Annotated in this window: 60 protein-coding genes, 3 tRNA genes and 1 other RNA gene (1 of these 64 running past the window's edge); 8 read left to right on the top strand and 56 right to left on the bottom strand. The window is 43.7% G+C overall.

The window, feature by feature from the left end; genetic code table 11:
- Positions 1 to 105: 105 nt before the first annotated feature.
- The 40 genes from AAC978_RS13055 to flgM form a co-directional block, all read right to left on the bottom strand.
- The gene (locus AAC978_RS13055; RefSeq protein WP_341548505.1) at positions 106 to 555 is read right to left on the bottom strand and encodes a flagellar basal body-associated FliL family protein; all 450 of its coding nucleotides are present in this window, start codon (positions 553 to 555) and stop codon (positions 106 to 108) included.
- Complete coding sequence (locus tag AAC978_RS13060; protein WP_341548506.1) at positions 552 to 764, bottom strand: flagellar FlbD family protein; 213 nt, start codon at positions 762 to 764, stop codon at positions 552 to 554. Before AAC978_RS13060 ends, AAC978_RS13055 begins: the two co-directional genes overlap by 4 nt.
- Positions 761 to 1,204: a flagellar FliJ family protein gene (locus tag AAC978_RS13065; protein ID WP_341548507.1), complete on the bottom strand. Its 444-nt coding sequence runs from the start codon at positions 1,202 to 1,204 to the stop codon at positions 761 to 763. The genes AAC978_RS13060 and AAC978_RS13065 overlap by 4 nt, the downstream gene beginning before the upstream one ends.
- A gap of 27 nt (positions 1,205 to 1,231) precedes the next feature.
- Positions 1,232 to 2,533, bottom strand: a complete 1,302-nt coding sequence (gene fliI / locus AAC978_RS13070) for a flagellar protein export ATPase FliI (RefSeq protein WP_341548508.1) — start codon at positions 2,531 to 2,533, stop codon at positions 1,232 to 1,234.
- Positions 2,517 to 3,407: a FliH/SctL family protein gene (locus tag AAC978_RS13075; protein ID WP_341548509.1), complete on the bottom strand. Its 891-nt coding sequence runs from the start codon at positions 3,405 to 3,407 to the stop codon at positions 2,517 to 2,519. The genes fliI and AAC978_RS13075 overlap by 17 nt, the downstream gene beginning before the upstream one ends.
- Positions 3,391 to 4,395: a flagellar motor switch protein FliG gene (fliG, locus tag AAC978_RS13080; protein ID WP_341548510.1), complete on the bottom strand. Its 1,005-nt coding sequence runs from the start codon at positions 4,393 to 4,395 to the stop codon at positions 3,391 to 3,393. Before fliG ends, AAC978_RS13075 begins: the two co-directional genes overlap by 17 nt.
- 1 nt (position 4,396) lies before the next feature.
- Complete coding sequence (gene fliF / locus AAC978_RS13085; RefSeq protein WP_341548511.1) at positions 4,397 to 5,998, bottom strand: flagellar basal-body MS-ring/collar protein FliF; 1,602 nt, start codon at positions 5,996 to 5,998, stop codon at positions 4,397 to 4,399.
- 93 nt (positions 5,999 to 6,091) lie between these two features.
- Positions 6,092 to 6,436, bottom strand: a complete 345-nt coding sequence (gene fliE, locus AAC978_RS13090; protein ID WP_341548512.1) for a flagellar hook-basal body complex protein FliE — start codon at positions 6,434 to 6,436, stop codon at positions 6,092 to 6,094.
- Between the two features lie 8 nt (positions 6,437 to 6,444).
- Entirely contained in the window at positions 6,445 to 6,972 is a 528-nt protein-coding gene (gene flgC, locus AAC978_RS13095) for a flagellar basal body rod protein FlgC (RefSeq protein WP_341548513.1), read from the bottom strand.
- A 5-nt stretch (positions 6,973 to 6,977) separates the two neighbouring features.
- A complete protein-coding gene (locus AAC978_RS13100) occupies positions 6,978 to 8,126 on the bottom strand; it encodes a protein-glutamate methylesterase/protein-glutamine glutaminase (protein WP_341548514.1) in 1,149 nt (382 codons plus the stop codon).
- The gene (locus AAC978_RS13105; RefSeq protein WP_341548515.1) at positions 8,113 to 8,556 is read right to left on the bottom strand and encodes a chemotaxis protein CheW; all 444 of its coding nucleotides are present in this window, start codon (positions 8,554 to 8,556) and stop codon (positions 8,113 to 8,115) included. Before AAC978_RS13105 ends, AAC978_RS13100 begins: the two co-directional genes overlap by 14 nt.
- A 20-nt stretch (positions 8,557 to 8,576) precedes the next feature.
- Positions 8,577 to 10,775 carry a chemotaxis protein CheA gene (locus tag AAC978_RS13110; protein ID WP_341548516.1) on the bottom strand — a complete coding sequence of 733 codons (2,199 nt, stop codon included), beginning with the start codon at positions 10,773 to 10,775 and terminating at the stop codon, positions 8,577 to 8,579.
- Between the two features lie 392 nt (positions 10,776 to 11,167).
- Entirely contained in the window at positions 11,168 to 11,548 is a 381-nt protein-coding gene (locus AAC978_RS13115; RefSeq protein ID WP_341548517.1) for a flagellar protein FlaG, read from the bottom strand.
- Positions 11,549 to 11,562: 14 nt separating this feature from the next.
- Positions 11,563 to 11,895, bottom strand: a complete 333-nt coding sequence (locus AAC978_RS13120; RefSeq protein ID WP_341548518.1) for a hypothetical protein — start codon at positions 11,893 to 11,895, stop codon at positions 11,563 to 11,565.
- A 33-nt stretch (positions 11,896 to 11,928) separates the two neighbouring features.
- Entirely contained in the window at positions 11,929 to 12,321 is a 393-nt protein-coding gene (gene fliS / locus AAC978_RS13125; RefSeq protein WP_341548519.1) for a flagellar export chaperone FliS, read from the bottom strand.
- A gap of 83 nt (positions 12,322 to 12,404) precedes the next feature.
- Positions 12,405 to 13,895, bottom strand: coding sequence for a flagellar filament capping protein FliD (gene fliD / locus AAC978_RS13130; protein ID WP_341548520.1), 1,491 nt, complete (start codon positions 13,893 to 13,895; stop codon positions 12,405 to 12,407).
- A gap of 285 nt (positions 13,896 to 14,180) precedes the next feature.
- Entirely contained in the window at positions 14,181 to 14,378 is a 198-nt protein-coding gene (locus tag AAC978_RS13135) for a YjfB family protein (RefSeq protein ID WP_341548521.1), read from the bottom strand.
- Between the two features lie 21 nt (positions 14,379 to 14,399).
- Entirely contained in the window at positions 14,400 to 15,764 is a 1,365-nt protein-coding gene (gene rfbH / locus AAC978_RS13140; RefSeq protein WP_341548522.1) for a lipopolysaccharide biosynthesis protein RfbH, read from the bottom strand.
- 12 nt (positions 15,765 to 15,776) lie between these two features.
- Positions 15,777 to 17,435, bottom strand: coding sequence for a glycosyltransferase family 2 protein (locus tag AAC978_RS13145; protein WP_341548523.1), 1,659 nt, complete (start codon positions 17,433 to 17,435; stop codon positions 15,777 to 15,779).
- Positions 17,436 to 17,518: 83 nt separating this feature from the next.
- Positions 17,519 to 18,679: a class I SAM-dependent methyltransferase gene (locus AAC978_RS13150; RefSeq protein ID WP_341548524.1), complete on the bottom strand. Its 1,161-nt coding sequence runs from the start codon at positions 18,677 to 18,679 to the stop codon at positions 17,519 to 17,521.
- 44 nt (positions 18,680 to 18,723) lie between these two features.
- On the bottom strand, positions 18,724 to 20,175 hold the full coding sequence (locus tag AAC978_RS13155; RefSeq protein ID WP_341548525.1) for an aldo/keto reductase: 1,452 nt from the start codon (positions 20,173 to 20,175) through the stop codon (positions 18,724 to 18,726).
- Positions 20,176 to 20,179: 4 nt separating this feature from the next.
- On the bottom strand, positions 20,180 to 21,172 hold the full coding sequence (locus tag AAC978_RS13160) for a radical SAM/SPASM domain-containing protein (RefSeq protein ID WP_341548526.1): 993 nt from the start codon (positions 21,170 to 21,172) through the stop codon (positions 20,180 to 20,182).
- A gap of 50 nt (positions 21,173 to 21,222) precedes the next feature.
- Positions 21,223 to 22,308 carry an FkbM family methyltransferase gene (locus AAC978_RS13165; protein ID WP_341548527.1) on the bottom strand — a complete coding sequence of 362 codons (1,086 nt, stop codon included), beginning with the start codon at positions 22,306 to 22,308 and terminating at the stop codon, positions 21,223 to 21,225.
- A complete protein-coding gene (locus AAC978_RS13170; protein WP_341548528.1) occupies positions 22,305 to 23,168 on the bottom strand; it encodes an NAD-dependent epimerase/dehydratase family protein in 864 nt (287 codons plus the stop codon). The genes AAC978_RS13165 and AAC978_RS13170 overlap by 4 nt, the downstream gene beginning before the upstream one ends.
- 132 nt (positions 23,169 to 23,300) lie before the next feature.
- Positions 23,301 to 23,657, bottom strand: coding sequence for an IS3 family transposase (locus AAC978_RS13175; protein WP_341548529.1), 357 nt, complete (start codon positions 23,655 to 23,657; stop codon positions 23,301 to 23,303).
- 194 nt (positions 23,658 to 23,851) lie between these two features.
- Positions 23,852 to 25,018, bottom strand: a complete 1,167-nt coding sequence (neuC, locus tag AAC978_RS13180; RefSeq protein WP_341548530.1) for a UDP-N-acetylglucosamine 2-epimerase — start codon at positions 25,016 to 25,018, stop codon at positions 23,852 to 23,854.
- A 1-nt stretch (position 25,019) separates the two neighbouring features.
- Positions 25,020 to 26,051, bottom strand: a complete 1,032-nt coding sequence (locus AAC978_RS13185) for an N-acetylneuraminate synthase family protein (RefSeq protein WP_341548531.1) — start codon at positions 26,049 to 26,051, stop codon at positions 25,020 to 25,022.
- Positions 26,032 to 27,810 (bottom strand): thiamine pyrophosphate-binding protein, encoded by a 1,779-nt coding sequence (locus AAC978_RS13190; protein WP_341548532.1) that lies wholly within the window; start codon positions 27,808 to 27,810, stop codon positions 26,032 to 26,034. Before AAC978_RS13190 ends, AAC978_RS13185 begins: the two co-directional genes overlap by 20 nt.
- A 19-nt stretch (positions 27,811 to 27,829) precedes the next feature.
- Positions 27,830 to 28,912, bottom strand: coding sequence for a CDP-glucose 4,6-dehydratase (rfbG, locus tag AAC978_RS13195; protein WP_341548533.1), 1,083 nt, complete (start codon positions 28,910 to 28,912; stop codon positions 27,830 to 27,832).
- Positions 28,913 to 29,689: a glucose-1-phosphate cytidylyltransferase gene (gene rfbF, locus AAC978_RS13200; RefSeq protein WP_341548569.1), complete on the bottom strand. Its 777-nt coding sequence runs from the start codon at positions 29,687 to 29,689 to the stop codon at positions 28,913 to 28,915. It lies immediately after the preceding gene.
- A gap of 86 nt (positions 29,690 to 29,775) precedes the next feature.
- Entirely contained in the window at positions 29,776 to 31,701 is a 1,926-nt protein-coding gene (locus tag AAC978_RS13205; protein ID WP_341548534.1) for a glycosyltransferase family 2 protein, read from the bottom strand.
- 102 nt (positions 31,702 to 31,803) lie between these two features.
- The gene (locus AAC978_RS13210) at positions 31,804 to 32,967 is read right to left on the bottom strand and encodes a flagellin N-terminal helical domain-containing protein (protein ID WP_341548535.1); all 1,164 of its coding nucleotides are present in this window, start codon (positions 32,965 to 32,967) and stop codon (positions 31,804 to 31,806) included.
- Between the two features lie 283 nt (positions 32,968 to 33,250).
- The gene (locus AAC978_RS13215; RefSeq protein ID WP_341548536.1) at positions 33,251 to 33,664 is read right to left on the bottom strand and encodes a flagellar protein FlaG; all 414 of its coding nucleotides are present in this window, start codon (positions 33,662 to 33,664) and stop codon (positions 33,251 to 33,253) included.
- Between the two features lie 86 nt (positions 33,665 to 33,750).
- Entirely contained in the window at positions 33,751 to 33,987 is a 237-nt protein-coding gene (gene csrA, locus AAC978_RS13220; protein WP_341548537.1) for a carbon storage regulator CsrA, read from the bottom strand.
- A 1-nt stretch (position 33,988) separates the two neighbouring features.
- Positions 33,989 to 34,447: a flagellar assembly protein FliW gene (gene fliW, locus AAC978_RS13225; protein WP_341548538.1), complete on the bottom strand. Its 459-nt coding sequence runs from the start codon at positions 34,445 to 34,447 to the stop codon at positions 33,989 to 33,991.
- Positions 34,448 to 34,467: 20 nt separating this feature from the next.
- Positions 34,468 to 35,016, bottom strand: coding sequence for a DUF6470 family protein (locus AAC978_RS13230; RefSeq protein ID WP_341548539.1), 549 nt, complete (start codon positions 35,014 to 35,016; stop codon positions 34,468 to 34,470).
- A gap of 12 nt (positions 35,017 to 35,028) precedes the next feature.
- Complete coding sequence (gene flgL / locus AAC978_RS13235) at positions 35,029 to 35,985, bottom strand: flagellar hook-associated protein FlgL (protein ID WP_341548540.1); 957 nt, start codon at positions 35,983 to 35,985, stop codon at positions 35,029 to 35,031.
- 63 nt (positions 35,986 to 36,048) lie between these two features.
- Positions 36,049 to 37,575 carry a flagellar hook-associated protein FlgK gene (flgK, locus tag AAC978_RS13240; RefSeq protein WP_341548541.1) on the bottom strand — a complete coding sequence of 509 codons (1,527 nt, stop codon included), beginning with the start codon at positions 37,573 to 37,575 and terminating at the stop codon, positions 36,049 to 36,051.
- Between the two features lie 12 nt (positions 37,576 to 37,587).
- Positions 37,588 to 38,070, bottom strand: a complete 483-nt coding sequence (locus tag AAC978_RS13245; RefSeq protein ID WP_341548542.1) for a flagellar protein FlgN — start codon at positions 38,068 to 38,070, stop codon at positions 37,588 to 37,590.
- 29 nt (positions 38,071 to 38,099) lie between these two features.
- Entirely contained in the window at positions 38,100 to 38,375 is a 276-nt protein-coding gene (flgM, locus tag AAC978_RS13250) for a flagellar biosynthesis anti-sigma factor FlgM (protein WP_341548543.1), read from the bottom strand.
- A 357-nt stretch (positions 38,376 to 38,732) separates the two neighbouring features.
- Here flgM and AAC978_RS13255 point away from each other — a divergent pair, with 357 nt between their 5' ends.
- Positions 38,733 to 39,533, top strand: coding sequence for a flagellar motor protein (locus AAC978_RS13255; protein WP_341548544.1), 801 nt, complete (start codon positions 38,733 to 38,735; stop codon positions 39,531 to 39,533).
- A gap of 64 nt (positions 39,534 to 39,597) precedes the next feature.
- The gene (locus tag AAC978_RS13260) at positions 39,598 to 40,443 is read left to right on the top strand and encodes a flagellar motor protein MotB (RefSeq protein ID WP_341548545.1); all 846 of its coding nucleotides are present in this window, start codon (positions 39,598 to 39,600) and stop codon (positions 40,441 to 40,443) included.
- Positions 40,444 to 40,967: 524 nt separating this feature from the next.
- Here the strand turns inward: AAC978_RS13260 and AAC978_RS13265 are convergent.
- Positions 40,968 to 42,011 carry a M28 family metallopeptidase gene (locus AAC978_RS13265; protein WP_341548546.1) on the bottom strand — a complete coding sequence of 348 codons (1,044 nt, stop codon included), beginning with the start codon at positions 42,009 to 42,011 and terminating at the stop codon, positions 40,968 to 40,970.
- A gap of 39 nt (positions 42,012 to 42,050) precedes the next feature.
- On the opposite strand from AAC978_RS13265, the gene AAC978_RS13270 reads away from it, so the two are divergent.
- The 3 genes from AAC978_RS13270 to AAC978_RS13280 all read left to right on the top strand — a co-directional run bounded on the left by AAC978_RS13270 (position 42,051) and on the right by AAC978_RS13280 (position 43,929).
- Positions 42,051 to 42,488 carry a YaaR family protein gene (locus tag AAC978_RS13270; RefSeq protein ID WP_341548547.1) on the top strand — a complete coding sequence of 146 codons (438 nt, stop codon included), beginning with the start codon at positions 42,051 to 42,053 and terminating at the stop codon, positions 42,486 to 42,488.
- Positions 42,489 to 42,525: 37 nt separating this feature from the next.
- The gene (locus tag AAC978_RS13275) at positions 42,526 to 43,314 is read left to right on the top strand and encodes a CheR family methyltransferase (protein WP_341548548.1); all 789 of its coding nucleotides are present in this window, start codon (positions 42,526 to 42,528) and stop codon (positions 43,312 to 43,314) included.
- 303 nt (positions 43,315 to 43,617) lie between these two features.
- Positions 43,618 to 43,929 carry a hypothetical protein gene (locus AAC978_RS13280; protein ID WP_341548549.1) on the top strand — a complete coding sequence of 104 codons (312 nt, stop codon included), beginning with the start codon at positions 43,618 to 43,620 and terminating at the stop codon, positions 43,927 to 43,929.
- 152 nt (positions 43,930 to 44,081) lie between these two features.
- Here AAC978_RS13280 and AAC978_RS13285 read toward each other — a convergent pair whose 3' ends face one another.
- From AAC978_RS13285 to citD, 4 genes are all read right to left on the bottom strand, one after another.
- The gene (locus AAC978_RS13285) at positions 44,082 to 44,270 is read right to left on the bottom strand and encodes a hypothetical protein (protein ID WP_341548550.1); all 189 of its coding nucleotides are present in this window, start codon (positions 44,268 to 44,270) and stop codon (positions 44,082 to 44,084) included.
- 203 nt (positions 44,271 to 44,473) lie between these two features.
- Positions 44,474 to 46,018 carry a citrate lyase subunit alpha gene (gene citF / locus AAC978_RS13290; protein WP_341548551.1) on the bottom strand — a complete coding sequence of 515 codons (1,545 nt, stop codon included), beginning with the start codon at positions 46,016 to 46,018 and terminating at the stop codon, positions 44,474 to 44,476.
- Between the two features lie 33 nt (positions 46,019 to 46,051).
- Complete coding sequence (locus AAC978_RS13295; RefSeq protein ID WP_341548552.1) at positions 46,052 to 46,759, bottom strand: HpcH/HpaI aldolase/citrate lyase family protein; 708 nt, start codon at positions 46,757 to 46,759, stop codon at positions 46,052 to 46,054.
- 91 nt (positions 46,760 to 46,850) lie between these two features.
- Complete coding sequence (gene citD, locus AAC978_RS13300) at positions 46,851 to 47,123, bottom strand: citrate lyase acyl carrier protein (RefSeq protein ID WP_341548553.1); 273 nt, start codon at positions 47,121 to 47,123, stop codon at positions 46,851 to 46,853.
- 350 nt (positions 47,124 to 47,473) lie between these two features.
- On the opposite strand from citD, the gene AAC978_RS13305 reads away from it, so the two are divergent.
- A complete protein-coding gene (locus AAC978_RS13305; RefSeq protein WP_341548554.1) occupies positions 47,474 to 47,749 on the top strand; it encodes a hypothetical protein in 276 nt (91 codons plus the stop codon).
- A gap of 79 nt (positions 47,750 to 47,828) precedes the next feature.
- Entirely contained in the window at positions 47,829 to 48,200 is a 372-nt protein-coding gene (locus tag AAC978_RS13310) for a YueI family protein (RefSeq protein ID WP_341548555.1), read from the top strand.
- A gap of 10 nt (positions 48,201 to 48,210) precedes the next feature.
- On the opposite strand, the gene AAC978_RS13315 is transcribed toward AAC978_RS13310, so the two are convergent.
- From AAC978_RS13315 to dnaG, 10 genes are all read right to left on the bottom strand, one after another.
- Positions 48,211 to 49,341: a zinc-dependent alcohol dehydrogenase gene (locus AAC978_RS13315; RefSeq protein WP_341548556.1), complete on the bottom strand. Its 1,131-nt coding sequence runs from the start codon at positions 49,339 to 49,341 to the stop codon at positions 48,211 to 48,213.
- A gap of 131 nt (positions 49,342 to 49,472) precedes the next feature.
- Positions 49,473 to 49,864, bottom strand: an RNA gene (gene rnpB / locus AAC978_RS13320) — RNase P RNA component class A.
- A 64-nt stretch (positions 49,865 to 49,928) separates the two neighbouring features.
- On the bottom strand, positions 49,929 to 50,093 hold the full coding sequence (locus tag AAC978_RS13325) for a hypothetical protein (protein WP_341548557.1): 165 nt from the start codon (positions 50,091 to 50,093) through the stop codon (positions 49,929 to 49,931).
- A gap of 345 nt (positions 50,094 to 50,438) precedes the next feature.
- Complete coding sequence (locus tag AAC978_RS13330; RefSeq protein WP_341548558.1) at positions 50,439 to 51,599, bottom strand: Nif3-like dinuclear metal center hexameric protein; 1,161 nt, start codon at positions 51,597 to 51,599, stop codon at positions 50,439 to 50,441.
- Entirely contained in the window at positions 51,578 to 52,405 is an 828-nt protein-coding gene (locus AAC978_RS13335) for a tRNA (adenine(22)-N(1))-methyltransferase (RefSeq protein ID WP_341548559.1), read from the bottom strand. Before AAC978_RS13335 ends, AAC978_RS13330 begins: the two co-directional genes overlap by 22 nt.
- Positions 52,406 to 52,503: 98 nt before the next feature.
- Positions 52,504 to 52,579, bottom strand: a tRNA-Glu gene (locus AAC978_RS13340).
- A gap of 9 nt (positions 52,580 to 52,588) precedes the next feature.
- Positions 52,589 to 52,663: transfer RNA gene (locus tag AAC978_RS13345), tRNA-Ile, on the bottom strand.
- Between the two features lie 8 nt (positions 52,664 to 52,671).
- Positions 52,672 to 52,746 (bottom strand) — tRNA-Asn (locus tag AAC978_RS13350).
- Between the two features lie 132 nt (positions 52,747 to 52,878).
- Positions 52,879 to 54,060 (bottom strand): RNA polymerase sigma factor RpoD, encoded by a 1,182-nt coding sequence (gene rpoD / locus AAC978_RS13355; protein ID WP_341548560.1) that lies wholly within the window; start codon positions 54,058 to 54,060, stop codon positions 52,879 to 52,881.
- Positions 54,047 to 55,891 (bottom strand): DNA primase, encoded by a 1,845-nt coding sequence (gene dnaG, locus AAC978_RS13360; RefSeq protein WP_341548561.1) that lies wholly within the window; start codon positions 55,889 to 55,891, stop codon positions 54,047 to 54,049. The genes rpoD and dnaG overlap by 14 nt, the downstream gene beginning before the upstream one ends.
- A gap of 297 nt (positions 55,892 to 56,188) precedes the next feature.
- Here dnaG and AAC978_RS13365 point away from each other — a divergent pair, with 297 nt between their 5' ends.
- The gene (locus tag AAC978_RS13365; RefSeq protein ID WP_341548562.1) at positions 56,189 to 56,779 is read left to right on the top strand and encodes a GerMN domain-containing protein; all 591 of its coding nucleotides are present in this window, start codon (positions 56,189 to 56,191) and stop codon (positions 56,777 to 56,779) included.
- A gap of 151 nt (positions 56,780 to 56,930) precedes the next feature.
- Here AAC978_RS13365 and AAC978_RS13370 read toward each other — a convergent pair whose 3' ends face one another.
- Positions 56,931 to 57,671, bottom strand: the 3' portion of a protein-coding gene (locus AAC978_RS13370; RefSeq protein ID WP_341548563.1) for a deoxyguanosinetriphosphate triphosphohydrolase. The gene runs 249 nt beyond the window's last position; only the last 741 of its 990 coding nucleotides appear in the window; the start codon falls outside the window, past its right edge; the stop codon is at positions 56,931 to 56,933.

Consider the following 57,671-nt stretch of genomic DNA (forward strand, 5'->3'; position numbering starts at 1 on the left):
ATCGAGTCATAAAAGCTGATAATTTAACATATTTTTGAGCACTTTTCTTTCACCCAATGGGTGAAAGCTGAATTTCGAAGGAACGCATATTTATCAAGGCTTTGATTATGCTTTTTGAAGTACTGACGTAGAATCTAGGTGATAAACAAAGGATAAGAAAAAGATGCTCTGCACTTGATTGCCCGTGACTTCATTTAATTGGGTCACGAGTTCGCTCTTCAGGTCCTCGCGCACCTCAGGTTGCATATCCTGTAAGGACTTGCTGGAAAGCACGGTATTAATGCGATCCCTGATAAAGGCATCCTTGGCCAAAATCGGCTCTTCCGATTTTGCATTCATACCTTCGATAGCAATAGTCGTCTTCAAAAAAGCCCCGCCGCGGAGATTCACAGTAAACTCCCCGATAGGTATCACTGGACCTTCCTTCATCTCTACCACTTGTTGAGTGGGGCCTTCATCAAAAAATATCTTTTGGACCCCTATGGTTCCTATAACTCCTATCGTTGAGCCTAGGAATCCCGCCAGGAAAAGTGTAATCAGTGTTCGCTGGTTCATTCTTTTGGTATCTCCCCTTCCCGAAATAGCGGATGACAAAATCTCTTATATTCCGCAACTTTGCGAATCAGTTCATCAGTAGATTCAACAACCACATATTTATTTCCTCCCGTTAAGGTAATAACCGTATCCGGGGTTGCTTCCATAGTTTCGATAAGATCCGAATTAATAACTAGCTTTTTACCATTAAGGCGCGTGACTTCAATCATGAGCTGTTCCTCCGTCCAAAAATGATTTGGCCTGCTTCGTCAAGGACGGCTTGCTCACGGCGTTGTTCCTTAAGGTTAAATACTAATCTTTTCTTTTCTTTTAGCTTTTTTAGCTTTTCCCTATCTTGATGAGCTTCCAGAAGCCTTACCCGTTGTCTTTCTACAACACCCTCCTGTTGGAGAGCCTCCTTCTCCCGTTGCCGTAGGAGTTCCAGTTGCTTCTGCGTAAAGGTCTGCCACAGCCCCAGATCCTGTGGGGAGCTTTGGCAGGCATCTTTCTGACCTTCTAGGGCAAACTGCCAAACTCGTTCTTGCTCTTGGGAAGCCTCTTGAAGCTGGAAGAGCTTTTGAGTTTCATGAGCCAAACGTCTTTGCTGCTCTTCGAGGCTACGTTTAGAAAGACTTAAGGCTGCTTCGAGACGGAATTTGAATCTGGGCACTCAGGTACCCTCCTTTTCTGCAAGTCATCACTGCAAAGCCAACTTGAGCTGTTCAATCATTTCGTCGAAGGTGGCCATCTCTTCTACATCTTGGCGGAGGAAGCGATTGATACCTTCGATATGTTGGATAGCGTCATCAATGCGAGGATTGCTCCCGGTCACGTAGGCTCCGATGTCGATCAAATCTTTGGCGTCATTGTAGACGGCCAGATGCTCCCGGAGTTTTCCAGCAAGGTCTTTATGCTCTGGTGAAACAATATCATTCATCACCCGGCTGACGGATTGTAGAGTGTCTATGGCCGGATAATGGTTTTGCATCGCTAATTCTCGGGTTAAGACAATGTGTCCATCGAGGATCCCTCGGACAGAGTCGGCGATGGGTTCGTTGTGATCATCCCCATCCACAAGTACTGTGTAGATTCCTGTGATACTGCCACGCTCGCTCATCCCCGAGCGTTCCAATAGCTTGGGTAAGAGCGCAAAAACCGATGGTGGGTAGCCACGAGTTGCCGGTGGTTCACCGGTGGTTAGCCCCACTTCCCGTTGAGCCATGGCGAAACGCGTCACGGAATCCATCATTAAGAGTACGTCCTGCCCTTGATCACGAAAGTATTCGGCGATGGCAGTCGCGGTGAAGGCTGCTTTTAAGCGTACCAAAGCCGGTTGATCTGAGGTCGCTACCACCAGCACCGAACGCTCTAAGCCTGCTTCGCCCAGATCCTTCTCGATAAAGTCGCGAAGCTCCCGGCCACGTTCCCCAACCAGAGCAATTACATTCACACTGGCGGTAGTATTTCGAGCCATCATCCCCAGTAAGGTGCTTTTTCCAACTCCGGACCCGGCAAAAATCCCTAACCTCTGTCCTCTACCGAGGGTCAAAAGACCATCTACTGTTCTCACCCCTACGCTTAGATAGTCACGGATGCGGGGGCGCTGAAAAGCATTGGGTGGAGCATTTTGCAAAGGATAATCTCGGTTGGTAAATAAGGGTCGACCGTCCAAGGGCTGTCCGAGACCATCAATGATGCGGCCAAGAAGTGCCGACCCGACCCCGACTTTAAGCTTATGCTGTTGAGGGACGACTCGATCACCTGGAGAAATTCCCTCCAGCTCGGCCAAGGGCATCAGCAAGGTCGTAGAATTGCGAAATCCCACCACCTCAGCCGGAATTTCTTGGCCGTGCTGGGTATGGATCTTGCAGTATTCTCCCACACTTGCTCGAGGACCATCGGATTCAATCATGAGTCCAACGATTTTAGCCACTCGACCATGTGATACAATCAAATCCAAATCGCCAATCTTGTCAACCAGGTTAGGCCAATCGGTCATGCCTGAGCTCCTCTCTTAGGAGTTGTTCACAGCGATCTAGCTGTGCCTCCACACGAGCATCAAAAATACCTTCCGAGCATTCGAGGAAACAATCCCCGGCGGCCAGGGTTTGGTCTTCTAACAAGGGGATACTAATATCTTCTGCTGATTGAGTAAGCCATGCGTAGTCTGCCAAGGAAACATGAAGCTTCCATCCCTCGCGCTCTTCAGGGAGTAAGGATAGGGCACGAATTCGTTGTAATAAGTACTCGGGATGCGCTTGGATTTGGACCCTCAGAATCCGCTCCGCAACCCTCAAGGCTAGCTGAAGCATAGTTTCATCCACTTTACTCCATTCCTCTTGGGCAGCCTTTTGAGCAAGGCCAAGAATCTTTTGGGCTTCGGACTTGATTAACTCAGCTTCACTTGTCCCCTGAACTCTGCCTTCCTCTAGTCCTTGAGCTAAACCTTGGGCATGTCCTTCTTGGTACGCTTCTTGGGAGACTTCCTCATGAAGCTTTTTAGCAAAATCTTCTGCTTCAACACGAGCTTTTTCTAGGAGATCAGCAGCTTCCTTTTTAGCTTGCTCTAGAGCTAACAAGGCCTCAGCATGCTTTTGTTCAGCCTCAGCGATGATTTTCTCGGCTTGCGCCTGAGCCTCTTGAAGTTGACGGTTTGCACCCTCTTCAATTTCTTCAGTTTGCTCAACTTCTTCAACCCTATTGATCGATAGAGGCTGAAAGTGTTCTTCTTGGGTAAAGCTATTTTTTTGGTTCTTGAGTAGGGATAGATTCTTACCTAGTAATTGCAATTCCTCAGTTTGTTCAACCACACAGGGGTCACTGAATGCTACGGCATTGCATTTAACCACTCGAGCCCTAATATATGATCTCATCACTGCCACCTCTCGAAATGACGATTGCACCAGTTTCTTCCAGTCGACGAATTACTTTAACAATACGTTGCTGTGCTTCTTCGACATCTCTCAAGCGGACAGGCCCCATGAACTCCATATCTTCGCGTAAGTTTTGTGATGCTCGGGCAGACATGTTGGCCATGATTTTTTGAGCCACTTCCGGATTAGAGCCTTTGAGTGAGAGGGCCATATCCTTCATATCTACTTCACGCAGCACCAGCTGTATGCCTCGGTCATCCAGCATAACGATATCTTCGAAAACAAACATCTGCCGTTTAACCTGTTCAGCCAATTCCGGATCATCCACTTCTAAGGTCTCCATGACAACTTTTAAGGTGCCTGGATCACTGCGGTTAAGAATATCGACCACACTTTGGATGCCTCCAGATGAGGTGTAATCCGCGGGAGCCAAGCTGGAGATTTTTCTTTCTAGTATCTTCTCAATCTCTTTTAAAACATCAGGGCTTGTTCTACCCATTAATGCAATCCGTTTCGTCACATCAGCTTGTCGTTCCTGAGGCAAGCTCGAGAGGAGAATAGCCGCTTTATCTGCAGGCAAGTGGGTCATGATTAAGGCAATAGTTTGAGGATGCTCCCCTTGAATAAAAGAAAGCAATTGTTTTGGGTCAGTACGTCGCACTAGATCAAAGGGGCGCATTTTCAAAGAAGTAGAAAGACGGGTGATAATCTCAAAAGCCCGTTGTTCACCTAGCGCTCTCTCTAAAACATCCCGTGCGTAATCGATACCCCCCTGAGAAATATAATCATTAGCCACACACATCTGGTAAAATTCATCGACAACCGCATCCCGCTGTTCCGAAGAAATCTTGCGCACATTAGCCATCTCTAAGGTCAATTGCTCAATCTCCGCCTCAGTTAAGTGCTGAACGACCTTCGCAGACCGTTCAGACCCTAAGGAAATCATCAATATAGCTGTCTTCTGAATTCCGGTAAGCTGCTGGCTCATGTTACTTTTCCTCCGCTAGCCATGTTTTAACAAGACGCGCCACTTCATCGGGATTGCTCTGGGCATAGGTATCCACAGCTTCTTTAATCTTTTGGCGCTCAATTTCTTCGGCAGTTTTTTGTTTTGACTGTGCAAGCTTAAGCTCGGCTTCCCGCTCAGCCTCCTGTTGGGAAAGCAGAAGCTCTTCAGCTGCCGCTAGTGGCACAGGCTGAAGCTCTTGACCGAGGCCCAAAGTTCCTGCGTCTTGCTTGCGTTTGGATCGCATACGGAAAAGAACAAATAAGAAAGCTAGTGCTAATAGGGCACCTACTCCCCATTCGATATAAGTACGCATCTGCTCTTTACGGGCTGCTTCTGCCATGGCTTGTTCTTGTTCTAAGGCACCTGTTTTATCAAAAGGTAAAGCCGCTACCTGAATTTCATCTCCTCGTTCTAGAACGATTCCGGCTGCTGAACCTACGATAGCCTTAATTTGATCTACCTGATCTTCACTTATGGTGTCGGCATCCAGCATTACTGAGACAGAAAGACGCTTAATATCCCCTTGATTCTTAACCCGTTGTTCTTGGGTGCTGTCGACCTGGTGGTTAATGGTGTCACTGGTGCTTTCCGATGTTGAGGTTGCACCCTGTCCATCCGGAGCGATATAACCCGGGACATTTGTATTAACCCCTGGGGCTGTTCCACCCGCAGAAGTATTCGTCGTGTTCTCCGTTGTATGTGCCTCACTGAGCACTGCACCCGGTCCATGGACCACTGAGTCCGTCTTAACTTCATCGAAATCTAAGGTCGCATTGGCTCGGACTACCGTCTTCCCGGGGCTAAACACCTTATCTAACATGCTTTGCACGGATTTGCGAATATTCTCTTCAGTAAGCTGCTTCAACTGAATCTGGGTAGCTGTCATTTTTCCTGGTAATTTATCTTCACTTAGCACGTCAGAAAGGACATTCCCATTAGAATCCACGATAGTCACGTTCTCCAGCTTAAGTCCTTCCACTGAAGCAGATAATAGATTAGCAATCCCTCGAATCTGCTCCTCAGTGATAGGCTCACCTTCCTTAAGGGTAAGAGTAACAGCTGCCGTAGTTTCCTCCTGCTGCTCTACAAAAAGGGTCGGCTCTGGTATTGCTAAATGCACTCGAGCAGCTTGGACGCTACTTAGGGTCTTTAAAGTTGTCTCGAGCTCAGTTTGTAACCCTAAATTATAACGCAATCTGCGGTCAGATTCTGTCTCTCCGACGCGCATCTCGTTAAGGCTTTCACTCCAACTGAATTGACTTCCTTTCGGCAAACCAGAATTGGCCAGCTCCAGTCGAATCGCTGCTGCCTCTTTTTCAGGGACCAAGATAGAAGAACCATTGTTACCTAATTTGTAATCAGCTTTTAATGCCTTTAATTCAGTCGTAATCTCTCCGGCCTCTACATCAGACAGTTCCGTAAAGATTGGCACATAATTAGGATTACTTGCCCAATAGAGCAAGGAGATGAGCGCAATAGCAACTGCCAGAGGAGCGGCGATAGTAACAACCTTTTGTAGGCGAGAGAGTTTGCCCCAAAATGCTTGTACGGATGATTTAATTTCAGCCCACGAAAAATTCAAAGGTATCGCTCCTCTTTCTGTATCTACTCATATTTTTTACAAGATAACCCCTAAAACTGATTCAAGAAACCGTATCTACCTATGTACTCATAATTAAATCTGCATTCTCATGACTTCATGATAAGCATCCAACACTTTGTTACGCATTTCTACAGTTAAGGATAAGGAAAGACTGGCTTTTTCCATGGCAATGACTGCTGTGTGGAGGTCTTGGATCTGACCTGTGGCTAGTCCGAAACTAGCTACATCCGCTTCCTTCTGAAGGGCATCGACCTTCTGTAAAGCATCATTCAAGAATTGACCAAAATCTGCACCGACTTTGCCTGCTCCCACATCACCTAACTTCTCTTGATTCCCCTGGGTATTTATCCCCTGAATTGAATTCAGATTAGGTGTCAAAAGCATCGGGTTCAACGGAGCGATTGGATTAATTGCCATTTAATATATTACCTCCCTATTTCCAAAGCTTTGCTCATCATCGACTTAGAAGCATTCATCGCCGTAACATTCGCTTCATAAGCCCGTGAGGCTGATATCATATCCACCATTTCGGTGACGATATTGACATTAGGTAATCGTACATAACCAGCAGGAAGCCCTGCTTCGGGAGTCTGGGCTGCATCAGGAGAATCCGGGTTGTACTCCAAACGGAATGCAGCAGGATCTTCTGCAATGGCTTGAACATCCACCCCATTGCCTGTTTTACCACGGGTGGCAAGTCCTGCTGTTAGGGCTGTGGAATTCACTCGTTTCCCCTGCAAGGCCTGATTTAGCGTTTCAGCAAAGCTAAATTGAGGTTCTCTCGCTTTAAATACAACGACTTGGCGTTGGTATGGAATAGGGTTCCCCCCTGGAGTAACCTCTCCTGTCCGGGTGGTATTGATATTTGCAATATTATTGGATATGACATCAAGGCGCAACCGCTGAGCAGTCAAGCCCGAGGCGCTGGTATCCATTGATCCAAAAATACTCATGGTTGTTACCTCCTTTGCACACATTCAACTATTGTTCGAGCAATCTCCCCTAAGGGAACAACCCGATTGGCTAATCCCGCATCAACAATCGCTCGCGGCATACCATAAACCACACAGGTCTCTTCAGCCTCGGCAATGGCGAAGCCCTCTCGTTCTTTAATCTCTTTCATCCCTTTAAGTCCATCATTGCCCATGCCAGTCATGACCACCCCTAAGCTCCCCTTACCTACTTCCTTAGCCAAGGATAAAAACATAACATCCACCGAAGGATGGTAAAGGGTGGTTATCGGAGATTCATCACCGATATGGAGATGGAGCTGGGTGCCCCGTCTCTGAACCTGCATCTGTTTACCGGCAGGGGCAACATAGATAGTTCCAGCCTTTAAAGCCTCACCATGAACTCCTTCGCGGATATGAAGCGGAGACATGCCGTTGAGGCGTTGGGCCAAAGGCGCCGTAAAGCCGGGTGGCATATGTTGAGCTACGAGTACGGGAACCGGAAAATTAGCCGGGAGTTGTGTCAAAACAGCTTGGAGGGCCGAGGGTCCTCCAGTAGAGGTCCCAATCGCTACGATCTCAATCGGGTGCTTAGGCGTGGATTCCCCCCGCTCTAAGGAATGTTTCTTGGCTATGGTAGCGGAGCCGGGCCGCAGAGCAGGCTCCGGTGCATTTACCGTTGAAGTCGGCCGAGTTCCGGTACCTATTATTGATCGGCTTACCCCTTTTTTAGCTAATCGATTAGGATCCACTTGGGCTGCCGCTTTGACTTTGTCGATCAGATCCCGAGCCAATGCCTGCACATCTCCGGGTCCACCGGAAGGCTTAGTCACCACTTCAAAGGCTCCCGCCTCCAAAGCTTTCAGGCTGGCTTGGGCTCCCTCTGTAGTCAAAGCGCTTAGAATAATAACCGGTGTCGGTTGCCAACGCATAATCTCCCCTAGTGCTTGTTGGCCGTCGATGACCGGCATCTCAATATCCATAGTCACCACCTGAGGGCGGAGAGCTTGAAGCTTTTCAATACCTTCGCGACCGTCTCTGGCTGTATCTAAGACCTTAATTTCTGGATCTTGGCTTAATATTTTCTGGAGTGTGAGACGCATGAAGGGGGAGTCATCCACAATCAGAACTGTGATTGGGGAATTAGGCCGATTCATGGTTCATCTCACCACCCATGATGTTATCGAGATTGAGAAGTATGAGTAAACGCTCTCCAATCTTGCCCACACCACGGATAAAATGAGAATCCATCCCTAAGGCCACTGGCGGTGGTGGTTCAATCGATTCGGCATCCAAACGTAGTACTTCCGTGACTGCATCCACCCGGATACCAAAGACTTTATTCTGTACTTGGAGCACAATAATCCGGCTCAAATCACTCTCTTCCACACGCTCCATACCAAAACGAGTGCGCAGACTGACGACAGGAATAACATTACCCCGCAGATTAATAACACCTTCTACATAGTCCGGAGCTTTAGGAACCCTTGTAATGGGAGGGATACGGATAATTTCTTGGACAAGCATGATGTCCACCCCAAATTCCTCAGTGCCGAGACCGAAAGTAACTAATTGTTCTTCTGCCATTTTTTTGCCCTCCTTTTATATTAACCTCTTCTGGTCACTAGTATATCTTGAATTAAGCTACCAATATCGAGAATCAGAGTTACTTTACCATCACCTAAGATAGTAGCCCCGGCAATCCCGGGCAGATTATTAAGGTACTCTCCTAAAGATTTTATGACTACCTCTTGTTGTCCGCGCAATCCATCGACGATCAGACCCAAGGCCTTATCACCTAAGCCTACGACAACAACAAAAACTTCTTCCGGCTCAACCTCTGCCGGGGGAAGCTCGAATTTTTCACGTAGAGAAATCAAGGGTAAGGTATTGCCACGAAGCTGTACCATAGGTATGCCGCCCACATTCTTGATTTCCTTTTGCTCGACCAGCAGGGTCTCCAGCACAGATGAGAGTGGAACAGCATAGATCTCTGTACCAGCTTCAACCAGTAGGGCTTGGATAATGGCCAAGGTCAGGGGTAGGCGTATGGTAAAGGTTGTCCCTTCGCCGGCTCGTGTGGTAATGTCAATCATACCGCCCAGATTATTCAAGGCTTTCTTAACAACATCCATGCCCACTCCCCGTCCGGAGATATCCGTGACTTGGTCCGCTGTGCTAAAGCCTGGCAAGAAAATTAGATTAGCGATATCTCGATCCGAGAGGCCTTCTCTTTCTCCGACCAGCCCTTTGCTCAGTGCTTTTTCGTAGATTCTATTGAGATCAAGGCCCTTGCCGTCATCTGAGATGAGAATAGCGATATGGTTTCCTTCATGATACGCATCAAGGGTAATGGTTCCCAACTCTGGCTTGCCTGCAGCACGACGCTCTTCGGGGGATTCAATGCCATGATCGACAGAGTTACGGATTAGATGCATGAGAGGATCGCCAATCACTTCCACGACCGTCTTATCTAATTCTGTATCTTCACCCTTGAGGACCAGTTCGATTTCTTTTTCAGTTTTGCGTGATAGATCTCGCACCAGGCGCGGAAAGCGGCTGAATACAGTGCCAATCGGAACCATACGCAAACGCATGGCGCTTTCTTGTAAATCACTCATAAGACGCCCTAAATACACCGTCGTCTCATTTAAGTTATTGACCATGGCATCCATGTGATATTGTTCTTTTAAATCCTGGCCAATTTGAACTAAACGAGTCCGGGTAATGACCATCTCCCCGACCAAATTAATCAAGTTATCCATGCGAACGGTATCGACTCGAATCGTATGGACTTGATTACTTCCTTCACTTGCACCATTATTAGCATTCCCTGCCACAGGCTTTGCGGGAGATGAAGGTACAGCCTTTACCGCGACTGGTTGTGCAGGTTTGATTCCTTGCTTCAGTTGCTCAGTATCAAAAGGTGCTTCTGCACCTTCTAATACTTCGGCATGTACTGCTGCTGCCACTTGGTTAGTGACGAGTGGAGTCCCGGTTGTAGTACCGGAATAGGGGTGGATGACAACCTCAGCTATCTCCGATACGGCTAATAGCTCTTCCCGAATCTCCTCAGGCGAATCATCGGAGAGGATCAGCAGGGCAAACTCATCCTGGTTGCCCACTTCAAGGTCTTCCACACTGGGGATCATTTTAACGACCTTTCCCACATTCTCCATGCGTTGTACAGCCATGACTGCTCGCACAGCCTTCATCAATGTATTGGGAGCGAATTTTATGACCGCTTGGTAGATGCCATGTCCTAAACCCTGGGCATCTTGAACTTGGTCACGAACTTCTTCTGTTAGTTGGAAATCGATCGGTGTATATTCAGAAGGTGTAGAGGGCGCTTCACTATGTACAGGAGCTTCAATAGTCTTGGCCGGTACAGGAGCTTCACCCCTCATGAGGGCATTCATTTCATCGACCACATCTTGAAATTCAACGTTTATTTCTACTCGCTGCTCGACTTGTCTTAACATTTCTTTCACTCGATCAGTAACCGCTAATAAAATATCGACCATGGGAAGAGACACTTCCATCTTCCCTTGACGCAACCGATCGAGTAAATCCTCGGCTGAGTGGGTTAAGGCTACAATGGACGTAAAACCCATGGTCCCGGATGCCCCTTTTAAACTATGTGCTGATCGAAATAAGTCATTAATTAGACCGACATTATTGCCTTCCTTTTCTAGTTGCAACAATCCAGCAGCAAGCTTTTCGACTTGTTCCTGCGAGTCGAGGAGATAGAATTCCAAAAACTCTCCCAAATCGACACCCATATTTTGATTGTCCTCTTGGCTCATATCCAGTTCCACCCCTAACTTTTGCTTTTTGATAGATTTATAAAAATTAAAGACCTTTTATTATGTAATCGATGAAACCCTTGAGTTCATAGTATCTTTGAGTAATTCGCCATTTATTTTATAATTCCTCCAAGCAAAGAGTTGTTAACATAAGTTTGATGCTTCTAGTTACTTTTACCTAATCATACTAACATCTTCGCAATCCCTGTGTAAATACAACAATCTGACAAATTCTGTATTTACGAGTCCTTTTTTTACAGGACTTTTGTCCTATCTTTTATCCATTCTTGATTCTGATATTATCTGCCCTTGGTATATAAAAAATAAGAAGCATCAAAAAAACACTTCAACAAATAGCTTGAAGTGTTTCCTTAATGCTTATGGAATGTATCCTAAACTCGTTGATCCACAAATAACCCGGCTTCATTGGTAAGATTGTGGAGGAGCTCTAAGACCCATCTTGGCGAGGTCTCCTTAAGGACCTTTTCTGAATCCTGATCAACAATTCGGACGAGGATCTCTTCCGAATTCTCCTCTTCATGGAGATCAAAACGCATTCCCTTGTTGATTAGATTCATAAAGCGGTTTAGCTTATCTAGAGCCTTCTCCACTTCTTCTCTGGGAATGTCTTCCCGAGCATCAGGGATCTCATTTTTCCGTTCCACAACCGGTCGCGCAAAATCTTGGGATCGTTCCAACTTTTGACCAGCATAAGCATCCACGGGCATGATGGTCTTCTGATTATTGGGTTGAATTGGCTCGATGGTGAACATCGCAAATTCCTCCTTTAGCGCTCCCAGTTTCTGCTTGCTGTAGAATACTGATTTCCACCCGAGTAGGCATCCGCTACTTGTTGGTGGTGTTTCACCTTGCTATGCGTCCCTTGAAAATGATTCATCAGGACTTGATTCTCACTCAAAATCTGTGTCTGTAGTTTCTTTCCGTCAGGGGAAGAGAGATAACCATCGTCCGGTGCCTCTTCGATAAGAGCCTGCAACCGCTCCCGCTGATTCATCAGCTCATAAAACAGCTCCATATCTTGGCGGTCGAGGAACTTAAGCATTTCCTTAGTGAGGAAAAGGTAGTCTTGCCATAATTCAAGCGCTGTTTTATTGATCATACCTTTATCCTCTCTCCCTCCAGATTACAACCCTCATCGTACGGCCAGCTTGCTTTGTTGAGCTAGCTTCATAGCCTCTTGCCAGGTATTGCGCATTTCCTCTAAGATTGTCTTGGCGTTGTTCAGTTGCTGAACATCCTTCTTAATATTGCCTTCTATTAAGCAATTCTCGATATATTCATAGAGTGCTGCCCAATTCTGTGAGAGTTCATAATTCATATCTAGCGTCACCATGAACTCACGAACGATAGCCTGCACTCGCAAATTGGCCTTGTGGGACTTTTCTGTTTCACCTTTTTCTAATGCTAGAATGCTTTCAGCTAAGAATCGCAGTGCTCCATTATATAGAAGTAAGGTCAGCTGCTCCGGTGGTGCGGTCATAATCTGTTGATTCTTATAGGCTGCAGCCATTTGGGAATTTAACATATTTATTTCACTTCCACTTTCAATTACTATGTTAGAAAATCATCTTATGTTATTAACCTAATGTCGCACTCTTAGATTAAGACCTAGTTGCTAGGAGTGAACATATTCGCCAACCAACTGCTTTGTTGACTTAAATTGCTTAAGGCCTTTTCCATAGCATCGAACTGCTTATAGTATCTTTCTTCCATTTGACTAAGACGATCGTTCATGCGGTTCAAACTATCTTCATAATCCTTGATTTGTCTGGCCAGAGTGCTTTCTGTGTCACCTTTGGTGGTACCAACGATTCCGGCAGTTTCCTTAATGCTATCCAAGGATAATTTCAGCGTATCATAGAAACGCACTGCTACCCCTTGAGAATTCCGATCTTCTCCGGTTGAGCCGAATAGTTTATTGATAATATCAGGATCAGCTTCCAAGGCTTCCTTCAACTTTGTTTCATTAATATTAAGTTTGCCGCCTTCAGTATAATTCCCTGTGGTCACACCGATAGAAGCCAAGGAATTATATTTGCCGGCAATTCCACTGACCGGAGTCGAGACATCACTACGCAACTTATAAAGGAGGGATTGGAGGGTGGAATCATTGCGCAAAAGCCCGCTTTTCGCCATGTCTTCCCACTTGGTAATTTCTGAGTCACTTAAATCACTCTTCATCGCATCTGTTAAAGGCATATAACTTTTGTTTTTTGCTTCTTTAAGTTCACCTTCGACTGATTCAAGTAAGCTATTGTACTTTTCAACGAAATCCTTTACAGCCGAAATCGCTTTATCATTGTCAGCGGAGACGTTCAGGTTCGCAATTCCCTCCGACTTCAGATTATAGGTAACGCCGAAGGCTGTGAAGGTATTGCTCGATTGCTCGAAATCAATACCATCGATTTTGACTTTAGCATTCTGACCAGCATCGAAAACATTTAGCTTCAATTTATCTTGAATGAATCCTACTCCGATAGAATCTGTCGTGCCCGTAAAATTAATAGCTACATCAGCACCAGAACCCGTGGTGCTCATATTAAAGCGATCGAGAGTCGCATCGTAAGTTGCTTTTATCCCCAAACCAGAATTATTGATACTGCTCACAAAATCATAGATACTCTTATCAGCATCAACTTCGATGGTCTTTGCTCCGGTGCCATCACTACGGTCACTAAGCACAATATTAAATTTAGTTCCTGCAGTTAAACCAAACTGGGAAACTAGAGTATCTTTGCTGTCCCCAACAGTAATCTTAGCTGTGCTGGTCGCTTTTGCCCCCTGAGCTAATTGGGATACATCAACACTATGGCTCACATTAGCCGCGTCAGAATTCGCAGTAGCCGTTATAATGCTTTCTGAAGATGAAACAACCGACTTTGGGTTCGTTGTACTTGAAAGCCGATAGTTAAAGGCTGTGGTATTGCGGAAGGTCTGGATCGAATTATACATGGTATTATAATCAGCTTTTTTCCACTCGAGCTGAGTTTTCTTCTGCCAGAGTTTATCATGTTGCTCTCGGCGTGCAGACATAATGTCCTTGACCAATTGATCTACATCCATGCCCGATCCGCTTAGCCCATAAGTACGTATTGACATTAAAATACCCCCTTGTTACAAGTGACAGATGTAATCGTCGATTCTTCTTATTGAAATCTATAGATCATAATAATCATATTTAGTTCTTAAATTAGACTCTATATTGTTTATATCGGATAAATCATTGAGATACTTTAGGACTTTCGGGCAAATTTTCTATAAGGATGTTTAACAGAGTATTTGAAATTCGGCACCAGTGCCGAATTTCAAATACTCTGTTTGAGTTCCACCAAAAGACCGCTGAACCCAATGTGGATATTGGTTCAGCGGTCTGATGACTCCTTATCATGCTAGAATATCAATATTACTCCCCAAATGCGGGTTCACTGATAGCTCGTTCGCTGCTGACATGCCCTCAATCAGTGTTGCCAGCGAGTTACTTTGTTCGCTCGCCATATCCATGGTCATTTTCATAACTGATATTGATGCTTGCTGTTGGATTTTCGCTTGATTCATAACAACCGACATTGCTGCTATATCCATCTGGATGCCTCCTTCTATGATCTATACATTCGTAATCTTCATCTGATTATTAGACTTAACAAAGCTCTTGATGCATTCAATCATATAATCCAGCATCGCTTGCGTCATTCCCGGATATACTCCTATCCAAAAGCTATGCTTCATAACATAATTTGTATTGGATAAGTTACCCATTTGCCTATATCCTTTTTTCTGCTTCCTTAGCTTGTCAAAACAAGGATGCATGATGAGATTTCCAGCAAACAACATGCGGGTTTGAATGTTACTTTCCTCTAAGTACTTTACAATTTCATCTCTGCTAAAGCTTGCTTCTTCTTTAACACCTATTAAAAAACCAAACCAACTTGGTTGCGAATTTTCATTTGCTTCTGGAAAAATCAGCACATCTCCAAGCTCTATAAGTTCTTTTTTCAAATAATCCCAGTTCTTTATTCTTGCTTGGATGAAGCCTTCCAGCTTTTCAAGCTGCGCGCAACCTATAGCCGCTTGTAGATCGGTAATTTTAAGATTATAACCAAAATGCGAATAGACATATTTATGATCGTAACCATGTGGAAGCTCCCCATGTTGACCCTCAAACCTATTGCCGCACTTGTTATCAACACCCGATGGGCAGGAACAATCGCGTCCCCAGTCTCTTAACGATAAAACTATCTTAGCCAATAAGGGATTATCTGTATATACAGCGCCGCCTTCCCCCATAGTCATATGATGAGGCGGGTAAAAGCTGGATGTCCCAATATCACCTATAGTTCCCGTATAGCGCCACTTTCCGTCAACATGATACTTTGAACCTAAAGCATCACAGTTATCTTCAATAAGCCATAGGTTATGCTTATCACATATACTCTTAATCTCGAATAAATCAAAAGGATTTCCTAAGGTATGGGCAATCATTATAGCCTTTGTCTTGTCTGTTATTGCTTTTTCTACCTGATTGCTATCAATATTATACTGGGGTATCGTTATATCAACAAATACAGGAATAGCCCCATACTGAATAATAGGGGCTACAGTGGTCGGAAATCCCGCCGCAACAGTTATGACCTCATCGCCGGGCAGAATACTCCTATCTCCTAATAAGGGTGAAGTAAGTGCCATGAAGGCTAATAAATTAGCACTTGAACCAGAATTACAAGTGTAACAGTATTTTATACCCAAAAAAATGGCCAGTCTTTCTTCAAACCTCTTTGTATATCTACCGGAGGTTAGCCAAAACTCCAAACTAGCATCAATTAGGTTTAAAATCTCCTTTTCATCGTAAACTCTTCCCGCATAGTTTACCTTTTCATTTGTACGGCGTAACTTGTCTTCATCATATTTGGCCTTATAGTATTCCTCTGCTAGTTTCATTATTTCTTGTTTTAATTGATTACTATTTTTCAAAGCCTTAATCTCCTACTTAATCATCCATAAATACCAATGGCAATTATATCCTTGTACGATCCTATCTGCGCTTGAGTTATTAAGCATTTTAATTTCATTATCACTTTTAACACATATGGCAAGGGTTCCACCACTATTAAGCTTCCTCTTTAGCTTTCCTAGACTATCAGGCATTTCTAAAGTGCTTTCAGCATTTTCCTCTAGTAAAATATAGTCAAAAGAAGTATGGCCGAAAACATCAGCGATTACATCATCAACACATTCAACATAATCACCGTAAACCTTCATATCTGGAACATACCGTTCATCATCTGTTAAATAATATAGGATGACCTCTTGATTACCTGCTTCTTTATGCATTGTTTTTATTTTGAGTGGATTTGATCCAAACCCTGAGTTGATACCCAAAACATTGACTAGTCCCTTTGACTTAATATTTAATGCTTCAATTAAACTCATATCAAAGCAAAATCCAGTACCCCAAGCATCTACTCCATATCTGTCGAGAAATAGTTGTCGACTTTTTTCAAGAGTACTTTCTTTAACTTGCGCTTCTCCTAGAGTCACACTGCCAAAATGGTAGCAATAGCAATCTTTTGCCAAGATCATTTTGCACCCAGCTCGCCTTAGCCGCAATGCCAAAGCATCGTCGCCGAATTCGCCATATACAAAATATTTATCGATAGCGCCTACACCAGTTGATGAAAAGAATACATCACTTCGGCAAAAGGTAAGCGGATTGCAAAGCCTTGTTCTTTCCTCCCACTTCATTGGATTGGAAACATTGTTCGCCTTTGCGAATGCGTGCATCTCTTCGAGATTCGAATATTGAGCTGGGATAGCTTGAAGATTCGAAATATTAGGCGTTGTAGGCACTACCATAGCTATTTGAGGATCAGAATCAATGCATTCCATCAAATTTTCTAAATAGTTTTCTGTAACTATAACATCGTTGGAGATTGCCAATAGATACCTCCCCTCATAAATTCTCGAAATCGCACCTGTCATAATGTTTAAAGAATTTTTTCTCAATGAAAATATCTTAGTTGGTGAGAGAGACTCAAAATATTCTGCAGTGCCGTCTTCAGACCCATTATTAATCAGTATTAATTCATAGTTCACATAACTTGGTGTAAATTTGATTATACTCTCAACACATTGTTTGGTATATTCAATTTTGTTATAGGCAAGGACTGAGATTGAAACATCGTATTTATATTCGCCTGTTTTCATACTTTGATCAATATAATGATTACCAATCATTCTGTTAAATTCTTCTTCATAGTGCTTCTTTTCCATCCTTTTACTACCAAATACACAGGTAAAGAAGTAAAAATCATAGTAAAAGTCTTGTAAGATTGGTATCAGTTCAAACTCAATTTTCGAGTTAATCCTCTCGGATCTTGTTCGAACATATCTAAGAATAGTATTGACGCAATATAATAGATTCTCACAACTGTTAGGCGCTGAAATATAAGGAATTTGTCCTTTTATTTGACAAGCAACTGGATAAAGTATTTGTAGCATATTTACCATATCTGATGCTGTTGCTTCAATCTGTGAGGACTTTCTGACCAATGCACATTCATACATATACCCGGCTGCTTCAATAAGAGTATTAATAATATCAAGCACTTGATCTATCAGTGATCGGTTATTATTTTTAGACATATTAATTCCAACCCTTAGTCCAAATTTTTTCTAACATACAGGGGAAACCCGCTCAAATTGCTTAGTTATTTGCAAAATGTCGGTTAATTTTTCTCTAATAACTTTATTGGTAAACATATAATATTGTTTACGATTCCCTCAGCTTGTAATTCACACTGTATCGCCTCGGTATAAAAGTAACTAATTACAAATATGTCAACATCTGACGTTAGTTTTCTGAAAACCTCCGGTGTGGAAATTGTGTGTCCTGCAATCGTTAAGCCTTGATAATTTCGATTACTATCTGCAACTGCTACGATATTACACTTGCCAAGTTCGCTATTTGCAAATAAATAACGCGTTAGCAATCCTGTACCCCTAATCGCAATTGGTTTTCCTGCTATGGAATATCCTTCAATAAGTCGTAAGGTTTCACTTATCTGCGAAAAACTGTGATTAATATATTTTTCCGCAATATCTTCAGAATCGTGTTTAACAAAGGCTGAATATAATATTCCCTCTCTGAACCTATGTTCAAGTGCAGTAAAACCATGCAGATTCATCAGTAAAGTAAGGGAATCTTCCGTAAAAAAATTTATGTGCTCCGGTGAAAATTCTTCAAACGGACTGACCTTATCCAAGGGATTTATGCCAAATGCCGGGACACAAGCTACGACAATACCTCCGCTTTTAAGCAGGAGCGACATAGTATCCACCAGCCTGTGCAAATCAACTATGTGTTCCATAACGCCTTCTAAAATAATACCATCCAGCTCATGATGGCAGAATTCACCAAATCCCCCACCCCTTTCCGACAAGGCAAAGATGCTTTTATTTACGGATGCAATACCAAGGTCATCGGTAATATGTCGACAATTATCCGCTGACAATTCAACGGCACAAAGATTATCGTATCCTATTGATTTTAGAATTTTAAGTGTTGTACCATGACCCGCACCCAAATCAGCAATAGCCGATTCCGGCTTTGGACAGTGGTTACTTAACAAATTTGCTGTCTCCAAATGTTGAGCGTATACCAAAGTCGATTCGGCTTCTTGATAATTCGTCTCATATTTGCTGAATACACTGTAATACCGGTCATAGACTTCTTGATCCATTACCGCTTCAGCATAAATATTATCACAATCGCCACAGACGGTAACCGAGTCATACAATGTAGGAATACCGCTAATTGGTTCAAGTTTGTGTGAATAAATTGCGGCTTTTTTCTCACTACCGCAAATTGGACATCTATCTCGTTTCATTAACGTTCAAATTCTCCTTAATCATTTTATAACAATCCCCAGTTTCATATGCAAATTATCTCGACCTCAATTGGAACTAATGTTCTTAAGAAATTTTCTATGTCATTAAAATATTGCCTCTGTGCCACCACTATATGTTTTATATTCATATCTACAATGTCTTCAGGTCGATGAATCATTAATCCCGTTTCAGCGAAAGTTAGTCCATGCAGTTCTTTGTTCGAATCAAACAGATACAAAGGGAAATCAATGCTGCCAACATTTGCTCTATAGCTATCAATCAGCTGTGCCGCTGCAACGCTAGCCGCATATAAAGCAACTGGCTTTGATTTGTCATTCGGAAATACACGATTGCAAATTTCTAACATATCCGTGTGATTATCCTTAACCCAATCATTTATATCTTTGATTCGATTAATTATAGGTAAATGCTGAGTACAGTGACGTTCACATTTTCCGCAGGAAATACAGTTATAGCTCAAATAAGGACTGAAACCGTACCATTCCTTCATCCTATCAAAGAAATACTGCTTGTCCCGACCGGTGAATATATACTCGTTGTACGCACTCATTAACTTAAATGGTTCGAGATCCTTCGGACATTCAGAGCAATATTTACACCCTGAACAAATTTGATTATCTGCAATATCAGATAATGCGTATATTTTTTTTCGAATATCCTCATCGTAGTTTAGTAAGACTTTACCGCCGATAGCATCACAAGCTTGGTCAATATCTCGTGTTTTTTCGACACCTACAAGTACTGTTGAAACTTCCTTATGTGAAGCAACAAAACGCAATGCCCCTGCCGCAATACCATCTCCAGAATCCAAATTTGAAAAGTACTTCTTGCTACGCGGTATTACGCCACCGCCTAATGGGTTCATAATCGCCACACCTAAGCCTTTATCTGCCGCCAGCTTTAATCCTTTCATTCTGTATCTCCAGTTAAGTGCATTGAAACCTATCGTTATACCATCAAAGATATCTTCTTTTAAGATAGATTCAATATCGTCACCATCCAAATGAACAGACACACAGATGTGATCAATTAATCCCTTTTCCTTGGCACGGATAGCACCATATATTGGACCATTAGGCTTCATCACTTGTGAAAACTGCTTCATATCAAGGACTCCCCATATATGAAAAAAGTTAAGCTTGTCAACCTGCAGTGCCACAAGGCTTTTCTCAACTCTCCGAAGAACTGCATCTGCATTCGGGTCGTTATTCACTGCCGACTTTGAAGAAACGTATACTTCGTGCTTTTTTAAAGATGCAGCACGTAACAAACCTTCACCGATAATGCCCTCACTTTGACCATTGCAGTAAAGATGCGCAGTGTCAAAATAATTGATGCCTAAATTAACTGCTTTCATAACAAGCTCAACATTTTCATCGAAACTCCTATTCTTTGCATCAAACCTGGAACCACCAAAGCCAACGATGGATACTTGTTTTCCTGTATTGCCGAATTCTCGATATTGCATCTCCATCGTATTATACCTCCAGTTTTTTAAGTCGTTTCAGAATCTCCTCAGAATACACATCAATATCGTCTGGTTGGTTTGATTTCGTATAGGAACACTTCTTACAGTAATCACAATTTTTTTGTTCAAGAAGCGATATACGAAAATTGCGCAACCGCAGCCCATTCCAGATTTCCGACAGTTTTTCATTGTATATATTACCAACCTTCAACTTGCGTTTCCAATCTACACTGCATGGCATAACATCACCGTTGGCGGCGAGACACAGTAGCTTAAATGGTTGAACACAAACACGCTTTTGTGTTTGATATTGCTCCATTTCATACCTAACAGAATTACCATTCGTGCCTGCTGAAAACTCCGGCCAGTTTTCTATTACATTTTCGACGTAAATGTAATCACATATTCCCCCGTATTCCGTAAAGAACCTCTCTTTTTCTTCCTCTAGTTCAAATGCGTAGTTTGTTGTTTTTATATAGAGTAAACCATCAACTTTATGTTCATAGTAATATTTCAAATTTTCATGGATTTTGTCTATATCAACATGCACCCTGCAGATTTCATGAAATTTGATTTTATCAATAGCTTCAAGCGAAATAATTAATACATCAAGACCTCCGGCTATTAACGCATCGCTTAGTTCTGGTGTTAAAAACACTCCATTTGAGGTTATTTCAACCTTTTCAAAAATACCCGACTGCTTTGCGGCAACAACAAACTCCGGTAGATGCTTGTTCATAAGTGGTTCTCCGATTCCGATTATTCGAAGCGCTTTAATCTTGTCGGGAAATTCTTTGCATTGCATCAAAAATAAATTGAAAGTTTCGAGAGTCATCGTATCCTTAATAATTGCTCCGAAACTGTCGTTTCCACACGGACAAAATACACATTTAAGGTTACAGAAGCCCGATGTCTCAAGCTGTATTACAAGAGGCGAGCTTAATGGTATTGTCTCTCCAAGATTTATACGATTGGGATTAAACATATTGTTAGTAATTGCCATAGAAAGACCATTCCTTTCACTATGATATCTATCCCGTTTCATTAATGGTCTTATTTCCAAACGTATAAAACCGTGTCTTGGTAATCTGTATGATGGGTTCTTACGGAAAAATGGCTGTACTCCGGTGCAATTTTTCGAATATACCCCGGAATACGCGTTAAATCAACCGGCGTATGATATATGCTGATTGCAAGTTTCGGATAGTTTTGGGATATTAATTCCTTTGCTCCGACAATAACATCATAATCCATCCCTTCAACATCAGTCTTGATTATAGTTGGACATTTTTTATCACGGAAATAGTCATCGAGTGGAATAATATTCACAACCATATCACCATCGGAATTATTTCGACAGTTTACTGCAGCATTTTGAGTGAACTTCAGTTCTCCTCTAGTCGAACCTACACCTAAGTGTTCGATTACGATAGAATCCGCTGCCATCGCAAACTCGCTATAAAGCCTCTTAGCTCTTACCTCGCATGCAATTACATTGCTTGGTGAGGCTTCAAATGCATACACTCTGATATTACCATACGAACGATATACATATTGCTCAAAGCTATCCCCGACAAAAGCCCCACAGTCCACTAACACTTCACCAAACGGAGAATTAAAAGTTGGCAAAGCAAAATATTGGTTGGGAACACACTCAATATAAGAAAAGTCCCCTGTCATCTGCCCATATACTGATGAAAAATATGCATATCTGGACACGTCGTCGTCAAGTGATTCGGCAACTGACTTAATATCCATCCAATTTTGAGAAATAATATAACTATACCAATCGATAACAGTACAATTGCAAGGAAGCTGTTTTTTAATATCTGAATTATTTTTGTGTGAAGAAGCAAGTATCACAATATATTTAGCTGCAAAACCATCCTCTTCTACACAAGAGCTGTGGCGGATTTCTTTATTGCAAATCCTCCGTTCCGCAGGATTATTATCTATAAAGAACGCCACGTCCTTACCTTCACACATAAGCGTATTGCAGAGCATCTCTGCTGTTTGTCCCGCAGGGAATATCACAATGTCATGACCCTTGACATTGTTAAGTTTTTCGTTAACATACATCACTCTGCCATCAATCATATCCTCAAGATATTTCCACCTTGGAGGGGTAAGCGCTATCATAAAAAATTCTCCTTCTCGAACTTTAATTCCGGTTTCCAACCAGTGGCTTTCTTTAATTTTTCATTTGACACATTAAGGTTCACTTCGCTTTTTCTATTACCGTATGCTACAATTCCGTTTGGATTAAGTGCCTGTCGTACACGCTCGGCATATTCGCAAAGTGGGATATTTTCATCACCCGCAAGGTTAAATAGAGAATCGCTTGTCTCACAGTCACCAAGCAACCGCAACGCCCGTGCGGCATCTGTCTCGTGCAGATAGTTCCAAGTGTGCGTACCATCTGATGCAAGTGTGAAATCGCGACCTGATAAAAAAGCTTCCATCATTTGCGGAAGCAACGAATTGGGATTGTCGTGCTTACCATATACGCTGAACGGCCGTACCCAAGTATGGTCTATCCCTAATCGACATGCCAAATCACGCATGAGATAGTAAGTTGCCACTTTACATGTACCGTATGCTGTTGTGGGGAGCAAATGTGTTTCTTCGGTGATAAGTCCCTTAACGTTTCCATACTCCGCTTGTGATCCTGTGCATATAAAGTGTCTGCACTCGGATTTTGCTGCCAGTTTCAGGCACTCCAAGGTGACATCAATATTACGATATTGCTTGTCAAAATCGTTCCTGTCCCCCTCCCAAGCAAGGTGATAGAAAGTATCGTAATCACCGTCTAATAATATTTCACTTGCATATGACAAGTCACACTCAATTATTTTGATATTCCTCAAATTATCAAGCCGCATCCTCCGTTTGGAATTTCTACGGCATAACACAGTTGCATGAATGTTGTTTTCGATTAAATCAAGCAACAAAGCATAGCCAAGAAACCCTGTCGCCCCTGTGATAATAACATTCTTCAAAAACACACCTCATTTATATAATTTGTTATTACCTCTTGTGTCTGCACCGTAGCAACAAACGTCTTCTGTATGTCCGACCGCAATACTAGGTAAGATGACAAAGACACTGTTAATAGGCCCTTATCATCTTATCTACCGGCACTTATCCCAAAAGAAGATTGCCAGCGTAGCTGCTACAGTAAATCTACCGTGGGGTGCGGTAGTCCAAGCTCTACTGAAGTGTAATAGCGCATGATATACTGCCTGAATTCCCACCTCGCACATGTGACGTAGAACAGCCTTGTAGTTTACGGCGGCTCTCTCATAGCGATTGAGCCATTGGCAAATCCTACGGTAGCCGAATTCGGGGCAGCATGTATAGACTTTGTCAATATAGTTCTTAATCCGAATATCATCCTCATTTGGCTCGACTGGCTTATAGTATAAGGAAGTCCTATTGATGCTTAATAACTCAGCTTGCTGCGATATAGTAAGTTTACTTTCCGCCATACCGGACATTGACCGACGTTTAAATGATGTAAACTCAGAAGCGTTTTTTTGTCTTAATTTATGGGTTCATTATTACCGCTCGTCTAGGTGAGTTTTTTCTTGTAACCACGTAGACAAAAACATCATGCTTAACCAGTTCTTTTAATAGCCAATGACCCAAAAACCTGTCCCGCCAGTCAATACCGCCTTTTTCATTAAAAGCATACCTCATTGATGTAATTTTGTATTGCTTCTTGTGTTTCATTCATGTCAATAAACTTTTTTTGCACCGAAGCAGCTCGACCTGATTTTAAAACGTCGACAAAATGTTTTGCGCTATTACCATTCCCAAAATAGTGAGAAATGCATTTATGCCTAGCGGTTTGCTTTATGCAAGATAAAATTTCATTCTCATTCTCTTGAGAATGCTGTATATTTCTTAGATAAGAATGTTGATACCTTCCCTGCTGCCTTGTCCCAAGATCGATAGCAGGTATGCCATAAACACAAGCCTCTCGTATTCCGGCGCTGGAATTACCAATAATAAAGAGCGAATGTTTCAATAGACTTAAAAAGTATTCAAAAGGCAAGGACTGAAACACCATATATCTTTTATTTGATTTGAGCTTTTCAATTTCCCGGATAATAACATCGCTACCTAAATCATTGTTAGGGTATATGACAATGAAATTATTTCCGCTTTTCTCTACAGCCGCTAAAACTTGAAGAATACGCTTCTCAGTTGCCATGGCTTCCGTTGTTACGGGATGATATATAAGAATCGCATATTCATCGAATTCTATATTATATCTATGTTTAACTTCATTGATACTGGGCAGCTCAGATAGCATAATATCTATATCCGGTGACCCTGTTATATAAATATTTTCCTCACTCTCTCCAAGCTGCAGTATTCTCAGTTTGGACTCATAATTGGCTACAAAATGGTATTGGGCCATTTTACTAATAGAATGGCGTATCGCTTCATCGACAGTTCCTGTTACTTCTCCGCCTTCGATATGTGCGATCAGAACATTATTTAACATTCCTGATATTGCTCCTGCTAAGGCCTCAATCCTATCGCCATGGACTACGATTAAATCCGGTTTTATTGCATTAACGTATGAATTAAGGCTAATCATTGTACTGGCAAGATCAATATCCATTTTGCTGGTATATACAATATCCTTAGCCAGATGGATATTTTCATATCCGTCATTGATAATATCATTATAAGTACTACCATGTTGAGGCAACAAATGCATACCACATACATAGACGTGCGTCTCAAAATATTTTTGTGTCTCCTTAATAAGAGATTTCAATTTGCCATAATCCGCTCTGGTACCAGTTATAAAAACGATCGTCTCTATTTTCCCCAATTTATAGCACCATTCCCCACGTAATATGTGTGTCAGCCTTAATATCGCTTTTGGCCCGCCTACCAATTATTTTCTCATAGTCTGCCGCTTTTATCTCACCAGTACCTGGTCTCTTAACCCACAAGTTTTCGGCTGTAAAAATTTCGCCAGCTTTCATATCAGAAATAGTTACTACTGTTGCAAATGCAAAATCAATCGTAACTTGTTCCTCAGGTAGCGGTTCTTTTTTGCCTCCCCGCATACTGAACACATCCTTTGAAGCATTCAGTAACTCCGTCAACTCTCTTTCATCCATCGAGCAAACGATGTCATTCCCTTTTCGCCTCTTTGTATCAGTAAAATGCTTCTCTACGATAGAAGCGCCCAAAGCTATAGCCGCTATACAGGCATTATTATTGACCGTATGATCTGACAGTCCAAAAGGTACTCCAAATTCCTTTAGCTCCAGCATAGCTCCAAGCCTTACCAATCTTGATGGTGTAGGATAAAGGTTTGTGGTATGTAATAAGGCAAAAGGACAGCTATTCTTTGATACAATATCAACAGTTCTTTTTATTGCTTCCTTGTCATTCATCCCGGTAGAAATGATCATCGGACGGCCAAATCTTGAAATCAAATCGATTAATGGATAGTTGTTCATCTCTCCAGAACCAATTTTGAACGCCGATACACCAAATTTATCCAAACGCAAGGCTGCGGCTCTGCTAAAAGGCGTACTTAAAAATACCATGCCTTTAGACTGCACATATTCCATTAATTCCTTTTCCTCTTCTTCATCAAGTGCACAGGCTTTCATTACTTGATAAATTGACTCGGTGGAATTCCCTGGTATGACCTTCTTTGCCTCGCTGCTCATCTCATCGTCAATGATATGGGTTTGATGCTTGATAAGCTTAGCGCCTGCTCTTGCCGCTGCATCAACCATTGCAAAAGCAACTTCAAGGCTCCCATTATGATTAATCCCTATTTCAGGAATGACAAGAGGTTCATAGTCGATGCCGATATCGATATTCTTAATTCTTAAACTTCGCATATTTATTATATTCCTCCTGCTCTAAAAACGGCGATAAATCATCTATCGGTGGGGATACTAAGCTTCCATCAGGCATTCTCTTACTCATTACTTTAGGCTCAATTAATTGATTAGTATCCTGAATGACTTCACATAAGCCATAAGAATCCAAGGACATCAGCCAATTAATTCCTTCGTCGACATCCTTATGGCTGCTTATTCTTTTATAAGGAATACCGTATGCGGCAGTAATTTTATCAAAGGCCGGAAAGCTCAAACCACTTTCCTTTGTACATCCCGATAAAACACCTCCAAAAAAGTTCTTTTGGGTTTGCACAACGGCTTGATAGCCACTGTTATTAAAAACAATAAACTTCACTGGTAAATTGTTGTGAACAATGGTTTGCAATTCCTGTATGTTCATTTGAAAGCTGCCGTCACCAGTTGCACATATAACGTTTCTTTTTGATGCCATTGCTGCTCCAATTGCTGCAGGAATGTCATATCCCATAGTTCCGCAATTTACGTTTCCAAAAATACGCTGCCCTTTTTTCGTTATTCCCATTTGTAATAGGGAAACACAAGCGCAGCTGTTTCCCACCACAATTATACTATCCTCAGTCAGCCTTTGCTGTAATTTACTTGCAAAATAATACGGATTAACAGCTTCGCTATTAAAGGCTTTTTCAGGCATAGGGCTAAATCTGATTTTTAAGCTATTACAGTAATCTATCCACTCAGTTTTTATCGGTAATGCATCTACTATCAATTCATTTAAGGAAGAGATAATATCAACCAAATCAGCTTGAATAGGCATATCGATTTTTAATGTATTTTTTCTTAGTTCTTCCCCATCAATATCAACAATGATTTTTTCGGCGTTTGGAGCAAAAAAAGAATAGTTAAATCCAGTTTGTTTAAATGACATTCTTGCTCCCAACGATAACATTAAATCGCAATTTTGAATAATAAAATTACCTGCTCGTCCTCCAAATACCCCAAAATTACCATAATATAATGGGTGTGAACTAGGAAAAGCATCAGCTACACTCGTTGGACATAACACAGGTATATTCAACTTTGAGACAAGCTCATGTATTTCAGGCAGAGAGCCTGATTGTCTTACAGCAGAACCTACTATGATTACAGGTGATTTCGCATTTTTAATTTTATTGCAAATAACACTGCAAATATCTTTATTAGACACAATTTCTTTTAATGGAGTGTACCCCGATAACAGCGTATCATCTACTAAAGAACCTTGGATATCAAGAGGCACATCGACCCAACAAGGCCCTTTGCGTCCTGTTGTGGCTTCAACAATAGCTCTTTCGAGATGATACTTAATAGATTGGGGGTCTTTTATCATCACAGCATACTTAGTCATAGGCCTAACAGATTCAATAATGTTATATTCCTGTTCGCCAAACTGCCTCAGCTTAAGTCCTGTACTATCAACCGTTGTTTCGTACCTTGTCTGTCCTGAAACAACTATCATCGGTATCGAATCCTGCCACGCACACAATACCCCTGTAAGCGCATTAGTTCCGCCAGGCCCGGTTGTAACACATACACAAGCCATATTATTATTAATACGAGCATAGCCTTCCGCTGCAATAGCGCTTGCTTGCTCATGATGATTATATATGCACTCAATATCCTTATGCCGTCCAAAAGCATCATTAAGATGCATAGCTCCGCCGCCAACTACAGAAAAAACATTTGTTATGCCATTTTCAACTAATAAATTTGCTATATAGTCTGCTACTCTTATTTTCACGTCGCAGAACCCCCTCTAATTACTTTTGCTGCTTTAATATCTGTTCGTATTCTTTGATCTGTTCCACAGTAAAGGAAAACATATCTCCTGGCGAACCGGCATAATACCTTTTGTACCATGCAACTGTCCTCTTGATGGCCTCGCGGCAAGAAAAAACCGGCCACCAATTGAGATATGCCTCGGCCTTGCTAATATCCAGCTTTAGCAAAGTAGCTTCATGCGGCTGCTGGAGACTTTCTTTTTCTGTTTTTCCCGCTCCCCACTCAGCAATTGTCAGGTTGAGAAATTCCTCTACAGATATAACATCTGTATCCCTAGGGCCGAAATTCCATGCGCCGCTATACTTTTTCGGCTCAGCTAAAAGTAGCGCACCCAGCATTAGATAACCAGACAATGGTTCCAGCACATGTTGCCAAGGACGGATTGCCCGCGGGTTTCTGATCCGAATAGGTCGGTTGTCTACAACTGATCGGACAAAATCAGGCAACAAGCGATCAACCGCCCAATCACCGCCACCGATAACATTCCCTGCCCTTACTGAAGCCAAGCCTATCCCGCGGTTCATTAAAAAACTATTGCGATAGGCGGACACGACAAGCTCAGCACAGCCCTTACTGGCACTATAGGGGTCAAAGCCACCGAGGGGATCTGTTTCACGATAGCCGTAAGCCCACTCCCGGTTTTCATAACATTTGTCTGTCGTAATTACCACAATAGATTTGATCGTCTCGGTATTCCTAGCTGCTTCCAGTACATTAACGGTCCCCATTACATTGGTTTCGAAGGTTTCCTTCGGCTGTAGGTATGAATAACGCACCAAGGGTTGGGCAGCTAAGTGAAAGACGATATCCGGCTTATATGTATTAAATACTGCCATTAAATCCGCCTCATCACTAATATCGGCTTCGATACTAATTATGTGCCTGTCTAAATTGCAAATAGAAAACATCGCCGGTTCTGTGGGAGGCCGCAAAGCATACCCAACGACCTTTGCTCCTAGGGTATGAAGCCATAGAGATAGCCAAGAACCTTTGAACCCACTGCTGCCTGTCACTAGTACCGTCTGCCCGTAATAGGCTTTCTTAAGCAATTCAAAACTCAATTAAAACCATACCTTCCAGGGAGCCTGACCGCTCGCCCAAAAATTTTCTAAAATATACTTGTCTCGTTGTGTATCCATACATCGCCAAAAGCCGCTATGATGGTAGGCCATAATTTGTCCAGACTCCGCCAAGTGTCTAAGTGGACTGTCTTCGAAGGCAGTTTGATCACCTTCGATATAATCAAAAATTCCTGGCTCTAAGACAAAGAACCCTCCATTAATCCATGCGTCCAAGGTTTTAGGCTTTTCTATGAATTCTAGAACACTAGCATCATCATTAAGACCTAAAACCCCATATCTCCCGCTGGGCTGAACAGCAGTTACAGTGGCAAGCTTTCCGTGGGATTTATGAAAGGAAATCAGCTCTTCAATATTGATATCGGCGACCCCGTCACCGTAGGTGAGCATGAATGTCTCATCACCAATGTATTTTCTAATTCGCTTAATACGACCGCCGGTTAAGGTATCTAAGCCAGTATTGGCAAGGGTAACCTTCCAAGGTTCCACTTCCTCGCTGGAATGAGTAGTTATGCTATTGCTTACTAAATCAATAGTAACATCAGAACCATATAAAAAATAATTAGAAAAGTACTCCTTAATCATATTCCCTTTATAACCTAAACAGATAACAAAATCATTAAAACCATAGTGGGAATATAATTTCATGATATGCCATAAAATAGGGCGTTCCCCTATTTCTATCATCGGCTTTGGTCTCAGATGGGATTCCTCACTAATACGAGTCCCATAACCGCCAGCGAGAATAACAACCTTCATCATTGGTCTCCTATCTATGAAGTAAATTACATTGTCAACTGTTCTGAACCAGCAGACATCAACTATAATCCCAGTAGCCTTTGCCTTTAATGAAGCAATTCATCCTTCGCAATCTCATCTCGCAATATTTCCTCAACCCGCACCTTCATGCTACTACCTACAACAAGCTTGTCATAATTCCAGCGCAAAAACTCATAGATATCGTTAAATCGATAACCTGCCTCATACTCTTTAATAAACGCCTCGGTGGCGGCAACCGGGTTATTCAGACGGTGCAAGCAGTAGCCCTGGTTATAATACAAACCTAGGTGCACTGGTATACCTGCACCGATAGCTCGTTGCACAATATAGTTATAATAGTTCAACGCGGTCTGATAATACCCTTCCTGAATAAACAGACTACCTAAGGCAGCAGCCATTCCGTCCGGGAACCGGTCAGCTAGATTAAGCAGTTTCTGCCTAGCGACATCATCAGCCCAGAAGATAAAGGTACGTACCAAACTTAGATAGGCTGGTTTATCTTCTTCGAAAAAAAACATGATGTTGCCATGATAGGCATTGAGGATTTTAGCATAGGCAGAAGGTAAATGTTCTGCGGCTTGAAGAAGATACGCTTCGTTGCCGCTCAAGGCCGCTGCAGTTGCCGAGGCCAGCGCCAACCGTTCATCTTCATCCCGAACATAGCAGTCCAGCAATGCAGCAAAGGCTTTGTCATAATGCCCATTAGCTACCAGCATTTGCATAACCACATAGTCCTCTTTCGGGTACTTTTTCTCCCGCAAACTTGTATAGTAAGCCAGAACCTTGGGCAATGGGTGGTTGACTAGCCCAGTAGCCAAAAAGTCCAGATCGGCTTCATTTTCCACATCAAACAAGGTATTTAAAAAACTGATAATATCCGAAAGCGACTGTGACCTAATCAGCCTGAGCAGACGATCAAAGGCAGTTGCCTCGTACTTGTCTAGTTTTAGGGATACCAGATAATAGTCAACTGCCGCACCGTAGTTGTTGCGAAATTCACTGATAACCCCCATCATATTGTACAGGTTGCCGAGATTAACCGCTAGGGGATTTACTTCAATATCCTCATAGTTTTCATGTAATTGCAAAGCCCGCCTCAGCTCAAAAAAGGCAGCGTCATATCGTTTATCATCGTACAGAAACTTGGCTTTATAAAAATAAAACAAAGGATGCTGCGGGAACTTATCTATGGCAATCTCTATTTCCTCCATAATCTCTCTTACCGGATAATGAAGATTCATCATAGCATCAATTAAGATATTATTCACCCTGACATTGAGGTTGGTCAGCTTGGCACCGCTGTCCATGAATAAACGGATATAGGTGATTACCTTGTCCCAATCAGACAAGGTAAAGTAAGTGTCCGCGATGTAATAATAATATTCCGGTTTAGATGCGGTATTACCGTCCAACTGTCGGAGCAAAAGCTCTAGGTTTCTGCAGGCCTTATCATTTTTAACACCTGTTGAATAACCGGTATGATGGATGATCAACTCCCGCCGATCTGCCAGATGTGCCTGCAGGTTAGCCCCCTTGCGATTGTAATACAGTGCTTCATGGATCGGATTGAGATAGCGGAGCAGTTTGTCGTTTTTAAATATTCGCACATGGACAATTTCATTGATGATTTTACCGCTGGTTTCATCAATGTTGAGCATGCGGCAGGCTACGGCTCCATAAGCCTTGTCCAGTTTTTCTAAATAAGCCCGCAAATTAACTCCGGTACCGTCCGCAAAATATTCATCGGCATCCAAAAATATAATCCAGTCACCTTTGGCCTTGGAAATTGCATAGTTTTTTGCCGCAGCAAAATCATCTATCCAGTCAAAGTGAAAAACCTGCGCTTCCAAATCTTTGGCAATCGCTACAGTTTGATCCGTCGAGCCGGTGTCCACGACAATAATCTCATCTACCGCCTCGCGGTAGCTCTCGATACAACGGGCGATTACCCTCTCTTCATTTTTCGCAATCATGCAGGCCGAAATCTTCATTATCTGTCCTCACTTAATTACACAACTTTTATACTCTTTATACTCTTTTATAACAGAGGCCAGAGTGATACACTCTGGCCTCTATGCTTAGTAAACTTTGGATTACTGGAGAAGTTGTAGCACACCTTGAGGTTGTTGGTTGGCTTGTGCAAGCATAGCTTGAGCTGCTTGGGAAAGAATGTTGTTCTTTTGGAAATTCATCATTTCTTTCGCCATATCTACATCACGAACTCGTGATTCAGCTGCAGTGAGGTTTTCGCTGGAAGTGCCCAAGTTATTGATGGTGTGTTCTAAACGGTTTTGAACTGCACCCAACTTGGAGCGTTCTGCTGATACCCGTTCAATGGCATCGTTAATTGTCGTAACTGCGGCAGTCGCTTTGAAGTAGGTATCTACTTCCAGTGACTTCCCAGCACTATTGCGGACCCCAATATCCTCGGCTTTCATTGAATTAATGCCTACTAGGATACTTTGACCACTATTAGCACCGATTTGCATACTGAAGGAGTCACCAAGAGCGGTTTCTGCAGTAACAGCTGCTTTTACGCTGATAGTTACGCTTTCACCGACAGCCAGACTGTCTAATGATCCTGAAGCAAATGTGATTGTTTGGCCTTGGAAGGTTATTGATTGGCCACCAGTCACATACACCGCCGAAACGCTTGAATCAGCAGTATCAATACTAAAATGTCCGGCAGCAGCTGTACCTGAAACTAAGGTACGGGTTATGACTACGGCACCACCATTAGTAATGCCCTCAGCGGTAGCATTCATGGAAACAGTAATAGAAGCTCGAGTGTTAAGTTCAAGGTTTACTTTAGCTTTTTCAGCTTCCACAAGGCCTTTTTTGCTTCCATCAATCAATTTTTGGGTATTGAACTCAGTTGTATTAGCAATTCGATCGATTTCATCAGTTAGCTGGTTGATTTCTTTTTGGATTTCTCCACGGTCTGTAGTGGAGTTAGTATCGTTGGAAGCTTGAACAGCAAGTTCACGCATACGTTGGAGAATGCTGTGAGTTTCATTCAATGCACCTTCAGCAGTTTGGATCATGGAGATGGAGTCTTGAGCATTACGTCCAGCTTGGTCAAGACCACGGATCTGACCGCGCATTTTTTCGGAGATTGCTAGACCTGCAGCATCATCACCCGCACGGTTAATACGAAGACCTGAAGAAAGCTTTTCTAAGGATTTGGAATTATTGGCATTGTTTGTGGTTAATTGACGATGGGTATTAATGGCTGACATATTGTGGTTAATAATCATGGTTATTTTCCTCCTTGATTTTGATGCCGGGCATCCTTGCCCGTGCATTTTATTTGCAGAATGCAGGCATTCCCACCTTCCGGCCGGTTAGGGGGAATGCTTTACACTCTTGCTTACTCTATGTATCGCTTTTAACTTGGGTTTTCTTGAGGGGATAAAACGCGAAAAAAAGGTTGATATTCTCTAGTTATTTCTGTCTTTCTCCTTTTTGCTCTACATTTCATCTTTTTTATAAATATTTAGCACGCATCCAATTATAAGATATAGATTATCAAGGGTGGTGTCACACTCTTTTATCCAAGAGTATGCCGACATAGTCCTGTATGGCTGCTAGGGTATCCAATAATTCACGGGGCGGGAATTCCTTGATGACCTGATGATTGCTCTTGTTAACGAATTTAACCATCATTCGATCAGTACCCTCATGAATTTCAAACTCTAGATCCGCATCGATAGTAGACATGAATTTGTTTAAATGCTCTGTCAGATTAGTCAAATCCTCACGGGTAAGCTCTTCTTTGCCCTTTTCCTCGGACTGAGCTTGGTTATTACCTTTTTCCGATTTATTGGCAGGCACCGGTTTATGCAATGCCAAGGTTTCGATACTCAATGAAGAACTTACGCTCGGAGTACTTTGATTTGATGTGTGACTATTGCCATTCGTCTGAACAGCAGGTTTGACCACAGCAATTTCCATACTTTTTTCACCCTCTTACATATCTTCTAGAAAATATACATACATAGTGTATATCGGACAAAAAGCAAATAGCCTTTAGTAGAAATTTACTTATTTAACTTTAAGTCGTTAAGCATTGCTAAATCAAATGCTTCAGCTGGGACAACTGCGGCTTTTTCATTTTCAGCGACTATGGCATCATATATTTCTCCCCGATATATCTTAACCTCATTAGGAGCCTCGATTGTGAGACGAACACTATCTCCTTTGACGCTGACAACAGTAACGACAATGTTATCGCCGATCACGATGCGTTCCCCAACTTTGCGGGTCAAGGCAAGCATATTAAACGCCTCCTTCAGATGCTTCTGGAGAAGCCGCATCGGCAAAAAGCCTGTGACGGATCGCATACTCCGGTTTGTCCAGAATAACCTGTCTGGCGATGCCCTTGCTTTCATTCACTACGATAGGAGCTAAGAGATTAACAGACATATCCTTAATGTTCTCGCGAACTGTAGCGATGACGAATACTTGGGGAGGGTTTTCCTCCGAAACCCCTAGTTCCTCTGTTACTTTTTCTTCAAGAGAAAATTCGTAGTCCTGAATAAATGCAAAGGGATTTACCAGCAAAAAGCTCAGGTTAGCTTCCATGGTCGATTGGAGAAAGGAAAACGGGCTTTCAGGTTCATGTGGCAAATGCACAAAGGCTTTCTCGTTGAGAAAGCCGGGAATTCCTTCCGGAAAATGAATTATTTGCTTTTCGCTGACTTCGAGGGTGCCAAACCGCGTGGTATCTATTTTCATATTCTCTGCCTCCTTGGCTACTATACCTTCACATCCACTACAGATATTTTTACATCAGGATACTGAGTCACCCTAAAGTCAACATCCCCGCGCTGATAATTGGCGTCGATGGTGCCTTTTTGTGGACTGTAGTTAACTTTGCCAGGAATCACGGTAATCTGCGCCGGATTTGCTTGGTAGTGGATGTCCGGGGGTGCTATCGGTTCAAAGCTTAGCTCACCTTTAGGGTCGAACCTAGATTGGAAGGCTAATTCAGCAAAAGCATTAGCGGGGTTGGTAATCTGAGCCAAACGATTCCCCTCGGCAACCGTCGCCGCAATTGCGTCCAAAGCCGCTTGCCTTCCTTGGGCAGCAAATTCTCTGGATAAGGTTGATCTGGTTTTGAGACCGATGGAATCATAATATTCCGTATTATCAATGGTGAGTTCCCCCTGTGGTTGGCGAATTTCCAACCTTGGCGGGATTGTTTCCATTTCAACCTTAGGCAAAGTAGTTTTTCGATTCACTTGAGCGTTAATCGTATTATATTCAAGACGAATCGGATAAGACTGAATGTTAAGCTGGAGCATTGACAACACCCCTTAGCGCATGAAGTCTACAAGTGAAGGCTGGATAATCTTGGCCCCGGTTGACAAGGCGGCTTGATAGACATTTTCAGTGGTTTTAAAATCCACCAGAGTTGCAGCGATATCGGCATACAGAACATTGGCGAGGGAATTAGACATGTTAGCCGAGGTGGAATCCAACTGAGAATAGATGGAGTCCATGCGGTTCTGACGCGCACCCAATTCAGCACGAAAATCCACAATGTGGTCAGCCTGCTTCTCTAAATCCGTGATGCTCAAATCGAGTTTTGGCATTGAGGGATCCTTTAAGTCTGCACTTAGTTTATCCAGAATTCCTAACATACCGATTTTTGTCATGTCACCAGTATTTGTATATGTATAATTAGGAGGAATCGATGCATCCGGCATATATTCCCGTCCCACACCGAATAAATCCCGCCCATTAACAGAGACATCGACACTCAGATTACTACCCACTTGGAACTTCATGATATCATTAGAACCCGCCCATGGAGTTGTTCCTGGAGTTGACCCCGGTGGGTATGGCTCCACATTGGCTGTCCCACCAAAAACATATTTGGTGCCGACGCGGGTATTGGCAAACTGCATCATCTGTTCCTTAATCTGATCAACCTCGATGGCCATCTTTTCTCGATCTTCCACTGAATAGGTCCCATTCGCTGCTTGAAGTCCTAACTCCTTGGCTCGTTGAATCAACTTGGTCATCTCACCTAAGGTATCATCAACTGTGTCCAAATAGGATATTCCTTCTTTGGTGTTGGTTTTCCACTGCTCCACATGGGAGATGCTGCTTTTATAACGCAGGGCATTCTCGATTCCTACCGGATCATCGGAGGGACGTGTAATTCTGCGCCCGGAGCTCAGTTGGTCTTGAAGTTTATCCATGCGGCCTTGGGCCGATTGGAGATTGCGTAATAGGTTATTCGAGAGCATATTATTAGTAACCCGCACGGGATTCACCTACTTTCCGGGGATCTTGCCCCCTCATGATTTGATTTAGCATCTAGCTATTGTTTATCGCGTAATGCCCATACCGTTAACGATGGTGTTGAGCATATCGTCCAGCATAGTTACAATCCGTGCGGCTGCCGAGTAACTCTTTTGAAAGCGCACAAGATTGGTCATCTCCTCGTCCAGAGAAACTCCAGACAGGGATTCCCGCTGGTTAAACATATGGTTAACAAGAACGGCTTGACCCTCGGCCATCCGGGTAGCTTGCTGGACATCAACTCCCAGCTCAGAAATGGAGGAGCCATAAAAGTCCCCAAAAGAGGCAGCAGATATAGCCGCTGGTGGCGTTCCACCAAGTGCGGTCCAACCCGAGGATAAGGATGAAATTTTTTGGGCAACTTCCCCGTCTCCATAAGTGACCGAACCAGTGGCAATCAACCAAGGATCGTTTATCAGATTAGCATTTATGCTAATGTTAGCTGCAGTAATAGGAACTCCATCATCAAAGAAAACTTCTCCAGTATTTCCTGCTCGATCTATACCACCCGCATGAAGAGAATTCACTGTTTCAGCGATTCCAGCAGCCAAATCATTATATTTTTTCCTTAGATCGGAAAGATAAGCATTTTCCTTGTCTTCTCCGCCAACAAGATCATAACCAGAACCGCGCAATAAAAGATCGGACTGCAGTTTCCCCATCTTATCACCTAAGCTCACTGTGTTTCCAGCTAAGTAAGGGTGTCCGGCAGCCCATCTCACCTCAGCAAAGGGAAGCCCATCGGCTCCCGTCATCACTGGCTCTGCTAACTGATAAGCAGTAGTATCATCAACAAGAATATTATTCACAGTCTTATCATCACCAATATATACTTTAAAGATATTGACCTCACGATCCTTGAATGTAGCATCACGGCTTTCCACAACGCGCACATTCACCAACTGTGAGAGTTCATCCACAAGGGTATCCCGCTTGTCTCTTAGATCATTGGGATTGTCTCCTGCTACCTCTGATCTTTTAATCTGGAAATTCAGTTCCTGAATCTGTTGAGCAGCGACATTGATTTGATCAATCTGAACACGGACACTGGAGTCTAGACCCTTCTGCATTTCAGTAATCTGCTGGTCGATATGGTGAAATGTATCAGCAAGGGTGGCTGCCCGCTCGAGAAGGACAGACCGAGAACCCAGATTCTCCGGGTTCTTGGATAATTCACTCCAGGCGTTCCAGAACTTGTCCAGATCATTACTGAAGCTGTTGTCATCAGGTTCATTAAGTAGCTCTTCGACTTGATTTAAATTGTTTTGCCGGGCTGACCAGTACGACTGCTTGGTGTTTTCCCAGCGATATTGCCGGTCCACAAAAATATCTCGTGCCCGCTCGATGCCCTGTACGGTTACTCCTGTGCCGACAGTCAGGTTATGCCCCATGCTAGGGATACTGCTGGGTATGGTGGCTTGAAGGTTGACGACTTGCCGGGTATAACCCTTACTATTGGCATTGGCAATGTTGTGCCCTGTGGTATCCAAGGCGGTCTGTTGGGATTCTAAGGCCCGCCGTGCAAGCTCTAGTCCTGAAAATGTGGAGCGCATAAGAATCCTCCTCTAAATGCTTCGATCTAAAAAGTGAACATTGCTCTTCGGTTCATTTTCCTTGCCCCCAGGACGAGCATAAGTGCTACCACTGGGTTGGGCTGTAATTAGACCGAGAGTTAAGTCAATCACTCTGATCGCTTGTTTTAAAAGCTGAGTGTTTAATTCATTGACTTCACGTAAATTAGTGAGAACGGTATCTAGTTCTGCCTTAACCCCTGCTAATTCAGGGAAACGCTCTGCCAACTCACTTAAGGTTATATTTTCAGGGGCTTTGCCTAACTCCTTGGCTATCTGCTCGGCCCACAGAAGACGTTCCTTTTCCAAACGGGAGGCTTCGATAATAAGCTGCTCTTCTCGAACAGTTGCTGCTTCTATCTCATGGAGGTTATTGTTCACCAGTGCCTGTTGCTTGTATTCTGCGAACATCTTAAGCTCCTCGTAAAGAGCCGCCTGTCGTTTTAGATTATCATTGAGTCGTTTGATCTCAGGCACAGTGCAACCTCCTTATGTCATCTGGTCTCTTACTCGCCACCCAACAGCTTGGCTGCGATAGCTTGAGCATCGATTCTGAATTCCCCTTGATTGATTCGCTCGGATATTTCACGAATCCGATCTTCTCGAACCTCCGGCATTTCCTTGATCTTCTGTAGAAGGTTCTGGTAAACCTGCCCTTTGTCAGATACCTTCATCCCATCTTGCTCAAGACCAGGCACGGCAACCCTTCTACTAACGGTTGTTACTCGGTTAGTCGCTTGAACACTGCCGATTGAGGATATTGATGTTCCATCAATTTTCATACGAATCCACTCCCGTACACACTATCTTAATTGTATTATCGGCATTCTCCTCAAAAACATAAGGGATTGTTATCGTAAAATATCTAATTTATAATCTATATTTCTCTGTTTTTCTCTGATTAACGCGTTCTTTCCTCGGCAAAGGAAGTTTTTTGTGTTAGTGCTAGTCCCTTATCTCATTTTCCTATATAATCAATAGAGTATGGAACCTGCTTTAGCATAATTACCTGATATTGGTGCTTAAGGCCTATAAAGATTTCTGAACTTTTTTACGATAATACCATATGCCCTCATGTTTTATTCAGCCCATGAGAAATCTAACGCAAAGGAGGTGGCCGGGCAGCCGGCCGTTACACAATGGACATTACAACAATTCTCGGGATACTTATTGGTTTTGGTGCATTAATCATAGGTTTCCTTCTTGAAGGTGGCCATCTAAACTCTCTTTTCCTCCTGCCTCCAGCAATTATCGTTTTTGGCGGTACCTTTGGAGCAGTCTTTGCTAGTTTTCCATTGAAGGAAATGAAAAAATTCACTACCTGGATTAAAATCGCCTTCACTGAAAAGACCTACGGCACTGCAGAGGCATACGACATTCTGATTCGTTTTGCTGAGAAAGCACGCCGAGAAGGACTGCTCAGTCTCGAACAAGAATTAGAAACTGTCGAAGATCGTTTTACACGCCAAGGAATGCAGCTGGTCATCGACGGTACAGATCCAGATATTACTCGCGAGATTCTTGAATCTGATATCGCCGTAATGGAAAAACGCCACAAAGTTGGAATCTCCGTATTTGAAGCGGCTGGGGGCTATAGCCCGACCCTCGGGATTATCGGAACGGTAATGGGCCTTGTGCACGTTTTGGGAAATTTATCAGACCCTGAAGCCCTCTCCAAATCTATCGCCGGAGCGTTTCTAGCAACTCTCTACGGTGTAGCCTTTGCAAATCTTCTCTACCTTCCCATCGCTACAAAGCTAAAGCAAAAGGATAGGTTTGAAGTGGCTGCCATGGAAATGGTGATGGATGGAATCCTCTCCATTCAAGCAGGTGAAAACCCCTCTATCCTTAAAGAGAAGCTTAAGACGCACCTCGGGAGCATGTCTGAGCCCGTACAGGTTCGTGATGAAGCAAGATCAGAGAGTCTTGGAATCAACTAATGTTAAGTTAAAAATAAGTTTGAAATAGAGACAATAACTTAAAGCATAGAATTTAGGTGAGATAATGGCAAGAAAAAGTGGTGGAGAACCCGAAAAAGATAATTCGGAACGTTGGCTTCTTACATACTCCGACCTTATTACCTTACTCATGATTTTCTTCGTGGTGATGTACTCCATGAGCAAGGTTGATGCCGATAAATTCCAGGCCATGGCTGAATCGCTCAGCATTACCTTGGGAGGAGCCTCAACAGCCCAAGTCGAGATTGGAACTTCTCCCGCGGGGCCGAACCTAATCGAGACGTATCCTACCAAGACACCCGAACCTTCCGGGGATACCCTAGAAGAAGGAAAGGGTGCAGGTACCGGCAATGCGGATATCGAGAATATGACGATCGAATCAATCAAGCAGAAGCTTGATAAATTTGCCTTCGATAATCAGATCGAAACCAAGCTGGTCTCCTCTATTGAAGAAAGAGGTTTGGTCATCAGTATTCAAGATACACTCCTTTTCGAGAGCGGCTCAGCGGTCATTACCCCCCGAGCACGCGAAATTCTCGAAAAAATCAATAACGTTCTGGCCTCCGCACCCAACTATATCAAAGTCGAAGGACACACAGATGACCTTCCCATTAATACCGACCGTTTCCCTAGCAACTGGGAGCTATCTGTTTTACGGGCAACCAATGTCCTCCATATCATGCAAGAAAGAATCCCTGCTGAGCAGCTTTCTGCCACAGGCTACGGGGAATTTCGCCCTGTGACCACCAACGATAACGAAATCAACCGCGCCAGAAATCGTCGCGTCGACCTCGTTATCCTTCGCTCCAAATACGACTTAACGGAGCCGGGACAGTCCCTAGAAGCCGATCCAACTTCAGGCACTCCCCCAACTCCGTCTAATAATCAGTAACTCAACAATTATACTGGCGAATTTACTGAGTCATCGTTATAGTAGAGTAATACTATACCTTATCTAATAAGACCTTAGCTAATAAAACCTTAAACTAATAAATCTCTAAGCTGATAAATCCCTAAACTAATAAGTCCCTAAGCTAATAAGTCTCTAAGCTAATAAGCATCACAAGAATAAAAGAGTTCACCCTCTATAGGTTACTTTAGAGTTTACCCTATAACCCCAAGATATTACCCAAGGATTTTATTTTACAAAAGTGAACGCCTTCTAAGCGAGCGGCGACCAATCTTCGCGAAAAGCACGTAGCGGAGACGGGTTGGAAACAGGACGTTTCCAACCGCCTAGAGAGCCAAACAAGTGCGAAAAGCTCGCCCGCTTTTCGGGATGGCGATTTAGGCGGGCACCCGTCGGAGCGAAGTGCTTGAGCGTTAGATTGGTCCGCGCAGCTTACTGAGTGAACGATGTAAAACAAAATCCTGGAGACCACCCTCCTAGGATAACACTCTAAAAACCGTTCTAACCTAATAAGCCAGATGCTTGACGGCCCGATAAACAATATCCGTAGCCAACTCGACTTGCTCAATCTTCACATTCCCCAGCGAATCCTGTGGCGTATGATTGTTCACCAGCCACTCTCGAGCCAAGAGGGTCACTGCTGGGATGCCCGCTTGGGCAAAGCTCATCTGATCACTGTTATGGCCACCGCTATCCACCTGCATGGCACTGGCGCCGGCATCGGCTGCTGCCTGATGAACCGCCTGGTAGGCGATATCCGTGGTGTTTTCAGTCCAGAGACCAAAGTTGCCGATCATGCCATTTCCTACGGTATCGACGTTCACGACCGCTTTAATTCTCTCCAGAGGCACAGTGGGATTCGCTACAAAGGTCTTTGAACCTAAAAAGCCAAGTTCTTCTGCACTCCAGAAGGCAAAGACTACCGTCTTGCGCGGTGTCTCTTTCTCCCGAACCAGACGGCGGATGACATCGAGTACGCAGGCTACTCCGGAGGCATTATCATTGGCTCCCGGATAGATCTTACCATCATAAACTCCCAAGTGGTCATAATGAGCAGATAAGACTATAACCTCTTTTTCCGTCTTTCCCATCAGACCACCTAGTAGGTTTAAACTCGGAGCACGTAGCATTTGAGTATTACCAACAGAGAAGGTTAAACGGCTACCAGCAAATTCCTCTTTGACCTCCGGAATGGTAAAGGCTTGGGCATAGCTCCGTTCTTGGTCTCCCAAAGGTTTCAAGCCGAGTAAACTCATTTCCCGTGACAGATACTGGGAAGCGCGACCTTCGCCTGCCGCACCCGCTCGCCGGCCTTCCATCTCGCCAGAGCTTAGAGTTAGGATATCATCCATAGCCGTTCTGCTTAAGCTTTCGGACTGGAAATACTCATTAATAGTTTGGGCTTCCGGCGGGATAAGATAGAGCTTAGCCCGAGGCTGTGCCAACAAAGGCTCCACAACCGATTTTACTTTGTAGCCTACACCGGTCCACGGTAAGGCCATGGCCCCGAGACCAAGGAGTATTTTCAAGAATACCCGTCTTGTTTGCATGAACAACGTCCTTTCAAGTCCATTACAGGGGGAATTAAGATGCCGCTACGAATTAACGGGTCTCAACAAACAGAGTCCCTCACCCGCTCCTCTGGCTCATCTCCAAAGGGAGATCTTGATTTCAACAAGGTCCTCACTCAGACTCGGAAGTTACAAAGCCAAGAGCTTCAGGAATTTTTAACTCGTCTTGAGAAAAAGGGACAGCAGCTCGCTGAGAGCTTCTCCCTGCGTGACCTGACCGATTTCAAAGACATGGTCAAATCCTTTTTGCGTTCGACCTTTGGTCAAAGTCGTCAGGTCTCAGAAGAGTCCTTTTGGGATTTTCAAGGACGACCCAAGGTGCTTTCCCGAATCAACGAAATTGATAAGGCCCTTGAAGAACTCGGACAAAAGGTGCTGGATACCCAGGCCAAGCCTCTAGAAATTCTCACACAAGTCGACGAAATACGCGGCCTGATAATCGACCTATTGGGATGATTCACTTAAAATATTATACATGAAATGAGGTACCACTATGGCTAATCTAGACAACACTACCTACGAATGGTTTGTTAAGGCATTCCACCCGAAAAGCGGGTTGGATCTAAACTTTTATAAGCAAAATCAAATGGAGCGACGTATTAACAGCTTTATGTCCTCCCGTGGCTATAAAAATTATCCTGAATTCATTAAGGCTCTTGATCTGGATAAAGATCTCTACGACGCCTTTTTCAAGCATTTAACGATCAATGTCACCCAGTTTTTCCGAGATACCAACCAATGGAAGACTCTGCGCGAAGAGATTCTCCCCAAGCTCCTAGAAAAGAAGGCACCTATAAAAATCTGGAGTGCCGGCTGCTCGAGTGGTCAAGAACCCTATTCCATGGCTATCACCTTGATGGAATACTTCCCGCAAGCTCGCTTCACGATCTTAGCTAGCGATATCGATGTCAACGTGCTTGAACAGGCGAAAAAAGGAATCTACAAAGAAGCTGATTTCGCGAGCACGGCCCCTGAGCTTATTCCGAAGTATTTTACACCTGTGGATGGAGGCTACCAAATTAAGGATCAGGTCAAACGAGCGGTAACCTTTCAGAAGCAAAATCTTCTCACTGATCGCTTTGATTCTGGGTTTGATTTACTCGCCTGTCGCAATGTAGTGATCTACTTTACAGAAGATGCTAAGGATATGCTTTATCGCAAATTTGCTGATTCCCTAAATCCAGGAGGGATTCTTTTTACGGGGAGCACAGAGCATCTTTTTGGGATGAGTCATTTGGGCTTTAAACTCGTCTCCTCTTTCTTTTACCAAAAGCAGCCCTAATCGTCAATAGTTTCTTTTGTCTATCCCATTATATCTGATGAGGGATCTGTCGCAAATCGTTGGTGAATAAACGAAGGTGGCAGACCCTTAAGACCCGAAATAATCGTTCGTTTCTAATCGACTTTTTACTCGCCTATTTGCCAAAATTCTTTCATCAAACCTAATATGCGAGCGAGTCAAGTGGGTACCTGGGTATATTTTGTCGGACATTTCACTTTCAAATCTCTTTGGATTTTGTTAAACTTAAGTTAACATTCACTTTACAAATACTAGGTCAAGCGGCTAACTAAAACTAAGAGGAAGGTGGGATTTCTATTGTACTTCCACGATAATCTTATCATCTGTTATGTCCAAGACCCCAGCTGTGATCGTTTTCTCTTCCAGCTGGCAGGCGGAGAGGTATGTGAGGTAAGCAAGGAGGTGTTCTTTGCCCAATGGCGAGAGTACCGTGACTTCGAGGCAGCACGTGCTCTGGAAGAAGGTGTAGCTTATCGTCCACTGCCTGTGAACATGTCCTTCACCTGCAACATCAAATGTCTGCCCATCAATATGAATCAGAGGCGCAAACGTAAATCGGCTTATTTAATGCAACAGCCCATGCTTGCCCATGGCTAATGTATAGGAAAGAGCTGAAAACGGATGCGTCTTTTGTTTTATACAAAAAAGGGACTTACATAGTCCCTTTTTTGTGTGTCATATTCTATTGTAGATCTTATTCAGTTATTATTTTGTTATTATTCAGTTGTTCTCGTTCTTTCTTAATGCCATTAGGATGTGGGATTGGATTGTTGGTATGCAGCTACCAACTCATCGACGTGATATGTCATCCCTTTGCCTTTGTACTCCAGCGAAACCTGCTGGGCTGCGGGATTGTATCCAATATACTTCATCCCCAACTGTTTTGCCATGTTTGCCAGTTCAATACGCGCGCCTCGTCCTAAGTCTTGAAATTTCATTGTGCACACGCCCCTTATACCATTTTCTCTCTGTAAGGTAAATCTCGGGTGTCTGGAGTACAGTATTCAGTTTTCGAGTCTTCTAAGAAAGACAACCTGCGGCTCAGCAAAATGCTTTGTTAACACTTTGTTAACCCGATGTTAAGATTATCATATCCTATTCATTCTCGTGTTGCAACTTGCTTTTCTACATTTTATAAGTCTTACTCTTTTGCTTGTCTCACGACATCAATGACGGTTCCATCACGGTATTCTACCACAGCCACGACGCGGTCCGTAAATTCTATCGTCTCCGGTACGCCGGTTAAGCTCTCGGATATTTTTTTCAGTTCTTCAATCGTTATAATCGGCAAATCACTGTCTTTTAGTTTTTCCAGAAGATCTTTGCGGCGCGGGTTAATAGCGATTCCTCGCTCCGTAACTAGAACATCGATGGTTTCCCCCGGTGTCGTCACGGTGGTGACCCGATCCTTAATAACCGGCAGCCGTCCTTTGGTGAGGCTGGTCACGATAATCGCAATCTTCGAGCCTGCCGCAGTATCATTATGCCCTCCGGAAGCTCCCATGATGACGCCATCAGAACCGGTTACTACGTTGACATTAAAGTCTGTGTCGATTTCTGTGGCTCCCAATATCATGACATCCAGGTTGTTGACGATGGCCCCTTTATCATGAGGGTTACCATAAAGGGAACCGGACATCGCCTGATGGCGGGGATTTTCTCGGTAAGAGGCTACGGCTTTTAAGTCGAAGCACTGAACATCAAAAAGATTTCTAAACAGCCCTTCATTGAGCATATCGACGATATAGCCAGTGATGCCACCGGCAGCAAAGCTTCCCACAACATTCTTTTCCTGCATGTACTTACGTACCTCAGCAGCAACGGCTAAAGATGTACCACCGGCACCGGTTTGGAAGGACATCTCGTTTTGGATATAGCCCGCTTCATTGATCAATTGGGCAGCCATCTTGGCAATGCGCAGGCCCACGGGATCCTTAGTGACTGTAAGAGTTCCTGAAACAATCCCATTGGCATCACCAATCGAGTCCACTTGAACTACATAATCGACGAAGTCCTGAGTGATTTCTATGGGGCAAGCCGGGTAAGGAGCGAGGTGGTCGGTAACCGCCACTACTTTATCCGCAAAAAAAGCATCTGCAACTGCATAGGATAGGGTACCACAAGCTGCAGGGCCCCCTACTCCGTTGACATTGCCATAGGCATCGGCAGTGGGTGCAGCAATAAATGCCACATCCACGTGTAAATCACCGCTTTCAATGGCCCGCGGACGTCCTCCGTGACTCATGAATACAGCAGGATGCCTCAAGAGGCCTTGGGAAATGGCTTTCGCCACAGGTCCCGGCGAAATGTAGTTTACGGAGATCTTGGTAACGATTCCCTTTTTCATATAATCCACAAGTGGCTCGTGGATAGGGAAAATCCCGGTTGCGGCTACATGAATATCTTTGTAGCCCCGTTGAGCGACGACGGCCATCACTTGATTGAGGACATAATCCCCATTTCTCAAGTGGTGATGGAAGGATAGGGTCATCCCATCTTTTAGGCCCACTTTGTCTAAGGCTTCTTCAATACTAGCTAAAAGCTTCTTCTCTCCTGGTTTAACCGAGCGAAGGGTAACCGAGGCTTTGGCTCTCTCTCCGTAATTGGCAAAGGCCCCCATGAAAGGTTTAACCTCACCATATCCTTCTATATAATCTGGAATCTCTCTTCCAAGTATATTTTTCATGGTACTTCTTTCATCCCTTTCCTAAATCGTGATTTACTGAAAAATGGTATTGAGAGTATCGACTTGGCGACCATCCAAGGCTAGTTTACCGGTAAAGCCCAGTCGTCTTGCGGCCGAAGCGTCATTGGCCAAGCCTTCGTAATCATTACCGTCTGAAAATATGGTGTCGATAGCGTCGATTCCGGCGGCTCGGCAGGCGATGCCAACTCGGCCACGCACATAGTAGAGCTCTGCTCCCTCTTTTGTCCGTTGTGTACCAAACTCAGCCATGAGTCCTTCCCCGTTGAACCACAACCCGGTCACCCGAGGTGAAGAGGATATGAGCTGATTAATATTTTCTATACCTGAAGCGGTTTCCAAAATAGGAATGATCTCGATGGACCCCTCGGGAAACCCTTCCTCTTTTTCTATTTTAGTTAGCAGACCTTCTGCTTGCTTAATCACTTGCTCGTTTGCCTTGGGGATAATGAGAGCACCTGGCTTTACTCGGGCAATACGATCCAAGTCTTTTTGTCCCTCTTCCGTATCGAGTGGATTCACTCGAACCATTACTTCTACCTGAGAATAGTCTAAGAAGCTCAAGGCTTCTCTCACCAAATTACGGGCACTATCCTTGTCTGGGGCTGCTACCCGCTCTTCTAAATCAAAAATCACCACATCCGGATCGAATACAGGTGCATCTTGAATGTGCTTAGGATTGTTACCGGATATAATCAAAAGACTTCTTCTTAGCCTTTTCATATAAAAAACGACTCCCTTCTTTTCTCCTTAGCAATAAATAAAACAGTGTTTCAAAACCATTTTATAAAACACTTACCCTTAAAGCTTTGTCCTAGACAAGAGCTCTCTCCAAGGCAGTTTGAACACGAGCTCGAATGGTGTAGTTCAAGGCCCCTTTATCCTGAACCTTAACAGTGACGTCTTCTGCACCCATTTCCGCGACTTGGTCCTTGACTACTTGCTCAATTTGCTTGCCAAATTGTTTGAGGATAACGCGTTTGGTTTCCAGCTGAACTTGAACCCCGCCTTTTTCATTAGGCGCTACGGTTACAAGCACGTCATTGGATTCTAAGGCCCCTGCTTGTGCTGTTTTACTGATCTTCATAAAATCCCCTCCTTAATTCTAAAATATTTTAACGGAAATTCTGCCGTCATTGGCTTATTTCCGCTTTTAGCTATGAACCCTAATTCTCTACAGCAGATTTATCTAGCTTATATTTAATACGGTTGCTTAATCTCGACAATTTATGCTAATAAAAACCTACTATTCTTTTTAGTTTAACCCCATATTTCCTCCTTTGACAATAGGATTACCTTATGTTGCAAAAGTTTGAAAATTCGTTCGTATTAAGAAAAAATTTGCCGAGACAATGACCTCTGAATCGATTATAATTCAGTTAGCTGCTTATTAAGCTAAGATCAGACTTATTTCACATTCATAAGGAGGCGTCTTTGTTGAGTATTTTTGAAGCTCTGATGTTGGTGTGTTTCGGGGCCGCCTGGCCTTTTTCTATTTATAAGTCTTATGTATCCCGTTCCGTGGAAGGCAAAAGCGCCTTCTTCCTGATCATTATTTTAATAGGCTATGTCGCTGGTATCCTCCATAAGCTCTTCTTCCAATATGATTTAGTTATCTTCCTCTATGTCTTGAATCTCATCATGGTATCGACTGATTTTATGCTCTATCTGCGCAATCGCCGCCTGGCTAAAATTCATCAACAGATTTCCTAATCCTCCACCAAATCACCGATAGTAAAAGATAGAACAGGGCACGATATTCATAGAAAAATATTAATGGGAGTGACTTAGCTTGAGTGAAAATAAAAGCGAATTGGAAGAACGTCTTATGGTCGGTTTACACGGAGCCCCCGAACTCAAGCTGGGTGAGAAGCTTGAACATCTTGGGGTATTTCGAGAACGTATATTGAAATTACTGACCAAGGACCAAGTTGACGATAAACAGGTTTACCCGGAAATCGAGGAGGCACTGAAAGACCCACGGTCTACCCGCCTCCTCCTCAATGGAGATTTAGCCTTTGATTTTCGCGCCAAATATATAAAAATTGCTCGGCAATACAATAAACCTTATACAGTCGTCAACGACCCAAAGTTAAAAGGAGAAGTCGGCCTTGTGGTGGCTTCTGATCAGGCGGTGGATGTCGAGCAGGTAGAAGTCGAATAGATTGGACTTTCTACGGCTTTAAGACAACTTTGATACAGTTATCCTTCTTCTCGTCAAATATCTCATAAGCATGCTCTCCCTTATCCAAGGACAACCGATGAGTGATGATATCTGTAGCATCAAACCGTCCAGTTTTAATATGATCTAGGATCCGATCCACATAAGAATGAGCAGGACATTGTCCCATTTTTAAGGTGATATTTCTAGAGAAGAAATCTCCTAAAGGAAATAGATTATACTTAGCTCCATAGACACCCACTAAGGACACCGTGCCACCTTTGCGTACTGCTTGGGTGGCAATTTCAATAGCGGACTTCGATCCTCCTTGGAGCTTCAAAATAGTCTCAATCTTTTCGATCGTAGAGGCTTTACCATCCATGCCTACGCAATCAATGACAACGTCTGCGCCTCCGCGGGTTATCTCCTTTATATATTCCCCGGTATTATCATGTTCTTCAAAATTAATAGTTTCCACACCGTAATTCCGATAAGCATGGTCCAGCCTATAGCTGATGTGGTCTACGGCTATCACGCGCTTGGCTCCCTGAAAAATAGCCCATTTTATGGTCAGTAGACCCACTGGTCCACACCCAAGAACAACAACTGTATCTCCCTTTTTGACTCCACCGTTTTCTACTCCCCAATAAGAAGTAGGCAGTATGTCTGTGAGAAATAGAACCTGTTCATCCGTTAGTTCCTCTGGAATAATTCTAGGTCCCACGTTGGCGTAGGGAACTCTTAGGTATTCAGCCTGTCCGCCATCATAGCCTCCAAAGGTCGAGCTGTAGCCAAAATAAGCCCCCGTTTCCCCATTGCTATTGGAATTATCACATTGGCTCCACAGGTCATGTTCACAATACCAGCAATGCCCACAGGCGACGGGAAAGGGAACAATGACTCGATCGCCTTTTTTTACCTTATAAACCTCGTCTCCAACTTCTTCAACTATACCCATGGTTTCATGCCCTAGCACAAAACCCTCCGGCATATTGGGCACCATACCGTGAATGAGGTGGAGGTCCGATCCACAAATGGCTGCCGAAGTAACTTTAACGATGATATCATCTTGGTTGATTATTACTGGGTCACCTACATTTTTAACTTTTACATCTCGAACTCCCTCATAGACAATAGCTCTCATTAAGTACACCTTCCAGAAAGTTATTTTAGATAGCTTTCTCTTGGCGGTGGGGAACTATTCAAGGCTGATGAGGTTAGTTGAAGACAAAAAAAGAGCTGCAAAATGCAGCTCTACATAAGAAACTGAAGATCAGGCGAAGCCAATCTATAAGCCGGGTTCTGTTCCTTCCTTTCAGAAGGTGATGATCATCTATCTAGGACCGCTGTTACCAACGGCCTCAAGCGACCTTACCCGGAGACAAAAACGGGCCGTTTTATAGTCTCCCTATTCAGTCTTGCTCCAAGTGGGGTTTGCAGGGCCAACCTGTCACCAGGCTGCCGGTGAGCTCTTACCTCGCCTTTCCACCCTTACCTACTCGAAAGTCAGTCCAGGGACCAACCTCCGCTATCGGCGGTATATCTCTGTTGCACTGTCCTTAGGATTCCTCCCACTGGGCGTTACCCAGCACCTTGCCCTATGGAGCCCGGACTTTCCTCAGAAGCAACCTTTCGGTTCCTGCTTCCGCGACCATCCGATTGACTTCGCTTAACTATATTACTTCATTCTACTCTTTTGGTCAAATTCTTTAATATGGTTCTATTTCCAATCTAATTAACTTTTTCTAGAGCTTTCTCAGATTCTTGCAGTTCTTCCATCTCTGCATCGATATCCATAAGGGATGTAATTAATTTTGCTTTATTATCTATGCCGCCTTGAGACAACTTCATGATGATACGATCACGCTCTTGACTTAGAATTTCAGTACGACTCATAAATTATTCCTCCTTATAATAAATGAAATTTAAGTGAGCTGCACTTAAATTCAATATAATTAAGTGAATTTTCACTCTCTATTAGTCTAACAGATCTTTCAATTCTAATCCGTGATTCAAATCACGAGATTCGTTTTCTGCAAAGAACAAATGTTAAAATGAAATCATTCAATTCTCACTCTAAATATCTCTTCCTTCGACACTATTCTACCGTCAAAAATCATATTTGTCAATAATTTTCTGATTTTTCTATAAATTACCTGGCCTTGCCCAAATACAAAAAGGGGTATGGCAACTACTTTCACAAAGCAGTTGCCATACCCCTTTTGCTTGACTAACCGAAATCTATAGCGACTTCCAAGGGCTTTTCATTCTTTGGCTTATTAGCACTTCTACTCCATTTAGGGCTTTTTCGCGACTTAGATACTCAGCAAGGGACTGTACCATGGCGACTTCACCCCAGAAATGCCCCATATCGATGATGGATAATCCTGCCTCTAGAGCATCTAGGGCTTCATGATGATCCACATCGCCTGTAATCAGAAGATCCACTCCATTAAAGAGAGCCTTAGGGATAAAGCTACCACCGCTGCCATTGACGATAGCAACTTTGTGAATGAGCCCTTGAGGGTCTCCCGCTAAACGTAAAATAGGTTCTCCAGCCAGGTTTGTGGGTGCAAGCTTCTTCATTTCCACAATCAGTTGGTTTGCTATGCTCTCCAAACTCACCGGCTGCTTGAGATATCCCTTCACCCCATAGCCCTGAGCCACACCTGTGTTATAAAGTGGTATCAAGTCATATGCAGGCTCTTCGTAGGGATGAGCTTTTCTCAAGGCTTTTAAGGAACGCTCGATAAGCCCTTCCGATAGTATGCTCTCCAGTCGAATTTCATCAACGCAGGTCAATTCTCCAATCTCACCCAGAGTAGGATGTGCACCTGCCAAGGGGCGAAACATCCCTGTTCCTTCCCCTGCAAAAAAACACTCGGAGTACTCAGAGGCATGGGGGCCATCGGTTATACCAGCTCCTACCCCTGCTTGAGCAAGAGCTTGACGAACTAGCTCCACATGAGTTTGGGGAACATAAGTAACGAGCTTTAAAAGCTTTTCACTATTCGTAACTCGTAAATACTCCATCTTATCCAGAGCTAAAGCCTTACCTAAGCTCCGGCTGGAAGAGTAGGCCGATTGATCCAAATTGGTATGGGCAGCATAATAGGCAATCCCGGCCTGAATCAGCTTAAGAGGCAAGTGTGCTCCTTGATTATCTGAACGTAAGTTCTTTAGGGGCCGGAACATGATCGGGTGATGGGCGATAATCAGCTGGACATCCTTTTGGATAGCCTCTTCTAAAATTTCTGGAGTAAGATCTAATGTCATTAGAACTCTGTCGACGGAGGATGAGAAGCCGCCCACCAACAAACCCACATTGTCCCACTCTTCAGCCCACCCTTTGGGGGCAATCTTTTCGATGGTTTGAGCAATTACACCGACTGAAACAGACATGTTTCCATCTCCTCCAACACCCTGATGCTCAGGTCATACTCATCAATTCGCTTTTGCACTTTTTCTTGGGCTGATTTTTTCATCTCACCAATGGTCCTATGTAAATTGCGTTTTTGCTCATGAAGCAGAACTCGCAGTTCTTCTTGGGGGTCTTCGAGACACAGGGGGCCAAATTCCCAAATCCATTTCCTGATTAGGCTCTCGGTAAGCTCTTGGACTTGCTCTTGCTTTTGTAGACTTTCCAGAGAGGTTACAGCTACGTGAAGCTTCCTGAGGCACTTCTCAACCATTGTCTGCAATTCCTCTCCAGTGTACCCTGCACGACGGGAGAAATGCATGACTATGTAGACACGTCCTTCTTCCGCTACATAGCGTTCCTGTATCAGCTTCCAGCCTTCTTGAAGCAAGGTTAAGCGGACTTTGCCTTCTGCCCCCTGAGGCTGCAAAATGAGGTCCTTAATCCGCGACATCACCAACCCCTGGGCGGCGAAAATCTCCAACATCGTGTTCCCACCCATCCCCGCTAAGGTCAGGGTATCCACCTCCCCCGGCTGAATCGGCGCTAGCCCATCTCCATAGCGCACGTCAATAACCGAGTTTAAACCACGCCCTTTGATGGCCGCACAGGCTGAGCGATACGGTCCTTCGTGGACATCCACCGCAACAGCCTTCTTTATTCTCCCACTTTCCCAAAGGTAGATGGGCAGATAGGCATGGTCTGTGCCAATGTCACCAAGTTGCGAACCCTCAGGCACAAATTTAGCCACCATTTGTAGACGTGGACCAATACTCACCGAAACTGTCATAGGAAATCCCCTTCCGGTCCCTTTATTTTGGGGTATTTATATCTGGCATATGTAAAAATAGCGAGATGCAATACACATCTCGCTACATTCATTCTTAGTGGTGACCCGTACGGGATTCGAACCCGTGTTACCGCCGTGAAAGGGCGGTGTCTTAGGCCGCTTGACCAACGGGCCATTTTGGGTTGGTGGGCCCACCAGGATTCGAACCTGGGACCAACCGGTTATGAGCCGGGGGCTCTACCGCTGAGCTATAGGCCCAAAAAAAATGGCTCCCCGAGTAGGATTCGAACCTACAACCTACCGGTTAACAGCCGGTTGCTCCACCATTGAGCTATCGAGGAATGCTCTTCGCAGGGTTTATTATACGAGATTCGTATTTACTAGTCAAGCTTTAGGGATAAATTTTAATTTTAAAATTTATCCCTAGCTCAATCAAACAGATGAACAAATCCTCTATTTTCCTAAAGCAGCTCTTATTCTAGGTAATCCTTAAGCTTTTTGCTCCGGCTGGGATGGCGAAGCTTCCGCAGTGCCTTTGCTTCAATCTGACGAATCCGTTCGCGGGTCACGCCAAATTCTTGACCAACCTCTTCTAAGGTACGGGTGCGACCATCATCTAAACCAAAGCGTAGACGTAATACCTTCTCCTCACGAGGAGTAAGTGTTTCTAAGACCTCTTCCAGCTGTTCCTTCAAGAGGATGAAGGACGCTGCTTCAGAGGGCGCCGGAGCATCCTCATCGGGGATAAAGTCCCCTAAGTGAGAGTCTTCCTCTTCCCCGATCGGAGTCTCAAGGGACACTGGCTCTTGTGCAATTTTCATAATTTCCCGCACTCGCTCCACGGAGATATCCATTTGGGTAGCGATTTCCTCAGGGGTTGGTTCGCGCCCTAATTCTTGGAGGAGCTGACGGGAGACGCGGATAAGTTTATTAATGGTCTCCACCATATGCACGGGAATCCGAATCGTGCGGGCTTGGTCTGCGATCGCCCGGGTGATCGCTTGACGAATCCACCAGGTAGCATAGGTAGAGAATTTAAAGCCTTTAACATAATCGAATTTTTCTACTGCTTTAATAAGACCAAGATTACCTTCCTGAATTAAATCCAGGAATAACATACCTCGACCTACATAACGTTTGGCAATACTGACAACCAGACGCAGATTAGCTTCAGCTAAACGGCGTTTGGCGCTTTCGTCTCCTTGCTCCATCCGTTTGGCCAGCTCAATCTCTTCCTCAGCAGAAAGAAGGGGAACTCGGCCAATCTCCTTCAGGTACATACGGACCGGATCATCAATCCCCACACCTTCAGGAATAGAAAGGTCCACATCGACCTCTTCTTCTACCTCATCCTCATCCACATCGTCATCTACTATTGTATCATTGACCTTGACTAAGGCTTCGACTTCACCCGCTTCATTGACGACGTCTATTCCCATTTTGCCAAGTTGTTCGTACACTTCGTCAATTTGATCGGCAGTGAGCTCAATTCCTTGGAGGGCATCCATGATCTCCCGGTAGGTTAAAGAACCCTTCTTTTTGCCTTGCAATATCAGTTCTTTCACCGCATCGAGCTTCAATTGATTAACGCTCATGGATTCCCCTCCTTCCTGAGGTTCTTTTTTGTTTGTGCTCATGACCTTAGTTTTCGCCACTTCTCAACCGCTCTCCTATCTCCTTTAACAGGGCAAAAGCGCCTGCCAAATCGCCGGATTTTTCTAAGTCCACCATGCGAGCCTGAAGCTCTTCCACTGTTTCTTCCTCTTTTTGCGAATGTATCTGTTTCAGACAGTCTTGAAAAAGCCGTTCCGGATTGGCTAGGTCTATCTCCTCGAGCATGAGTTGTGCAGCCTTGCTTAGCAAGGTATCGTCATCCATGTTCGGTAGAGCCCCTTTTCCGAGATTAGGTGCTTTTTCAATATGATTAAATATCTGTTGATGATAGGGTACTTTCCAAAATCCTGCTTCGAGGTGTGTCTTCAATTCGGAGAGGGGAATCAACTGTTCAAGCAAAAGACGCAAGAGAATTCGCTCAGCTCGATACGCCCCGTCAGAGACTGACACTCCATTTGATGATGGATTTGCACACCTATTGATATTATCCCTGTTTTTTACAGAAATATCCTGTTTCTGCCTTAATTTTTCCTTCTCAGCAGTCTTTTGCGCAGTTTTTTGATCGAATCCGGCGATTTCCTCTTGGACCTTATCTAGAGTTAGACTAAGCTCCAGACTTAAGAACCGTTCATACCCTTCTCGTTCGACCGGGCTCTGTACCTTCACAATATCGGGTGCTAGTTCTCGGACTAACTCCGCCTTCTCCGGGGCTGATTCGGGGGGGGTGGTTTTGATCAAAACATGATATTTAAATTGAATATAAGGCTCTGCTTGGGCGAGAGCTTTATTAAATTCTTCTACTCCGAAGGTTTTTAAGTATTCATCCGGGTCCTTAGCTCCGCTGAGACTTAAGACGTCTACGCGAAAGCCCATATCCCGCACTATTTCTCCGGCTCGTAGGGTTGCCTGAATTCCTGCCTGATCCGCATCGTAGACGATCACCACTCGTCCAGTATAGCGGCGAATCAGTTTTGCCTGATCACGAGTTAAAGCTGTTCCTAATGAAGCTACTGCGTTCTTGAAACCTGCTTTTTGCAAGGCGATAACATCCATGTAACCTTCTGCCAACAATGCGAATCCACGCTCGCGGATTCCTTGATGGGCTCGGTGCATACCATATAAATGATGTCCCTTGTTAAAAAAAGCAGTCTCAGGTGAGTTTAAATATTTGGGGGTTGAATTATCTAAAACCCGCCCGCCGAAACCGATGGTTCGCTGACGCGAGTCAAGAATCGCAAAGATGACTCGATTACGAAAACGATCATAAAATCCACGGGTTCTCCCCTCCGAAGACTCTCGTTCTAAAGCAAGGCCCGCTTGAACCACCTCTTGGGGACTTACTTTTCGTGCACTCAGCGCCTCGAGAAGACCCTCCCAGCGATCTGGAGCATAACCCAAACGAAATTGCTTGATGGTTTCATCATCTATCCCACGTTGCCGAAAATACTGCCTTCCTGGTTCTCCTTCGGGCTTATTCAGCAAGACTTCATGAAAATAACCCGTTGCCCAATCGTGAATCTCTTCCCAACGACGTCGACGGGTTTGTAGCTCCTTCTCTCGGGGCGAAAGTTCTTTTTCCGGAAGAATAATGCCGTGTTTTTCAGCTAGATTCTCAACCGTCTCAAGGAAACTCCAATTTTCTTTTTTCATTAAAAAAGAAAAAACATTACCACCTGTATGGCAACCAAAACAATAGAAAATCTGCTTCTCTGGGGTTACCGTAAAGCTCGGCGTTTTCTCCGCATGAAAGGGACAGAGACCTAAGTAATTCTTCCCTTTGCGTTGAAGCCGTACATAATCGGAAATTGTATCGACGATGTCCGAATGCAATCTAACTTCCTCAACGATTTCTTCAGGAATTCTATAATCCACCGATTGTTCTTCGCCACCCTATGCCATATTTTTGACAAAATGTCAAGATAATAGTACTTTATTGTTCGCCAAAAAACTCAAGAATCCTCTTTTTAATTACTTCTTTAAAATCTGGCGTGATTGGTGTACAATATATATTCTAGATATATTTATTATCTCTAATTATTATTCTACTTTGCTTAACTATTTCCTCCTTTATTTCGACTTTTTCTTTCCTATACTTCCAATAGAGCCGTTGACCCTTTTCCGGCTAGCCTTTACGTGTTAAAATGAAATCAGAAAGGTGGGAGGCCAATCATGAATAACTTGAGATTTCGCAGTTTCATCCTTGCTTTTTCTTTCTTGTTTTTTCTCTTTACTGCGGTAGGCTGTGGATCCGATGATATCTCTAAAAATACCCCGCCCACGAATACCTCTTCACCAAATGGCGCTGAGCCCCAAACCCCCGAACCTTCTACGTCCGTTAATAAAACAATGGATGTTACACTTTATTTTCCTACCCCTGATGCTTCAGGACTAGTCGCTACCAAACGCACCCTCAAGGTCACCGAGGAAACTAGCGCGGCTGCCATAAAGGAGATTTTCAAGGAATTTACTAATCCTCCAACGGGGTCCGTTGCCCCCCTTCCTGAGAAAACTGCACTGCTCGATGTTAAGATTAAAGACGGTGTGGCAACCCTTGATCTTTCTAAATCCTTTCGAGAAAATTTCAAAGGCGGTACAACTGGGGAGGAAATGGTGCTTTACAGCATCGTGAACACCCTTACTGCCCTTCCGGATGTTCAAAGTGTCGAGTTCCTTCTCGAAGGGGAACTCAAAGCAGCTATTCTCGGCGGCTTAGACACTTCAGCTCCCGTGGAGCCAGATGAGAGCTTGATTTTGAAGTGATTCTGAAGAATAAGAGTGAAGTATTACGACATATAACAACAGTGAATGGCGAGCCTACTGGCTCGCCATCTTTATTTATTCAGTCTTAAGGTATATATATGCTAGCAAAAAGTATAACTTTGGAAGGAAAGGCTACTACCTCGGCACAAAATTAATGCCTTGGCACAAGGAGCCTTTGAAAGAGTTCGATGGCGTAATTATCGGTCAATCCTGAGATATAATCAACTACCGCTTTTACTTGATCTTCATTGGCCCACTTGAGATACTCCTGAGGAAGTTGAGATAAATTCTCCATATAATAGTGAAACAAAGCCTGCACAACATACTCCCCTTTGCGGCGTTCCTCACGAAGGGTATCGTTATTATAGACTCGCTCAAACATGAAGATTCTAAACTGCTGCATGGCCTCTGCCACGAGGGAAGATTGCTTAATAGCGGTCTGGTTCTGGGAACTCTCGATCATATCTACCACCATCGTCGTGATCATCTGGCTTGGCTTTTCCCCTAGAGTTTTTACCACAGGTTCAGGTAGATCGCCTTTTTTAATCAGTCCTGCTCGTAGAGAATCATCATAGTCGTGACACAGGTAGGCGATGCGATCCCCAGTCTTAACAATCTGACCTTCTAAAGTATAGGGTATTCCTTCACCTGTATGATTAAGTACACCGTCCAAAACTTCCCGGGTTAAGTTTAACCCTTTCCCTTCCTCCGTGAGCACAGTAAGGATACGGATCGATTGTTCATTATGCTCAAAGCAGCCGATGAGCTTTGCGATGGCCTCCTCTCCCACATGTCCGAAGGGCGTATGCCCCACATCATGGCCCAGAGAAATAGCTTCAATTAGATCTTCGTTTAGGCGTAGCCCCCTGCCGATAGTGCGGGAAATCTGGGA

Source organism: Desulfitobacterium sp. THU1 (assembly GCF_038181555.1).
Classification (GTDB): Bacteria; Bacillota; Desulfitobacteriia; order Desulfitobacteriales; family Desulfitobacteriaceae; genus Desulfitobacterium.

What these genes read in the sequence shown, in the direction of transcription:
- AAC978_RS13330 (WP_341548558.1), bottom strand. Translation starts at nt 51,599, where the DNA reads ATGTCTGTTTCAGTCGGTGTAATTGCTCAAACCATCGAAAAGATTGCC.
- fliE (WP_341548512.1), bottom strand. Translation starts at nt 6,436, where the DNA reads ATGGCAATTAATCCAATCGCTCCGTTGAACCCGATGCTTTTGACACCT.
- AAC978_RS13160 (WP_341548526.1), bottom strand. Translation starts at nt 21,172, where the DNA reads ATGGCAATTACTAACAATATGTTTAATCCCAATCGTATAAATCTTGGA.
- AAC978_RS13260 (WP_341548545.1), top strand. Translation starts at nt 39,598, where the DNA reads ATGGCAAGAAAAAGTGGTGGAGAACCCGAAAAAGATAATTCGGAACGT.
- AAC978_RS13055 (WP_341548505.1), bottom strand. Translation starts at nt 555, where the DNA reads ATGAACCAGCGAACACTGATTACACTTTTCCTGGCGGGATTCCTAGGC.
- AAC978_RS13165 (WP_341548527.1), bottom strand. Translation starts at nt 22,308, where the DNA reads ATGATAGCGCTTACCCCTCCAAGGTGGAAATATCTTGAGGATATGATT.
- AAC978_RS13105 (WP_341548515.1), bottom strand. Translation starts at nt 8,556, where the DNA reads ATGGCAGAAGAACAATTAGTTACTTTCGGTCTCGGCACTGAGGAATTT.
- AAC978_RS13155 (WP_341548525.1), bottom strand. Translation starts at nt 20,175, where the DNA reads ATGGAGATGCAATATCGAGAATTCGGCAATACAGGAAAACAAGTATCC.
- fliS (WP_341548519.1), bottom strand. Translation starts at nt 12,321, where the DNA reads ATGTTAAATTCCCAAATGGCTGCAGCCTATAAGAATCAACAGATTATG.
- fliD (WP_341548520.1), bottom strand. Translation starts at nt 13,895, where the DNA reads ATGTCAATACGTACTTATGGGCTAAGCGGATCGGGCATGGATGTAGAT.
- AAC978_RS13210 (WP_341548535.1), bottom strand. Translation starts at nt 32,967, where the DNA reads ATGATTATTAACCACAATATGTCAGCCATTAATACCCATCGTCAATTA.
- AAC978_RS13335 (WP_341548559.1), bottom strand. Translation starts at nt 52,405, where the DNA reads ATGACAGTTTCGGTGAGTATTGGTCCACGTCTACAAATGGTGGCTAAA.
- AAC978_RS13315 (WP_341548556.1), bottom strand. Translation starts at nt 49,341, where the DNA reads ATGAGAGCTATTGTCTATGAGGGAGTTCGAGATGTAAAAGTTAAAAAT.
- AAC978_RS13075 (WP_341548509.1), bottom strand. Translation starts at nt 3,407, where the DNA reads ATGAGATCATATATTAGGGCTCGAGTGGTTAAATGCAATGCCGTAGCA.
- AAC978_RS13110 (WP_341548516.1), bottom strand. Translation starts at nt 10,775, where the DNA reads ATGAGCCAAGAGGACAATCAAAATATGGGTGTCGATTTGGGAGAGTTT.
- fliI (WP_341548508.1), bottom strand. Translation starts at nt 2,533, where the DNA reads ATGACCGATTGGCCTAACCTGGTTGACAAGATTGGCGATTTGGATTTG.
- AAC978_RS13120 (WP_341548518.1), bottom strand. Translation starts at nt 11,895, where the DNA reads ATGATCAATAAAACAGCGCTTGAATTATGGCAAGACTACCTTTTCCTC.
- citD (WP_341548553.1), bottom strand. Translation starts at nt 47,123, where the DNA reads ATGAAGATCAGTAAAACAGCACAAGCAGGGGCCTTAGAATCCAATGAC.
- AAC978_RS13215 (WP_341548536.1), bottom strand. Translation starts at nt 33,664, where the DNA reads ATGGAAATTGCTGTGGTCAAACCTGCTGTTCAGACGAATGGCAATAGT.
- flgC (WP_341548513.1), bottom strand. Translation starts at nt 6,972, where the DNA reads ATGAGTATTTTTGGATCAATGGATACCAGCGCCTCGGGCTTGACTGCT.
- AAC978_RS13060 (WP_341548506.1), bottom strand. Translation starts at nt 764, where the DNA reads ATGATTGAAGTCACGCGCCTTAATGGTAAAAAGCTAGTTATTAATTCG.
- AAC978_RS13285 (WP_341548550.1), bottom strand. Translation starts at nt 44,270, where the DNA reads ATGAAATTTCAAGACTTAGGACGAGGCGCGCGTATTGAACTGGCAAAC.
- AAC978_RS13365 (WP_341548562.1), top strand. Translation starts at nt 56,189, where the DNA reads ATGAATAACTTGAGATTTCGCAGTTTCATCCTTGCTTTTTCTTTCTTG.
- AAC978_RS13295 (WP_341548552.1), bottom strand. Translation starts at nt 46,759, where the DNA reads ATGAAAAGGCTAAGAAGAAGTCTTTTGATTATATCCGGTAACAATCCT.
- AAC978_RS13275 (WP_341548548.1), top strand. Translation starts at nt 42,526, where the DNA reads ATGGCTAATCTAGACAACACTACCTACGAATGGTTTGTTAAGGCATTC.
- AAC978_RS13325 (WP_341548557.1), bottom strand. Translation starts at nt 50,093, where the DNA reads ATGAGTCGTACTGAAATTCTAAGTCAAGAGCGTGATCGTATCATCATG.
- fliG (WP_341548510.1), bottom strand. Translation starts at nt 4,395, where the DNA reads ATGAGCCAGCAGCTTACCGGAATTCAGAAGACAGCTATATTGATGATT.
- citF (WP_341548551.1), bottom strand. Translation starts at nt 46,018, where the DNA reads ATGAAAAATATACTTGGAAGAGAGATTCCAGATTATATAGAAGGATAT.
- AAC978_RS13185 (WP_341548531.1), bottom strand. Translation starts at nt 26,051, where the DNA reads ATGCGAAGTTTAAGAATTAAGAATATCGATATCGGCATCGACTATGAA.
- fliW (WP_341548538.1), bottom strand. Translation starts at nt 34,447, where the DNA reads ATGAAAATAGATACCACGCGGTTTGGCACCCTCGAAGTCAGCGAAAAG.
- AAC978_RS13100 (WP_341548514.1), bottom strand. Translation starts at nt 8,126, where the DNA reads ATGAATCGGCCTAATTCCCCAATCACAGTTCTGATTGTGGATGACTCC.
- AAC978_RS13135 (WP_341548521.1), bottom strand. Translation starts at nt 14,378, where the DNA reads ATGGATATAGCAGCAATGTCGGTTGTTATGAATCAAGCGAAAATCCAA.
- AAC978_RS13230 (WP_341548539.1), bottom strand. Translation starts at nt 35,016, where the DNA reads ATGCTCCAGCTTAACATTCAGTCTTATCCGATTCGTCTTGAATATAAT.
- AAC978_RS13205 (WP_341548534.1), bottom strand. Translation starts at nt 31,701, where the DNA reads ATGAAGATTTCGGCCTGCATGATTGCGAAAAATGAAGAGAGGGTAATC.
- flgK (WP_341548541.1), bottom strand. Translation starts at nt 37,575, where the DNA reads ATGCGCTCCACATTTTCAGGACTAGAGCTTGCACGGCGGGCCTTAGAA.
- AAC978_RS13115 (WP_341548517.1), bottom strand. Translation starts at nt 11,548, where the DNA reads ATGTTCACCATCGAGCCAATTCAACCCAATAATCAGAAGACCATCATG.
- AAC978_RS13175 (WP_341548529.1), bottom strand. Translation starts at nt 23,657, where the DNA reads ATGGCGGAAAGTAAACTTACTATATCGCAGCAAGCTGAGTTATTAAGC.
- AAC978_RS13150 (WP_341548524.1), bottom strand. Translation starts at nt 18,679, where the DNA reads ATGAAACGAGATAGATGTCCAATTTGCGGTAGTGAGAAAAAAGCCGCA.
- AAC978_RS13270 (WP_341548547.1), top strand. Translation starts at nt 42,051, where the DNA reads ATGCCGCTACGAATTAACGGGTCTCAACAAACAGAGTCCCTCACCCGC.
- AAC978_RS13145 (WP_341548523.1), bottom strand. Translation starts at nt 17,435, where the DNA reads ATGTCTAAAAATAATAACCGATCACTGATAGATCAAGTGCTTGATATT.
- rfbF (WP_341548569.1), bottom strand. Translation starts at nt 29,689, where the DNA reads ATGAAGGTTGTTATTCTCGCTGGCGGTTATGGGACTCGTATTAGTGAG.
- AAC978_RS13255 (WP_341548544.1), top strand. Translation starts at nt 38,733, where the DNA reads ATGGACATTACAACAATTCTCGGGATACTTATTGGTTTTGGTGCATTA.
- flgM (WP_341548543.1), bottom strand. Translation starts at nt 38,375, where the DNA reads ATGAAAATTGATGGAACATCAATATCCTCAATCGGCAGTGTTCAAGCG.
- AAC978_RS13265 (WP_341548546.1), bottom strand. Translation starts at nt 42,011, where the DNA reads ATGCAAACAAGACGGGTATTCTTGAAAATACTCCTTGGTCTCGGGGCC.
- csrA (WP_341548537.1), bottom strand. Translation starts at nt 33,987, where the DNA reads ATGCTTGCCTTGACCCGCAAAGTTGGGGAACGCATCGTGATCGGCGAT.